Annotated in this window: 69 protein-coding genes (2 of these 69 running past the window's edge); 29 read left to right on the forward strand and 40 right to left on the reverse strand. The window is 41.2% G+C overall.

Features of this window, described 5'->3' with window-relative positions; genetic code table 11:
* Together AS29_RS16680 and AS29_RS16685 are read left to right on the forward strand one after the other, a co-directional pair.
* Positions 1–1,353, forward strand: the 3' portion of a protein-coding gene (locus AS29_RS16680) for a transglycosylase domain-containing protein (protein ID WP_231889971.1). 492 nt of this gene lie to the left of the window's left edge; the window shows 1,353 of its 1,845 coding nt (coding positions 493–1,845); the start codon falls outside the window, past its left edge; its stop codon occupies positions 1,351–1,353.
* Position 1,354: 1 nt separating this feature from the next.
* Complete coding sequence (locus tag AS29_RS16685) at positions 1,355–1,753, forward strand: thiol-disulfide oxidoreductase DCC family protein (protein ID WP_035411155.1); 399 nt, start codon at positions 1,355–1,357, stop codon at positions 1,751–1,753.
* 70 nt (positions 1,754–1,823) lie between these two features.
* On the opposite strand, the gene AS29_RS16690 is transcribed toward AS29_RS16685, so the two are convergent.
* Together AS29_RS16690 and AS29_RS16695 are read right to left on the reverse strand one after the other, a co-directional pair.
* Positions 1,824–2,381, reverse strand: coding sequence for a DUF5366 family protein (locus AS29_RS16690; protein ID WP_035410969.1), 558 nt, complete (start codon positions 2,379–2,381; stop codon positions 1,824–1,826).
* A 69-nt stretch (positions 2,382–2,450) separates the two neighbouring features.
* The gene (locus AS29_RS16695; protein ID WP_035410972.1) at positions 2,451–2,687 is read right to left on the reverse strand and encodes a hypothetical protein; all 237 of its coding nucleotides are present in this window, start codon (positions 2,685–2,687) and stop codon (positions 2,451–2,453) included.
* Between the two features lie 206 nt (positions 2,688–2,893).
* Between AS29_RS16695 and AS29_RS16700 the strand changes: the two genes are divergently transcribed.
* The 8 genes from AS29_RS16700 to AS29_RS16735 are packed head-to-tail and all read left to right on the forward strand — an operon-like array spanning position 2,894 to position 9,344.
* Positions 2,894–5,296: a Na+/H+ antiporter subunit A gene (locus tag AS29_RS16700; RefSeq protein WP_035410975.1), complete on the forward strand. Its 2,403-nt coding sequence runs from the start codon at positions 2,894–2,896 to the stop codon at positions 5,294–5,296.
* Positions 5,293–5,730, forward strand: a complete 438-nt coding sequence (locus tag AS29_RS16705; protein ID WP_082883893.1) for a Na(+)/H(+) antiporter subunit B — start codon at positions 5,293–5,295, stop codon at positions 5,728–5,730. The genes AS29_RS16700 and AS29_RS16705 overlap by 4 nt, the downstream gene beginning before the upstream one ends.
* Positions 5,730–6,071, forward strand: coding sequence for a Na(+)/H(+) antiporter subunit C (locus AS29_RS16710; protein ID WP_035410979.1), 342 nt, complete (start codon positions 5,730–5,732; stop codon positions 6,069–6,071). The genes AS29_RS16705 and AS29_RS16710 overlap by 1 nt, the downstream gene beginning before the upstream one ends.
* Positions 6,064–7,545 carry a Na+/H+ antiporter subunit D gene (locus AS29_RS16715; protein WP_035410982.1) on the forward strand — a complete coding sequence of 494 codons (1,482 nt, stop codon included), beginning with the start codon at positions 6,064–6,066 and terminating at the stop codon, positions 7,543–7,545. Before AS29_RS16710 ends, AS29_RS16715 begins: the two co-directional genes overlap by 8 nt.
* Positions 7,546–7,550: 5 nt before the next feature.
* Entirely contained in the window at positions 7,551–8,027 is a 477-nt protein-coding gene (locus tag AS29_RS16720) for a Na+/H+ antiporter subunit E (RefSeq protein ID WP_035410985.1), read from the forward strand.
* 1 nt (position 8,028) lies between these two features.
* Positions 8,029–8,313 (forward strand): Na(+)/H(+) antiporter subunit F1, encoded by a 285-nt coding sequence (locus AS29_RS16725; RefSeq protein ID WP_035410988.1) that lies wholly within the window; start codon positions 8,029–8,031, stop codon positions 8,311–8,313.
* Entirely contained in the window at positions 8,297–8,662 is a 366-nt protein-coding gene (gene mnhG / locus AS29_RS16730) for a monovalent cation/H(+) antiporter subunit G (RefSeq protein ID WP_035410991.1), read from the forward strand. Before AS29_RS16725 ends, mnhG begins: the two co-directional genes overlap by 17 nt.
* A complete protein-coding gene (locus AS29_RS16735; RefSeq protein WP_035410996.1) occupies positions 8,652–9,344 on the forward strand; it encodes a DNA alkylation repair protein in 693 nt (230 codons plus the stop codon). Before mnhG ends, AS29_RS16735 begins: the two co-directional genes overlap by 11 nt.
* Before the next feature lie 87 nt (positions 9,345–9,431).
* Here AS29_RS16735 and AS29_RS16740 read toward each other — a convergent pair whose 3' ends face one another.
* The 9 genes from AS29_RS16740 to AS29_RS16775 all read right to left on the reverse strand — a co-directional run bounded on the left by AS29_RS16740 (position 9,432) and on the right by AS29_RS16775 (position 16,343).
* Positions 9,432–9,818, reverse strand: coding sequence for a hypothetical protein (locus AS29_RS16740; RefSeq protein WP_156505966.1), 387 nt, complete (start codon positions 9,816–9,818; stop codon positions 9,432–9,434).
* Between the two features lie 122 nt (positions 9,819–9,940).
* Positions 9,941–10,324: a PaaI family thioesterase gene (locus AS29_RS16745; protein ID WP_035411002.1), complete on the reverse strand. Its 384-nt coding sequence runs from the start codon at positions 10,322–10,324 to the stop codon at positions 9,941–9,943.
* A 264-nt stretch (positions 10,325–10,588) separates the two neighbouring features.
* Positions 10,589–11,260: an SIMPL domain-containing protein gene (locus AS29_RS16750; protein WP_035411005.1), complete on the reverse strand. Its 672-nt coding sequence runs from the start codon at positions 11,258–11,260 to the stop codon at positions 10,589–10,591.
* A 62-nt stretch (positions 11,261–11,322) separates the two neighbouring features.
* The gene (locus tag AS29_RS16755; protein ID WP_035411008.1) at positions 11,323–11,964 is read right to left on the reverse strand and encodes a response regulator transcription factor; all 642 of its coding nucleotides are present in this window, start codon (positions 11,962–11,964) and stop codon (positions 11,323–11,325) included.
* A gap of 78 nt (positions 11,965–12,042) precedes the next feature.
* The gene (locus tag AS29_RS16760; RefSeq protein ID WP_035411010.1) at positions 12,043–14,376 is read right to left on the reverse strand and encodes a sensor histidine kinase; all 2,334 of its coding nucleotides are present in this window, start codon (positions 14,374–14,376) and stop codon (positions 12,043–12,045) included.
* A gap of 65 nt (positions 14,377–14,441) precedes the next feature.
* On the reverse strand, positions 14,442–14,603 hold the full coding sequence (gene comX / locus AS29_RS21125) for a competence pheromone ComX (protein ID WP_082883894.1): 162 nt from the start codon (positions 14,601–14,603) through the stop codon (positions 14,442–14,444).
* A gap of 22 nt (positions 14,604–14,625) precedes the next feature.
* Entirely contained in the window at positions 14,626–15,540 is a 915-nt protein-coding gene (locus AS29_RS16765) for a polyprenyl synthetase family protein (RefSeq protein WP_051860797.1), read from the reverse strand.
* A gap of 211 nt (positions 15,541–15,751) precedes the next feature.
* Positions 15,752–15,892 carry a degradation enzyme regulation protein DegQ gene (degQ, locus tag AS29_RS16770; RefSeq protein WP_035411014.1) on the reverse strand — a complete coding sequence of 47 codons (141 nt, stop codon included), beginning with the start codon at positions 15,890–15,892 and terminating at the stop codon, positions 15,752–15,754.
* 202 nt (positions 15,893–16,094) lie between these two features.
* Positions 16,095–16,343, reverse strand: coding sequence for a hypothetical protein (locus tag AS29_RS16775; RefSeq protein WP_035411017.1), 249 nt, complete (start codon positions 16,341–16,343; stop codon positions 16,095–16,097).
* A gap of 499 nt (positions 16,344–16,842) precedes the next feature.
* On the opposite strand from AS29_RS16775, the gene AS29_RS16785 reads away from it, so the two are divergent.
* Complete coding sequence (locus AS29_RS16785; RefSeq protein ID WP_035411020.1) at positions 16,843–17,526, forward strand: TerC family protein; 684 nt, start codon at positions 16,843–16,845, stop codon at positions 17,524–17,526.
* A gap of 37 nt (positions 17,527–17,563) precedes the next feature.
* Here the strand turns inward: AS29_RS16785 and AS29_RS16790 are convergent, their stop codons facing one another.
* The 3 genes from AS29_RS16790 to AS29_RS16800 all read right to left on the reverse strand — a co-directional run bounded on the left by AS29_RS16790 (position 17,564) and on the right by AS29_RS16800 (position 19,775).
* Positions 17,564–18,094, reverse strand: a complete 531-nt coding sequence (locus AS29_RS16790; protein ID WP_269449403.1) for an NAD(P)H-dependent oxidoreductase — start codon at positions 18,092–18,094, stop codon at positions 17,564–17,566.
* A gap of 76 nt (positions 18,095–18,170) precedes the next feature.
* A complete protein-coding gene (locus AS29_RS16795) occupies positions 18,171–18,602 on the reverse strand; it encodes a MarR family winged helix-turn-helix transcriptional regulator (RefSeq protein WP_035411023.1) in 432 nt (143 codons plus the stop codon).
* Between the two features lie 270 nt (positions 18,603–18,872).
* Positions 18,873–19,775, reverse strand: a complete 903-nt coding sequence (locus AS29_RS16800) for an aldo/keto reductase (protein WP_035411026.1) — start codon at positions 19,773–19,775, stop codon at positions 18,873–18,875.
* 658 nt (positions 19,776–20,433) lie between these two features.
* Between AS29_RS16800 and hpaB the strand changes: the two genes are divergently transcribed.
* Positions 20,434–21,879: a 4-hydroxyphenylacetate 3-monooxygenase, oxygenase component gene (gene hpaB / locus AS29_RS16805; protein ID WP_035411029.1), complete on the forward strand. Its 1,446-nt coding sequence runs from the start codon at positions 20,434–20,436 to the stop codon at positions 21,877–21,879.
* Between the two features lie 26 nt (positions 21,880–21,905).
* Here the strand turns inward: hpaB and AS29_RS16810 are convergent, their stop codons facing one another.
* From AS29_RS16810 to AS29_RS16815, 3 genes are all read right to left on the reverse strand, one after another.
* Positions 21,906–22,142, reverse strand: a complete 237-nt coding sequence (locus AS29_RS16810; RefSeq protein ID WP_035411032.1) for a YueH family protein — start codon at positions 22,140–22,142, stop codon at positions 21,906–21,908.
* A gap of 26 nt (positions 22,143–22,168) precedes the next feature.
* On the reverse strand, positions 22,169–22,333 hold the full coding sequence (locus tag AS29_RS21440; RefSeq protein ID WP_156505967.1) for a hypothetical protein: 165 nt from the start codon (positions 22,331–22,333) through the stop codon (positions 22,169–22,171).
* Between the two features lie 86 nt (positions 22,334–22,419).
* Entirely contained in the window at positions 22,420–22,635 is a 216-nt protein-coding gene (locus AS29_RS16815; protein ID WP_035411035.1) for a spore germination protein, read from the reverse strand.
* 111 nt (positions 22,636–22,746) lie between these two features.
* Between AS29_RS16815 and AS29_RS16820 the strand changes: the two genes are divergently transcribed.
* Genes AS29_RS16820 through AS29_RS16835 form a run of 4 tightly spaced genes read left to right on the forward strand, consistent with a single transcriptional unit; the run spans position 22,747 to position 24,254 of the window.
* Positions 22,747–22,989, forward strand: coding sequence for a spore germination protein (locus AS29_RS16820; RefSeq protein WP_082883896.1), 243 nt, complete (start codon positions 22,747–22,749; stop codon positions 22,987–22,989).
* A 15-nt stretch (positions 22,990–23,004) separates the two neighbouring features.
* Positions 23,005–23,247: a spore germination protein gene (locus AS29_RS16825; RefSeq protein ID WP_035411041.1), complete on the forward strand. Its 243-nt coding sequence runs from the start codon at positions 23,005–23,007 to the stop codon at positions 23,245–23,247.
* A gap of 18 nt (positions 23,248–23,265) precedes the next feature.
* A complete protein-coding gene (locus tag AS29_RS16830) occupies positions 23,266–23,742 on the forward strand; it encodes an Hsp20/alpha crystallin family protein (protein WP_035411044.1) in 477 nt (158 codons plus the stop codon).
* A gap of 44 nt (positions 23,743–23,786) precedes the next feature.
* Positions 23,787–24,254, forward strand: coding sequence for a hypothetical protein (locus AS29_RS16835; RefSeq protein WP_035411047.1), 468 nt, complete (start codon positions 23,787–23,789; stop codon positions 24,252–24,254).
* Positions 24,255–24,273: 19 nt separating this feature from the next.
* Here AS29_RS16835 and AS29_RS16840 read toward each other — a convergent pair whose 3' ends face one another.
* From AS29_RS16840 to AS29_RS16870, 7 genes are all read right to left on the reverse strand, one after another.
* Positions 24,274–25,398, reverse strand: a complete 1,125-nt coding sequence (locus AS29_RS16840; protein ID WP_035411049.1) for an AI-2E family transporter — start codon at positions 25,396–25,398, stop codon at positions 24,274–24,276.
* A 128-nt stretch (positions 25,399–25,526) separates the two neighbouring features.
* Positions 25,527–26,858: a hemolysin family protein gene (locus tag AS29_RS16845; RefSeq protein WP_035411053.1), complete on the reverse strand. Its 1,332-nt coding sequence runs from the start codon at positions 26,856–26,858 to the stop codon at positions 25,527–25,529.
* 318 nt (positions 26,859–27,176) lie between these two features.
* Positions 27,177–27,401 (reverse strand): YuzF family protein, encoded by a 225-nt coding sequence (locus tag AS29_RS16850; protein WP_035411056.1) that lies wholly within the window; start codon positions 27,399–27,401, stop codon positions 27,177–27,179.
* 85 nt (positions 27,402–27,486) lie between these two features.
* Entirely contained in the window at positions 27,487–28,017 is a 531-nt protein-coding gene (locus AS29_RS16855; RefSeq protein ID WP_035411060.1) for an HD domain-containing protein, read from the reverse strand.
* 163 nt (positions 28,018–28,180) lie between these two features.
* On the reverse strand, positions 28,181–29,491 hold the full coding sequence (locus AS29_RS16860; RefSeq protein ID WP_035411063.1) for a sensor histidine kinase: 1,311 nt from the start codon (positions 29,489–29,491) through the stop codon (positions 28,181–28,183).
* Positions 29,481–30,155 (reverse strand): response regulator transcription factor, encoded by a 675-nt coding sequence (locus tag AS29_RS16865; protein ID WP_035411066.1) that lies wholly within the window; start codon positions 30,153–30,155, stop codon positions 29,481–29,483. The genes AS29_RS16860 and AS29_RS16865 overlap by 11 nt, the downstream gene beginning before the upstream one ends.
* A 221-nt stretch (positions 30,156–30,376) precedes the next feature.
* Positions 30,377–30,868, reverse strand: a complete 492-nt coding sequence (locus AS29_RS16870) for a hypothetical protein (RefSeq protein ID WP_035411069.1) — start codon at positions 30,866–30,868, stop codon at positions 30,377–30,379.
* A gap of 190 nt (positions 30,869–31,058) precedes the next feature.
* Here AS29_RS16870 and AS29_RS16875 point away from each other — a divergent pair, with 190 nt between their 5' ends.
* The 3 genes from AS29_RS16875 to AS29_RS16885 all read left to right on the forward strand — a co-directional run bounded on the left by AS29_RS16875 (position 31,059) and on the right by AS29_RS16885 (position 34,082).
* Positions 31,059–32,291: a PucR family transcriptional regulator gene (locus tag AS29_RS16875; RefSeq protein WP_035411071.1), complete on the forward strand. Its 1,233-nt coding sequence runs from the start codon at positions 31,059–31,061 to the stop codon at positions 32,289–32,291.
* A 122-nt stretch (positions 32,292–32,413) separates the two neighbouring features.
* Complete coding sequence (gene ald, locus AS29_RS16880) at positions 32,414–33,544, forward strand: alanine dehydrogenase (protein ID WP_035411074.1); 1,131 nt, start codon at positions 32,414–32,416, stop codon at positions 33,542–33,544.
* A gap of 85 nt (positions 33,545–33,629) precedes the next feature.
* Positions 33,630–34,082: an OsmC family protein gene (locus tag AS29_RS16885; protein WP_035411076.1), complete on the forward strand. Its 453-nt coding sequence runs from the start codon at positions 33,630–33,632 to the stop codon at positions 34,080–34,082.
* A gap of 21 nt (positions 34,083–34,103) precedes the next feature.
* On the opposite strand, the gene AS29_RS16890 is transcribed toward AS29_RS16885, so the two are convergent.
* Both AS29_RS16890 and AS29_RS16895 read right to left on the reverse strand, forming a co-directional pair.
* Positions 34,104–35,879: an ATP-binding protein gene (locus AS29_RS16890; RefSeq protein WP_051860799.1), complete on the reverse strand. Its 1,776-nt coding sequence runs from the start codon at positions 35,877–35,879 to the stop codon at positions 34,104–34,106.
* Between the two features lie 155 nt (positions 35,880–36,034).
* Complete coding sequence (locus AS29_RS16895) at positions 36,035–36,631, reverse strand: sulfite oxidase-like oxidoreductase (protein ID WP_035411078.1); 597 nt, start codon at positions 36,629–36,631, stop codon at positions 36,035–36,037.
* A 109-nt stretch (positions 36,632–36,740) separates the two neighbouring features.
* On the opposite strand from AS29_RS16895, the gene AS29_RS16900 reads away from it, so the two are divergent.
* Together AS29_RS16900 and AS29_RS21445 are read left to right on the forward strand one after the other, a co-directional pair.
* Positions 36,741–37,334 (forward strand): biotin transporter BioY, encoded by a 594-nt coding sequence (locus AS29_RS16900; protein WP_035411081.1) that lies wholly within the window; start codon positions 36,741–36,743, stop codon positions 37,332–37,334.
* Between the two features lie 554 nt (positions 37,335–37,888).
* The gene (locus AS29_RS21445) at positions 37,889–38,050 is read left to right on the forward strand and encodes a hypothetical protein (protein ID WP_156505968.1); all 162 of its coding nucleotides are present in this window, start codon (positions 37,889–37,891) and stop codon (positions 38,048–38,050) included.
* A gap of 125 nt (positions 38,051–38,175) precedes the next feature.
* Here AS29_RS21445 and AS29_RS16905 read toward each other — a convergent pair whose 3' ends face one another.
* The 4 genes from AS29_RS16905 to AS29_RS16920 form a co-directional block, all read right to left on the reverse strand.
* Positions 38,176–39,504 (reverse strand): Na+/H+ antiporter family protein, encoded by a 1,329-nt coding sequence (locus AS29_RS16905; protein ID WP_035411084.1) that lies wholly within the window; start codon positions 39,502–39,504, stop codon positions 38,176–38,178.
* Positions 39,505–39,680: 176 nt separating this feature from the next.
* Positions 39,681–39,980: a hypothetical protein gene (locus tag AS29_RS16910; protein WP_035411087.1), complete on the reverse strand. Its 300-nt coding sequence runs from the start codon at positions 39,978–39,980 to the stop codon at positions 39,681–39,683.
* 94 nt (positions 39,981–40,074) lie between these two features.
* Positions 40,075–41,565 carry a leucyl aminopeptidase gene (locus tag AS29_RS16915; RefSeq protein WP_035411091.1) on the reverse strand — a complete coding sequence of 497 codons (1,491 nt, stop codon included), beginning with the start codon at positions 41,563–41,565 and terminating at the stop codon, positions 40,075–40,077.
* Positions 41,566–41,598: 33 nt separating this feature from the next.
* Entirely contained in the window at positions 41,599–41,973 is a 375-nt protein-coding gene (locus AS29_RS16920; protein WP_035411092.1) for a DUF309 domain-containing protein, read from the reverse strand.
* A gap of 98 nt (positions 41,974–42,071) precedes the next feature.
* Here AS29_RS16920 and AS29_RS16925 point away from each other — a divergent pair, with 98 nt between their 5' ends.
* Positions 42,072–42,554: a divergent PAP2 family protein gene (locus AS29_RS16925; protein ID WP_035411095.1), complete on the forward strand. Its 483-nt coding sequence runs from the start codon at positions 42,072–42,074 to the stop codon at positions 42,552–42,554.
* A gap of 17 nt (positions 42,555–42,571) precedes the next feature.
* Positions 42,572–43,405 (forward strand): cobalamin-binding protein, encoded by an 834-nt coding sequence (locus AS29_RS16930; RefSeq protein ID WP_051860800.1) that lies wholly within the window; start codon positions 42,572–42,574, stop codon positions 43,403–43,405.
* Positions 43,406–43,471: 66 nt separating this feature from the next.
* Here the strand turns inward: AS29_RS16930 and AS29_RS16935 are convergent, their stop codons facing one another.
* The 5 genes from AS29_RS16935 to AS29_RS16950 form a co-directional block, all read right to left on the reverse strand.
* A complete protein-coding gene (locus AS29_RS16935) occupies positions 43,472–44,170 on the reverse strand; it encodes a 3D domain-containing protein (RefSeq protein ID WP_035411098.1) in 699 nt (232 codons plus the stop codon).
* A gap of 181 nt (positions 44,171–44,351) precedes the next feature.
* The gene (locus AS29_RS16940; protein ID WP_035411100.1) at positions 44,352–44,669 is read right to left on the reverse strand and encodes a YuiB family protein; all 318 of its coding nucleotides are present in this window, start codon (positions 44,667–44,669) and stop codon (positions 44,352–44,354) included.
* An 86-nt stretch (positions 44,670–44,755) separates the two neighbouring features.
* Positions 44,756–44,878: a YuiA family protein gene (locus AS29_RS21660; RefSeq protein ID WP_197491624.1), complete on the reverse strand. Its 123-nt coding sequence runs from the start codon at positions 44,876–44,878 to the stop codon at positions 44,756–44,758.
* Positions 44,879–45,027: 149 nt separating this feature from the next.
* Positions 45,028–45,510: an NUDIX domain-containing protein gene (locus AS29_RS16945; protein WP_035411103.1), complete on the reverse strand. Its 483-nt coding sequence runs from the start codon at positions 45,508–45,510 to the stop codon at positions 45,028–45,030.
* A gap of 106 nt (positions 45,511–45,616) precedes the next feature.
* On the reverse strand, positions 45,617–46,828 hold the full coding sequence (locus AS29_RS16950; protein WP_035411106.1) for an NAD(P)/FAD-dependent oxidoreductase: 1,212 nt from the start codon (positions 46,826–46,828) through the stop codon (positions 45,617–45,619).
* 441 nt (positions 46,829–47,269) lie between these two features.
* Between AS29_RS16950 and yumC the strand changes: the two genes are divergently transcribed.
* Together yumC and AS29_RS16960 are read left to right on the forward strand one after the other, a co-directional pair.
* On the forward strand, positions 47,270–48,265 hold the full coding sequence (yumC, locus tag AS29_RS16955; RefSeq protein ID WP_035411109.1) for a ferredoxin--NADP reductase 2: 996 nt from the start codon (positions 47,270–47,272) through the stop codon (positions 48,263–48,265).
* A 621-nt stretch (positions 48,266–48,886) separates the two neighbouring features.
* Entirely contained in the window at positions 48,887–49,468 is a 582-nt protein-coding gene (locus AS29_RS16960; protein WP_035411112.1) for a transposase, read from the forward strand.
* A 16-nt stretch (positions 49,469–49,484) separates the two neighbouring features.
* On the opposite strand, the gene AS29_RS16965 is transcribed toward AS29_RS16960, so the two are convergent.
* Entirely contained in the window at positions 49,485–49,847 is a 363-nt protein-coding gene (locus tag AS29_RS16965; RefSeq protein ID WP_035411115.1) for a HesB/IscA family protein, read from the reverse strand.
* 72 nt (positions 49,848–49,919) lie between these two features.
* Entirely contained in the window at positions 49,920–50,777 is an 858-nt protein-coding gene (gene dapF, locus AS29_RS16970; RefSeq protein WP_035411118.1) for a diaminopimelate epimerase, read from the reverse strand.
* A gap of 219 nt (positions 50,778–50,996) precedes the next feature.
* Here dapF and AS29_RS16975 point away from each other — a divergent pair, with 219 nt between their 5' ends.
* A complete protein-coding gene (locus AS29_RS16975; RefSeq protein WP_035411121.1) occupies positions 50,997–51,686 on the forward strand; it encodes a DUF2225 domain-containing protein in 690 nt (229 codons plus the stop codon).
* Between the two features lie 41 nt (positions 51,687–51,727).
* Here AS29_RS16975 and AS29_RS16980 read toward each other — a convergent pair whose 3' ends face one another.
* On the reverse strand, positions 51,728–51,964 hold the full coding sequence (locus AS29_RS16980) for a YuzB family protein (RefSeq protein WP_035411124.1): 237 nt from the start codon (positions 51,962–51,964) through the stop codon (positions 51,728–51,730).
* 303 nt (positions 51,965–52,267) lie between these two features.
* Between AS29_RS16980 and AS29_RS16985 the strand changes: the two genes are divergently transcribed.
* Complete coding sequence (locus AS29_RS16985) at positions 52,268–53,335, forward strand: NAD(P)/FAD-dependent oxidoreductase (protein WP_035411127.1); 1,068 nt, start codon at positions 52,268–52,270, stop codon at positions 53,333–53,335.
* 76 nt (positions 53,336–53,411) lie between these two features.
* Complete coding sequence (locus AS29_RS16990) at positions 53,412–53,900, forward strand: GNAT family N-acetyltransferase (RefSeq protein WP_035411130.1); 489 nt, start codon at positions 53,412–53,414, stop codon at positions 53,898–53,900.
* 316 nt (positions 53,901–54,216) lie between these two features.
* Here AS29_RS16990 and AS29_RS21450 read toward each other — a convergent pair whose 3' ends face one another.
* Together AS29_RS21450 and AS29_RS16995 are read right to left on the reverse strand one after the other, a co-directional pair.
* Positions 54,217–54,375 carry a hypothetical protein gene (locus AS29_RS21450; RefSeq protein WP_156505969.1) on the reverse strand — a complete coding sequence of 53 codons (159 nt, stop codon included), beginning with the start codon at positions 54,373–54,375 and terminating at the stop codon, positions 54,217–54,219.
* A 194-nt stretch (positions 54,376–54,569) separates the two neighbouring features.
* The gene (locus tag AS29_RS16995) at positions 54,570–54,884 is read right to left on the reverse strand and encodes a YuzD family protein (RefSeq protein WP_035411133.1); all 315 of its coding nucleotides are present in this window, start codon (positions 54,882–54,884) and stop codon (positions 54,570–54,572) included.
* A 205-nt stretch (positions 54,885–55,089) separates the two neighbouring features.
* Between AS29_RS16995 and AS29_RS17000 the strand changes: the two genes are divergently transcribed.
* Positions 55,090–55,134 carry the beginning of a NifU family protein gene (locus AS29_RS17000; protein ID WP_035411136.1) on the forward strand. 189 nt of this gene lie beyond the right edge of the window, so only the first 45 of its 234 coding nucleotides appear in the window; its start codon is at positions 55,090–55,092; the stop codon falls past the right edge of the window.

The following is a 55,134-nucleotide window of genomic DNA, read 5'->3' on the forward strand; positions in this document are numbered from 1 at the left end:
TCAAAAGAAAAAATCCTGGAAAGCTATTTAAATACAATCTACTTTCAGAACAGTGTATATGGGGTCAGAGCGGCGGCAGATTATTACTTCAGTAAATCGCTGAAGGCTTTAACGACCGCTGAAATGGCCTACTTAGCTGCGATTCCGAATAACCCTTCCTTCTATAATCCTCTGAAGCATCCTGAAAGGACTAAAAAAAGGCAGGAAAGGCTTTTGCAGCTTTTGGCTGACATTGGAATGCTGAATCAGAATCAGCTGAAAGCCGAGAAAAGCCAGCCGATTGAATTAGCCATTAAAAAGAAGGAAGAACGCTATCCTGATTATACGGACTATGTAATGGAAGAACTAAAAAAAGCTGTGGCCAGCAAGGACAAACTTAAAAACCCTGAACAGATTAAAAGCGCTGCCGCTGAGTTAATCAGATCCGGCATCGTAATCGAAACGTATTTAGATCCTTTCCTCCAGGAAAGACTCTATACGGCAAATGAAAAATATTCGGATGAAAGCCATCAATCCTCGGCGGTCATCATCAATCATAAGAAGCATCAAATTGTGGCGATGAGCGGCGGAAACCGCTATAAGAAGCATGAATTTAATAGAGCCTTCCAGGCGAAGAGACAGCCTGGATCCGCTATTAAACCGCTTTTGGATTATGTTCCCTATATTGAAAAGACAAAGGCTTCCAAGTCCAGCCTCATTAATGCCAACCGTTTATGCATTGAAACGTTTTGTCCTGAAAACTATAGTAAAAAAGAGTATGGCATGGTTACTCTTGAAAAGGCCTTTAGCCAATCCTATAACACCCCTGCCGTAAGGATGCTGAAAGACGTCGGCATCGGGAAGGCAGCTGCGTATCTTAAGCCTTTTTCATTCAGCGGCAGTATTCCTCCTGATAATTATGCAGCTGCTCTGGGAGGAGTTAAAATAGGATTCTCGCCTCTTGAGCTTGCAAATGCCTATACAGCCTTTGGCAACGGCGGACAGTATCAACAGGCAAGAGCCATTAAAAGAATCCTTTCTATAGATGGAACCGTCCTCTTTGAATGGAAGGATATCCCTATGCAGGTGTGGAGCAATGAAACGAACACAGTCATGCGGGACTTGCTTGAATCCGTCGTAAAAAAGGGAACCGGTAAAAAAGCAGCCTTTGAAACAAATTATATAGGCGGAAAAACCGGAACATCGAATGACTACAATGATTTATGGTTCTCCGGGCTCACCGATTCCTACACCGCTGCCGTCTGGTTCGGGAAAGACAATAATGGTTCGATTGAATCTATATATAAAGACGGAAGTCTCCTTGCGTATTGGAAAATGATCATGGGCGGTGACCAAGTTGCAGAAGAAAGATAAAATGAACCACCCTATCATTCTTTTTGACGGAGTCTGCAATTTATGCGAGGGTATTGTAAAGTTTGTCATTAAGCGGGATAAAGATGCAGTATTCAGGTTTGCTTCGCTTCAGTCCGAAACCGGACTGGAGCTGCTGAAAAAAAATCAGCTTGATTGCGAAAATTTAGATTCTTTTGTCCTCGCATTTGATGACAACGTGTATGTAAAATCGGAAGCGGCCCTTAAAACAGCCGGCCTTCTCCCATTTCCCATGAACATGCTGCGCATTCTGCTCATCATTCCAAGACCCATAAGAGATGCGGGATATTCCTTCATTGCACGAAACAGGTACAAGTGGTTTGGCAAAAAGGACAGCTGCATGCTTCCTGACCCCTCCATTCGGAAACGTTTTTTAGAATAGTCCTTAGCCAAGTTTAACAAAGCTAAAATAATAAAAGGCTGTCGTATCCACTAAGGATTGACAGCCTTTTTTACATCGGCAAACTATTAATAAGACCATTATAAAGGCGGAGGAATAAATAAAACAAACCAAGGGTAAATACAAACCAGAACAGGATATTAAATAAAACCATTCCTATAAGAGACCACGATGTTACCATTGAGCTTGCCTGATAGATGATAAATACAAAATAACAAAGGGTCGATAAAAGAAAAATCCCTCCGATTAACCAGCTGAATTGAACGAGGAAGAGAGAAATAGCCCCTCCAGCAAGATAGAAGGCTGATCCCGCTCTTATTTTATTCAGTGTAACTCCTTCCGCATCTTGTGAGAAAAAAAGAAAGGAAAGTTCGGTAACTGTATTGGCAATCAGTTTCAGCGCAGAGAAAATCATAAAATAAAGAAGAGCAAATAACGCAAATAACGCAATTTTCATTTCACTCTCCGAAAAGAAATCAAGCATACTGTTATATATGCCGATTTTTTTTAGCACGTCTGATACGTACATGACAGTGGAAATGGATAAGGAAGTACTAAAGAGCAATAGTGAGATTAAAGGAAAATAGCTGGTGAAATAAGTATTTCTCATAAAGTCGTCCCTTCCATAAGCATTCTTTTCCATTATGCTTAGGCGGGAAATATTTGTAAAGACTCTTTTTTACGAACGAGGTATGACTTTTACATATTCTCTGGGGCTAAACGACTCCACTCGTTTCGGTTCTGGAACATGCCAAATATTACGCGGTCCATTCATTTCAAGTTCGCTGACTCGCCTATTCGGATATAAAACAAACTGTTTGCCATGATGTTCATTTGCCTGAAGCTGTGCAAACCAGATGAGCGTACTCAAAACGGTTAAAATTAATAAACCGGCTATTGCTTTTACCTTCAGCATGAAGATCACTCCTTGCTGTTCATCATCTCTCTAAATCTTAGCGTTATACAAAAAATTTATTATTTGTTATGATTATTATGAGTTCATATGAACCTGAAAATAAATGATAAATTTTTCTCTCAGGTTCATACTAGAAAAAAGAGGAAACATCCTTCCATTTCCAAATCCGTTCGCTATTTTTATATTACTTAGATTGGGGGTAAACCATGTCATTGCTGCATTTAGCCATTCTTCTTCCTTTTATAATGGCTCTATTCGTTCCATTCCTTTATAAATGGTTCAAAAGCGTACATACCGGGTGGTTCGTCCTTCTTCTTCCGGTATTTCTTTTTATTTATTTCTTCCGATACATAAATCCGGTCAGCAGCGGCTCGAATACATACTCTACCGTGAATTGGATCCCATCACTGGGCATTCAATTTACTGCCTATGTGGACGGACTCGGCCTGTTATTTGCCCTATTAATAACAGGGATTGGTGCACTCGTTATCCTATATTCCATCTATTATCTGCCGAGAGCAAAGGAACAGCTCCATACGTTCTATGTCTATTTGCTTCTGTTTATGGGGGCCATGCTTGGGATCGTATTATCAGATAATATGATTGTTTTGTATACATTCTGGGAATTAACGAGCCTCTCCTCCTTCTTGCTTATCGGGTATTGGCATACTCGTGAAAAATCAAGGTACGGCGCGTTAAAATCCATGATGATTACAGTATTTGGCGGGCTTTGTATGCTTGGCGGCATCATCCTGCTTTATCTGGTGACTAATACATTCAGCATCCGGGAAATGGTCACACAGGCGCCTATAATTATGGAGCATCCTTATTTTCTCCCGGCCATGCTGCTGTTTCTCCTTGGAGCTTTTACAAAATCGGCCCAGTTTCCGTTTTACATATGGCTTCCCGATGCTATGGAGGCGCCAACACCTGTTAGTGCCTACCTTCATTCAGCAACTATGGTCAAAGCCGGCATTTATTTGACTGCCAGGTTCACCCCTGTTTTTGGACTTGCTCCAGAGTGGTTTTGGCTTGTAACAGGTATCGGAATCATTACCCTTGCCTGGGGTTCATTCCATGCCATTAAACAGACTGATTTGAAAGCCATTCTTGCCTTTTCAACGGTAAGCCAGCTCGGTTTGATCATGTCCCTATTGGGTGCCGGCTCGGCTTCGCTTCATTTTGAGTCGTTGGATAATAAAATGTTTTCAGCTGCAGTGGTGGCGGCGATCTTTCATTTGATCAACCATGCTACGTTTAAAGGAAGTTTGTTTATGGCAGCCGGAATTGTGGATCATGAAACGGGAACAAGAGATATAAGAAAATTAGGCGGCTTAATGAGCTTTATGCCGATTACCTTTACCATAACAGTGATCGGTGCCTTTTCTATGGCGGGTCTGCCGCCTTTCAATGGCTTCCTGAGCAAAGAAATGTTTTTCACGAGCATGCTGAAACTCTTAGAATTTAATTTATTCAATGTGGAAACATGGGGTATTCTATTCCCGGTTTTAGCCTGGATTGCAAGTGTTTTCACATTCATCTACAGTATGATTATTGTGTTCAAGACGTTTACTGGAAAATATCAGCCGGAAAAATTAGATAAGGTACCACATGAAGCACCTCTTGGAATGCTTATATCGCCGATTATTCTCGCGTCACTTGTCGTTTTATTCGGGATCTTTCCAAATGTGCTGTCTTTCAGCATTATTGAACCGGCAACAGCCTCCATCCTTCCATACTTACTGGAGGACGGGGAACAGTTTCATGTTCATATCTCACACTGGCATGGATGGGGCCCTGAGCTGTACATGACTCTTGGCGTTATTGGCCTTGGTATCCTGCTGTATTTGGGTTTGGCAAAGTGGAAGTTGGTATACAAACTGTTTCCGGAAAAACTTACGCTCAATAAGGCTTACGATGTATCCTTAAGAGGATTGGATAAAGGATCCTTGAAAGTACAGGAGCTCTATATGACGGGTTTCCTTCGCGACTATCTTGGCTACATTTTTACATTTGTTGTACTGATGACAGGATGGGCACTTTTTTCTAAATCCGCCTTTACGTTTGAAACAGCCGGAAATGCTCCCATCGGCATATACGAAATTGTTCTCGCTGCTGTCATGATATTGGGTGCCGTAACAATTTTATTTGCAAAATCCAGACTGACATCCATCATTGCCCTTGGATCAGTCGGATACGGGGTGGCACTGTTCTTCGTATTTTTCAGGGCACCTGACCTTGCATTAACACAGCTCGTTATCGAAACAATTTCAGTCTCATTATTCCTGCTATGCTTTTATTATTTGCCGGAACTGCAAAAACGGGAGAAACTCCCGTTTAAACTTGCGAATTTCCTGGTTTCCCTTGGAGTTGGAACAGTTGTCACACTAATTGCCCTGTCTGCAAACAGTCAAAGAGTTTCAGAAACCATCTCTTCCTACTTTATAGAAAACAGCTACAAAGAGGCAGGCGGCAAAAATATGGTCAACGTCATTCTGGTAGACTTCAGGGGCTTTGATACTTTATTTGAAATAACTGTCCTGGGAATAGCTGCTCTTGGTATTTTTGCGATGGTCAAGCTGCGGTTGTCGAAGGGGGAAGAGTCATGAAGCGAACCAACTTGAAAACGAACGATTTAATTTTGCAAACCGTTGTGAATATTGTTTTTTTTATCATCTTTATCTATTCCATATACATTTTTTTCGCTGGCCACTATACACCAGGAGGAGGTTTTGTCGGAGGACTTATGACGTCATCTGCAATTGTCCTTCTGCTTTTAGCGTATGATGTCAAAACGGTTGCTACCGTCATTCCGGTTAATTTTCTAAAAGTCGCGGCAACTGGCCTGCTTGTTGCGCTTGGTACAGGACTAGCCTCCTTCTTGTATGGGGTCCCGTTTTTGACACATGCGCACGGACCGGTTCACCTTCCTGTTTTGGGAGAGGTCGAGGTCGCCTCTGCAACGGCTTTTGACCTTGGAGTATATTTGGTTGTTGTGGGCGTTACCATGACCATCATTCAAACGATTGGAGAGACTGAATAATGGAAGTGATGATGTCGATTGTATGCGGAATATTATTTATGGCCGCCACTTATTTAATGCTCTCAAAGAGTTTGCTTAGAATCATTATCGGGACAGGACTGCTAAGTCATGGTGCTCATCTGCTGATTTTAACGATGGGCGGACTTAAAGGCGGGGCTGCGCCGCTTCTTGGGGAAAAGGCAAAATCGTACGTTGATCCGCTGCCGCAGGCACTGATCCTGACCGCCATAGTAATCAGTTTCGGAGTGACGGCCTTTATGCTCGTTCTTGCGTACCGGTCTTATCAGGAGCTTGGAACGGATAACATGGATCACATGAGAGGAACTGATTCACATGAGTAACAACCTGGTCATGATGCCGCTGATTTTCCCTTTAATAGGCGGCATATTATTAATTTTCTTTAATAAAAAGCCAATTGTACAAAGAATTCTGAGCGTCATTTTTTCTATAGCCGCTCTCACTGCATCCTCCATTCTTGTTTGGACTGTTCACAAAAACGGAATTCAGATTGTGGAAATTGGAGGATGGGCCCCGCCTTACGGAATAACCTTTGTTGCGGACATGTATGCCAGTCTGCTTGTCCTGACCACTAGTATTATAGGATTGACAGGGGTTTTGTATTCTTTCCGTACAGTGGGAAAAGCGCGGGAGTACTTTTTCTACTATCCTGCCGTCCAATTTTTGCTGACGGGTGTTACCGGTGCTTTTTTAACAGGAGATATATTCAATTTGTTCGTATTCTTCGAAGTCCTGTTAATGGCTTCCTATGTTCTAATGGTATTGGGCGGAACAAAAAGGCAGCTGAGGGAATCCATTAAATACATTGCGGTAAATATCTTTTCCTCCGCTCTATTCGTCATTACAGTCGCATTTCTTTATGCCGTTACAGGCACACTTAATATGGCGGACTTGAGTGTCAAAATAAGCGAAAACGGACAATCGGGGCTGCTGACCGTAATTGCCATTCTATTTCTCATTGTGTTTGGAATGAAGGGGGCCATTTTCCCTCTGTACTTCTGGATGCCAGGTTCCTATCAGGCACCGCCAGCAGCGGTATCAGCCCTATTCGGCGCCCTGCTGACGAAGGTTGGAGTGTACGCCATTACGAGAGTGTACACGCTGATTTTTATTCATGATAAAGCCTTCACTCATGGAATTCTGGCGTGGCTTGCTGCCTTAACTATTCTGTTTGGCGTTATTGGAGCCATAGCTTATTGGGATGTTAAAAAGATTGTGATCTACAATATTATTACGGCAGTAGGTGTTATTCTGTTCGGGGTAGCTGTGGCTAACCCGGCAGGAATCGAGGGCTCGATTTACTATTTGCTCCACGATATGATCATCAAGGGGGCTCTTTTCTTCCTGGCAGGAATTATGATCAGTATTACCGGAACCTCTAATTTAAAGAAAATGGGGGGACTGATTCAGCATTATCCGCTCGCCGGATGGATGTTCTTCCTGTCAGCCATTGCCCTTGCAGGCATACCTCCGCTAAGCGGATTTATCGGTAAGCTTAAGGTTATTCAAGGCGGATTTGAGGCGGGTGAATATGCGATATCGCTAGTCGTTCTTTTATCCAGTCTGCTCGTCCTCTATTCGGTTATGAAAATATTTATTAACGGCTTTTGGGGCGAGGAAAAACCTATAAATGGGAATCCTTCCGTAAAAGGAATGGTGTATCCTGCAGTTATCCTGGTGGCGCTGTCTGCAGCATTCGGACTGGGAACAGAATTCATCGCCCCTTTTATTACACAGGCGTCTGAGACTTTATTGGACCCGTCAATATATATAGAAGCCGTTTTAAAGGAGCAGTGATGTAAATGGCTTTTCAGTTATTGCTTAATTTCTTTATTGCATTTTTATGGATGTTTCTTCAAAATACATACACACTTGTAACCTTTACCGTTGGATTACTCTTCGGATTGCTGATTATCTTTGGGATGAGGCGTTTTTTCTCAACCCGGTTTTATCTTATGAATGTGATCGCTGTTTTTACCCTGCTTACCATTTTTATGAAAGAGCTGATCATGGCCAATCTTTCAGTCTTAAAAATCATCATCACACCGAAGCTGAAACTTACTCCCGGGATCTTCTCATATGAAACCGAGCTTACAAAAGCATGGGAAATTACTGTTCTTTCTAATTTGATTACTTTAACACCCGGAACACTGGTAGTAGAAATTTCAGACGACAACAAAACTCTTTATATTCATGCTATGGATATAAGCAGTGAAGAAGAAGCCAGGAAAGATATACGCGATTCATTTGAGAAAGCAATCAAGGAGGTGAGCCGGTAATATGTTCGAAACAGTCATGAAACTGTCTTTACTCATTCTGGCCCTCTCCACCCTTTTCTATTTTTACCGCCTTGTAAAAGGTCCGACCGTTCCCGACCGGGTCGTCGCCCTTGATGCAATCGGCATTAACCTGATTGGACTGACAGGGGTTACTTCCGTCCTCCTGAAGACCAATGCCTTTTTGGATGTAATCCTATTACTTGGAATTCTTGCATTTATCGGTACAGTGGCTTTCTCCAAATTTCTTGAGAAAGGAGAAATAATCGAAAATGACCGCAATCAGTGAATGGATCATTGCCGCCCTTATCCTTCTTGGTGCCTTGCTTTGTTTAATTGCCTCCATTGGCGTCCTGAGGCTCCCTGACGTTTACACCCGGAACCACGCAGCGTCCAAAGGGGCAACCTTAGGTGTCATGTTTCTGCTGCTCGGAGTTTTTCTATACTTTCTCTTGATACAAGGGCATTTCAACTCAAGAGTATTGCTTGGTATTGTGTTTGTATTTATTACATCACCCGTTGCAGGACATTTGATCATGAGGGCCGCCTTCAACACGAAAATTCCTTTATGGGAGAATAGTGTGCAAAACGATCTTCAGAAGAAAAGGGCAGCGGAGATTAAACAGCATGAAACCTGATTACGCTGAGGGCCTTATTGAACGAATGAAGCGCCATGCGGTTGCAGGAGACAAAGAAGCTATGGAAGCCTATATGAAAAATCAATTTACCTTTCTCGGTATCAAGGCTCCTGAACGAAAAAGACTCCTTACACAATATGGAGCGGAAAACGGTTGGCCTGATACGAACAGCGAATTAAAAGTTATTGTTCATAGGCTGTTTTTATCTCCGTATAGGGAATGTGTATATGCAGGAATCGATTTGCTTATCAAAAAGAAGAAACTTCTGAAGAACAGCGATTTGGATTTTGTAATGGAATTAATCGTTACGAAGCCATGGTGGGATACAGTCGATCTTCTTGCATCGCATATTGCCGGATACCTGATTGAACAGAATCCTTGTTTAGCATATCAACCGGATGGCTGGATTAAACATGAATCGATGTGGGTGAATCGCACTGCCCTTCTATATCAGCTCAAGTATAAGGAAAAAACGAATAAAACAAAGCTTGCAGAATATATTTGCAGCATGTCTGATTCTAATGAGTTTTTCATTCAAAAAGCAATCGGCTGGGCTCTGAGGGAATATTCTAAGACCGATCCTGACTGGGTAATCGCTTTTACCTCTGCCGAAGAACTAAAACCCTTAAGCAGACGGGAAGCATTGAAATATGTAAATAAAATAGAAAAAGGAGCAGAGTAAATTCCGCTTCTTTTTTGTTTGTATTGAATTTGGATATATAAAAGAACCTGTACATTGCCTCATTAGAAACTTTTGTTAAACATATCTTTATCTAAACTCTATACGGCAGCCTCCTCTCGTTTTCTCGCCTTTAAGATTAATGGTATGCAGGCTGCTGCCTGCTTCCGATGAAAACGTCCCCTGGCTGCTCTCTTTAAAGGTTTCTTTCCAGATCATCCGTTTACGTTCGCTCCATTCAATGGTCAGCTCTCCTTCCTCCACCACTACATCGTATACAATCATCATCTTTTTCCCCTTTTTAAATACAAAATGGTAATAGTCAACACCTGTATACTTCTTATAGGAAACTTCTAATTTTTCCCCAAAATGTTTATACATGTAGCCAACTTTATAGACTCTATTGAATTTAAGATATTTCCTTAGCATAAAGCCGATAACTAGTATGACGATTAATGATACCCAGTTAGAGTCCAATTTTTTCATCCCTTCTCATGATTATCAAATTCCCATAACGTTTCCTTATCCCCTATCCGCTAATATTAAACAATACGGTCTGTGCAAATAAAAAGGAGCAGAATCAATTCTGCTCCTTTCGTTTATTTCTTTTTAATGACGGCCATCGTACATCTTGAGATGCAGATTAGCTGTCCATCTTCGTCTGTTATTTTAATATCCCACACCATCGTCGATTTGCCTTTGTGAAATGGAACCGCATGTGCAGTGACAAAACCGTCTTTTTTAGAACGGATGTGATTGGCATTAATCTCAAGCCCTACACAAATCTCCGTATCCTGATCAATGAAATGGAATGCTCCTATGCTTGCTGCTGTTTCAGCTAAAGCAACAGATGCACCTCCATGTAAAATACCGAATGGCTGTCTTGTCCTCTCATCAACAGGCATAACCGCTATAACACCTTGATCGGAAACCTCCTTCACTTCAATCCCTAAGGTCTCAATCATTGTATTCGTAATATCCATCCTTACCCCTCCCCCATGTTCTCATCCCATCTATTATCATAAAGCTTTTTGTGCTGAAATGTCTGTTTATTTTTTCAAAAGGCTGGCCACAAAACAAAAATAAACTGCAAATAAGAACAATGCGGGAATAACCGCCAAAATATTCATTCCATCCCCCTAATATGATTCGTTCATGATACATGACTATCATCATAAGGGATAAATATCATGGAAATATTGAGAATTTGTTTATTTTTTGTAAAGTTCTGTTATTCAAAGGTCTTTCTACCCGTAGCGATAGTGAACCCGCACCTCCGCAGTAACCGTTAATGACCCTGGAAAAACGGGAGTAGGGGCTGAAGAAGCCATGAATGCCGCGCCTTCTCTTTCAAAGGGAACGAACCCCTTTGACACTTCTACTACTTTTACCGGTGTAGATTGAAGCGATACCTGGTAGCTTTGGGCTAGTACTGACGCCTTTTCAAAGCCCTGCTTAACGGCTTCCCTTAAAGCGGCTTCCACATATGGTTTTGTATTTTCAAGCTTAAACTGAACCCGGTCAACCCGGTTTACTCCATTATTGACAGCGGTATCAACAATCGCCCCGATCTGATCAAGCCTCTCTGTTTTAACAGATAGCAAATTTACGACCTCGTACCCTTCAAGCGTTTGTTTCCCATCTTGAAAGGAATACTTCGGGGAGATATTATACGAAATCGTCTGGATATCTCCTTTATCGATTCCCTGCCTGTATAGAGCATTAACGGCTTTTTCCAACCGGGCCTTATTCTCATCCTGTGCTGTTTTTACATCCTTGGATTCTGTTACGATTCCAAGCTGAATAATGGCTGTATCCGGACTTGCCTCCGCACTGCCTTGTCCGGTCACTTCCATTAGATACTCTTTTCTGTCTCTCGCCTGGCCGCCTGAAACAGGCATATATCCCCCGTATTGCATGCACTCACATCCTATTAGAGAATTTCTTCTAACTATATGTGAGAAGCAAACGGTAATTGCCCTTAATCAATAATTGATTCAGACTTTGCAATCAAAACAGCCTCGGTTCTTGAGCCTACATTAAGTTTATTAAAAATAGAAGTCAGGCTATATTCAATGGAGCGCTTGCTTAAATGGAGGTTATCAGCAATTTCCTGATTAGTATGCCCCTTCTCAACCTCCTGCAAAATCGCCTTCTCCCGATCATTCAGGCAGTCCGTCTCAAGAACCTGCTCGGAATTCTTGATTTTCTGCTGAGATAGCAAGCTTTGCAGGTAGCTATAAGGAAGAATAATTTCACCCTTAATCGCGTGACGAATATATGCTAAAATCTTCTCTTTGGACTCAGCTTTATTAATTGCCCCATGGATCCCCATGCGAATCGCTTCTTCAAAATAATCTTCCACTTCATACCCTGTATAAAGTATGATCTTGCAATCTGATTTCTGCTCAACAATCCCTCTGGATAGTTCCATTCCATTAACATCGCCTAAATTCAAATCCATTAATATCACATCAAAGCTTGAGAAATCCATCTGCTCAACTGCCTCGAGCGTAAAGGGAGGATTCATAAAATCGACCGTTACCTCAGGATCTTTTTCCAAGATGGCTTTCGTACCCTCCCGGACTGCCGGGTGATCATCTACTACTAAAATATGTATCATAGCCCTCCTACCTCTCCATGAAGCTAGTCCTATTGTATAAAAAAGACTTGGCATTCGCCAAGTCCTTAATTGAAAAAGTTATATTTCAATTACTGCTTTAAATCCTTGCCCTTTGGAAGTCTCAATCGTCAGCGTCCCTTTTAACGCCTTTACACGTTCGGTGATACCGGAAAGACCCATGTTTTCAGAACTATAACTAATCTCACTTTGATTAAATCCAATTCCATCATCTTCATAATGAAGAACGATTTTATCTTTAATGCAAACAAGCATAATCAGGACATTACTTGCATGTGAATGTTTATTAGCATTATTCAAAAGTTCCTGAATAATTCTGTAAAGATTTAATTGTACATCCAAGTCGGTATTAGGCTGGAACTTCCCGGCGTTCATCCGGATCTCAAAATCTGCAATTTCTTTATATTGCGTGACAAGTTTATTCAATGCTTTTACTAGGCCTAAATCATACAGCAGCTGCGGACGAAGCTCCTGACACGTTTCTCTTGTTGTTTTAATAATCTTGGTCATATTCTCATTCATATCCTCAAGCTGATCCTTTAAATCGGCTGGAGCAGCTTCGAGCTCAACAAGTGCAACCTCGCACTGCCTCTTTAAAGATATCAAATCCTGCAGAACCGAATCATGCAAATCCTTTGCCAGGTTAGACCGCTGTTTTTCTTCGATGGAGAAGAAAAGCTTTGTCAGCCAGGAAGGATTTGTTCCCTCCCTTTGAACCGTCTCTAAATGATTCATTAGCTCTTCAATTTTAAGGTAGTTCTCTAAAGAAACATTTGTATAAAATGATAGAGCTTTAAGCCAGGAAATTTCATCTCTTGTAAGCCTTGGCGTGTTTATGGAGGAAAGACAAAGCAGAATATAATTATGTCCCTTTGAAGAACCAACATTTATAAAGAACCCTTTATTTAGTTCTTTAATTTTACCTACTTCATCAAGTGTCTCTTTAATTTCAGATTGATATTTTAATATATCCAGGTGTAAGTCTGTCTCTCTAAGATTCGAGTCATCATTTTCTCTAAGATGATCGATTGAAACGATCTGACCAGAACCATCAACCTCAATGAAGTGAGCTTTAGTTACTATTAGAACATCAATAATTGTTTTCTCAAGCTCATTTACAACTTGTTTTAAATTATTGGCTCTTCCAATTTCATTAATAAACTTAAATATACTATCTTGATAATTATATTTTTCCGAAAATCGTCTAAGTTTAAAGCGAAAGTCAACGATTTCCTTTAAATAAAATACCAGTAACATTAAAAGATATACGAATATAAACAATTTAATTGTATAAAAAGTTGTACTATTATCTTTAACTAAAATCATCACTACTATAAAAACAATTGAAGGTAATATAGCCAGCAGCGCATAATACCTAATTCTTCCAAGAATAAATTCAATATCATATATTTTAGTAGCTACAAACTGGTAAACCAATGAAAATGGTATAAGTAATAAGAAAGAAGCAAGGATTGCTGGAGAAAAAATATATTTTTTAAAGATTACAAAAGGTACTATATAGAGAAAAATAAAAGGAGCAAACGCCATAATATTAGTTATAATTAATACTTTCACCAAATATTTTTGCTCTGAATATTTAACCTTAATGAAACCTTTAAATTTCAAGAAGAATGATAATAGAATTAAAACAAAAAAGGATATTAAATTAACACTTTTAAAAACGGTCGGCGGAAGAACTATAAAACTTTTAAAGCATTCTAGAAGCAAGTTTAGCATCCATATAGAATAACTAAATAGAATATATTTAAAACTATATAGTTTTTTTCCAAGTTCAATAAAATACTGATATATAAAATGAATATATAGCACTGGGACAAGTAAGAAGAATGTAACGTTAACATATCTTAATAATATGTCTCCCCGGCCTGACCCCATAGCACTAACATAAGATATTGCTACTGCAAGGATAAACAAATTCAACACAAAAGCAGAGGGTAAGTTTAACCTTTTATTAGTATGATATATATAATAAATACATATTAAACCCATAATATAAAAAGAAACTGGCATAAGAAACATAAAAACACTTTGCTGATTCAGTAAAGAATTTTTAACTACCAAATTTAATTTTTCTTTGGAGTCATTCTTAATAATTTGAATCGTATTAATTTGTTCGAGAGTTCCTAATTTTATCGTTTCATGAGTAGAAGCGGGTTTTCCATTTGCCGTAACAACTATATCCCCTACTTCTAATCCAACTTTGTCTGCCCACGCATTTGGATCTAATTCTTTAATAATTACATCACCATTAGAATTAAAACCTGCGTTAGCTCCAATGTATGGATAGTTTATAGTTAAATAACTAGAATATATAGTCATGACTAGGCTGAGAATAACCATGACTATATATACTTTTTTCTCTAAATGGTGCATTACAACACATCCAATAAATTTATATCCAGAGAAATCTTATTTCCTAAGGTTTAACCTTAATTAAATTAGCACCAAACAATATTCAGTGTCTTACCGGAATTAATTATTCCTTCTACTAATCCAAACATTTCTTCGAATTTGTCAAGACCTACAACACTTGCCTCTCCATTGACAACTTTTTCAAGAACCTCTGGATTCTCTAATAAATAGTTTACGATTTCTTGCATCTTTTTTCATCTCCTAAATGAATTATTTTATCAAATGAGATTTAATTATCTCAATCTGATCAGCTGGGAAAGGCAGCCTATTCAAGTTTGCTAAAGCTTTTTGGACGGCTATCTGTTTCATTACATTAAGATAATGAATAACTCCTGTTTTATGCAGTACCTCTTTATAAGCTTTCAGACTGCCAAATTGCTGTTCTATGGAGTTACCATTTTCAATAAACTGCAGTAGTTCCTTGGATGCATCATTAAATTCCCTTTTTATATATAAAAGTGCTAATGTATTTTTCTTAGCTGCTAAATCACTTTTATGTGTGTGAAATAAGTCTCTATAATCATTATCTATTTGAGCAGCAACACCAAATTGAGTCGCATACTCCTCAACTATCGGTTCAAAATGTTGTGTTGAGTACATAACACCTGTCATTGAAGCCATAGCAATCAATGATCCCGATTTCCTCTTGGTCATTTCCAGACAAGCTTCTTCTGTTGCTGCGTAAAAGGTCAAGTCTTCGTGCTGACCAATCATTGCGTTTATAGAGTAATTGTTAACGAGTGAAACAAGAGAACCGCTGCGGTCTGCTTCGGTTAACATTTGAAGACTGATTGTGTAAATTAGCGTTGAAAGGTTCAGAGCCTCTCCTGAAGGAATCTGCATCCACGGCTCTGTAAAATTATCCTGATCTTCCAAATCATCAAAAATATCAAATGAAAGCGCATAAAGTTCAACTGCGGCCGCAAGTTTATGCAAATCCTCAATGAACTGTTCAGTCCGCTTTTGCTCTACCGCAAATAACATCCCATGGATATAGGTCAACTTTCCAAAAAAAGCATGATCCTTGGTACCGATAAACGACAAAATTCGATCCCGGGCTGCGGTATTTTTCACTTTGGAGGTTACCGATTGCGCAGATGCCTTTATTACTGCGTCTAAGTTCAAGTGTAATTGGTCACTAATTGCAATCACCCCTTTAAAAGTAATATTACTATATATGCATTTTTTTTAATAGATAATTATAAAATATTTACATTAATATAAAGAGTTTCACATAATTTCAATAAAAAAAACAGCCTCCACTAAGGGGGCTGCTTTCTGTTTCATCTTATTATATGATCTGTATGCAAAGAAAAAAGCTCTTTATGTAAGAGCCTTAAGAAACCTTTACATATGCGTATTTGTCATACTTATCAATGCTTTTGTTAATGGATTGCAAGGATTGTTTGGTTTCACGAATTTCCTTTTCCAGCTGGTGAAGAATCTGTGTCAGTTCTTCAATCTTGTGTTGTGTCATCGCTTCCACACTCCTTCTTTTAGATCAGGCCGGCGTATGGGAAGCCACTAGCCCTTTGTTAACTTAATTGTATAGGAGTGTAGACCGTTTGTAACCGAAAATAAGGCGAAATTCTCAGTGCGTGATACCGCAAACCTTTCAATAGTCCATTGTGTTTATATTTAAGTAATTTTCAGTTAAGTTTATTATCCTATAAATCCAGTTATTTTGAGTCTGAATACTCATTATCTTCACTTTTTCTGGATAAATGGTCCTCAATTACCTTCTCCGCAAGTATTTCGGCTCTCGAACGAACTGCGGCTAATTCAGCAGGACCTTTGTATCTTACAATCAAATCTACAATATTGTTGTTTGAGCAAAGAAATTCTGCTTCGACCGCATGTCCTTCGTAATGGAATACAAAGATAAACACCAGCTTATTCTCCAATTCAAAGATTTTCGGCTCGAGCAAAACCTACCCCTCCCAAAATTTGTCTTATTAGAGGAATTCGCTTTCGTTTTCCGAAACCCTTCCTTTTTTATACAAAAAGGACAAATCTCATGTATTCCGGACATATAGTTTAAAGATATTGGATAGGAGGTGATTGTACTTGCCCGACCCGCCATTCAGTTCAAGTTACATTGAAATATTTCGCTTAAGCGCAAGAGAAGCTGCTTCACTTTTTGGCGATATGCAAAAAGTGCTTATAACGATATCTTCTTCCCCCCAATATGCATATCGGATAAGAAGGAGCGCAGAATCATCGAATAAAAAGGAAGTAATGAGGCTGATCCGCCAGTCCGGGTTAGTTTCACCATTTGATGTTACTTATACACCGGACGGAATTAACATTTTACTTTTAAAAACTCATGGCCATCTTGTCGCTTCCCTTAGATGGTAAGCCGCAATTAGCAAAATACGGACAGCATATTAAATCCGGATAGGCTAAAAATAAGGGTGAGGTGGTTACATGGAGATTTTCACTGCTGACTTTTTAGGTTCACTGCTATCCATTGTAGTCATTGACCTTGTACTCGCAGGAGATAATGCAATTTTGATTGGTCTGGCTGCAAGGAATTTGCCTGCTGGACAACGTAAAAAAGTAATATTATGGGGAACTTTAGGAGCAATAATCATAAGGGCAATAGCCACTTTTGCATTTGTATATCTGCTGAAAATACCAGGATTGCTTTTAGCAGGAGGGCTTATTCTATTATGGATTGCTTACCGTCTTCTTACTGATAACAAAGAGCATGATGTGAAAAGCGGAACAAGTATGATGTCCGCAATCCGCACCATCATTATTGCGGATGCTGTAATGGGACTCGATAATGTGCTTGCAGTTGCCGGAGCAGCACACGGCAGTATTTTGCTTGTCACACTCGGGCTTCTTATTTCCATTCCAATTGTTGTATGGGGAAGCACAATCATCCTGAAATTCATCGACCGATATCCTGTTATCATTGTGATCGGAGCAGCGATCCTAGCATGGACCGCAGCTAAAATGATTGTAAAGGAACCCTTTCTTAAACCTTATTTTAAGGAAGAATGGATTACTTATACATTTGAATTAGCAGCTGTCATTCTTGTTACAGGTATTGGATACCTTCGAAAAAAACATCAAAGCAGAAGAAAAGTCATTGAACAAAATTAAAACAAGGGCGCCATCAGGCAGCCCTTGTTTAGTTGAATTATAAGGATTTTACTGCATAGGATACATACTCTTCAGCAGCATCCTTTAATTGATCTTCTGTCAGCATTCTAACACCCTGTACCATAAATGGGGCCATATATTTCATCCCAGTGAGGTTAGCCATTGCATGGAGAGGCTTAAGAAGCTCTTCCATTTCAAAGTAATTGTATCCTTCGCGGTTATAAGCTTCTTTTGGGCCGCCAGTCGACAGCGCGGCTAAAAATTCCTTGCCATGCAATTTATCTCCGCCGCTTCCATATGCCCAGCCATAAGTCAAAACAGTATCCTGCCATTCTTTTAACAGAGCCGGAGTGCTGTACCAATAAAAAGGAAATTGGAATACAATGCGGTCATGGCTAAGCAGCAGCGCCTGTTCTTTTTCCACGTTAATTTTTCCGTCCGGATAAGCTTCGTATAAATAATGGACGGTTGCAGTTTCTTCTTTTTCCACCCGTTCAGCTAATGCTTTATTAACAACGGATTGCTCCATAGAAGGATGTGCAGCAATAATGAGAGTTGTTTTTTTCAATGGTTTTCCTCCAATAATCTAGATTCTAAAGAAAGTATACAGTTGTTTGTACATACAATCAACTGTTAAAAAATTTTTATTTTTGATTCAAAGTCTCATTTGCAAAGTGGATATCTTTTGTTATTTCTCTGGCTGTTTCTGGTCCAAGGATTTCCGCATACCGTTTATAAAGGTTTTTCCAGCATTGCCTAATTGTTTCCTGAATTTGTTCACCTTGATCTGTTAAATAAATTCTGACAAGCTTTCCTTCATTCTTCCTGACAACAAATTTTTTCAGCTCTAATTTATCAATAAACCGGGTGCTGGTTGATGGAGTTATATGAAGATTCTCGCTTAATTCCTTTTGAGTCAGTCCCGGCTTCTCATAGACGGTCATTAATAAAAAGGCGTAAGAGGGAGAAAGTCCTGTCGGGGCAAATTCCTCTTCTGCAAAACGATTCATTAATCTTGAAAGACGATTTGCTGAAAAATAAAGACATTTAACAAATAATTCTTGCGTGTCTGACATGAAAACACCCCGCGATAATAGTTGTATATACAATTTACTATGTTTCATCCGGCTCGTCAATTTTTCTGGACAAAAGCGCAAGTGCCTTGAAAGATGAAGTCCTGGCTTCCTGCCGCAGCGCAATACTTACCCGCATCCTGCAGGCTGATAAACTCATGACCTAAAAAATAGGGCTAGGATCTGGAGCAGGCCAAAGAATTACTCAGATAAAGCTTATCCACACATTTCCTGAGCACCAAAAAAACCGGTTAAATTAACCGGTTTTACTGTTTAAGGTACTTCGTGGCCCATGGATGCATGGAGAATGTCAAACCATTGCTGCCTGTCCAATTTTAAATCAAGTGCGTTTACTGCTGATTGAATGCGGTTTACCTTGCCTGATCCTACAATCGGCATGATTTTAGCAGGATGGGCGAGAAGCCAGGCGTAAAGAACTTCATCAATACCGCGGGCACCGATTTGTTCTCCAACTTGCTCAAGAACTGGATGCAGACGCTTCGCTTTCTCATCTTCTCCTTTAAAAATTTCCCCTCCTGCAAGAGGTGACCATGCCATTGGAGGAATTCTCATTTCCTGGCACAAGTCCATTGTTCCATCCTCAAAATTTTCAAGCTGATAAGCAGACAGCTCAATCTGATTTGTTACGAGTGGAAAATCAAGATAAGACTGAAGCATATGGAACTGGGAATGCTTGAAGTTCGATACTCCGAATTGGCGAACCTTTCCTTCTTCCTTCAGCTTCTTGAAGGCCTCGGCCACTTCTGCTGGATCCATAAATGGATCTGGGCGGTGAATTAATAGGACATCTATGTAATCTGTTTGAAGGTTTTTAAGAGACTGCTCTGCAGAAGCAACAATATAATCTTTGCTTGTATTATAGTGCTTCAACCGATTTTCAGGACGATTTTCTGAAACGAGCGCAATGCCTGCCTTGGTCACAATTTCCATTTTGTCTCTGAGTGACGGTTTCAGTGCCAAACCTTCTCCAAATAAAACATCACACGTATACGAACCATATATGTCAGCATGGTCAAAAGTGGTAATTCCAAGGTCCAGACATTGCTCGATTAGATTAAGCCGTTCTTCCTTACTCATATTCCAGTCTGCCATACGCCACAGGCCGTGAATAATGCGCGTAAATGATAAATCTTCTGCGATTTGTATGCGTTCCATTTATATCAAACTCCTCTCATGTGATATTGTACTTTAATTATGAACGCTTTCACAGCACTTTGCCTACAGCAGATCTTCAGAAGCTTCTATTCTTCCCGCCTGTTTAAGGAAAATGCTTAAACGAAAAACGGGGACAAGCCATTCAGACTGTATCGCAAAAAAGGGTGGATTAAGCCTGCATAAAATGCAATATAAGCTTCATCCACCCGTATAGAGCAATCCATAATGGCACGCTTAGAATTGTGGCCCAGAGCATTCCTTTAAAAAAGCTTCCATCCTGCATCTAAACGCCTCCTTTTTACGCCATTCAGTTTTGCCGTTTCCCTCCCCCTCTAAACACATTTAAAATTTATTTTCATTCCTTTAGACTCGACCGGTCTGCCCGCGGTACTTTGCAGAATCGAGAATAAATCCTTTGGGACACGGGGTTAGCCAGTTTACTTGGTATGAGAATGCCATAGCTCTGGAATCCCCACTTCAAATTCCTATAAGAAAATGAAGGGGCGGGTAGTTCAATTTGTATTCCTATTTTAATGTTTCATGATAGATTTTTGAGAAAAACACCTAATTTAAAGGGCTCACGTTCCATTATATAAAGCATATAGTGAAAAAGGATTCGTTATTCTGTTCGAACAAACATCTGTCGGGAGTGAAAACATTGCCGGTCATTTCAGGAAAACAATTCATCGATCGGTTAAACCAGCTGCACCCTGCTATTTGGTATAAAGGCAAGAAAATTGAAGGACCAATTTCAGAGCATCCAGCATATAAGGGGGCCATCCAGACCAAAGCCTCGCTTTATGATCTACAGCGTGACAGTGAGAAGGCTGACAGAATGACCTTTTTATGCCCTGATACGAACGATCGGGCAGGGATGTCTTTTTTACGGCCGCAAACGCGAGAAGATCTAGAGAAAAGGCGCATAATGATGACGGAATGGGCACGCAAAACCCATGGCATGATGGGCAGGACACCTGATTATATGAACACCGCATTGATGGCTCTAGCAGCATCTTCTCCCATTCTTAAGGATCAAGATGAGGAATTCGCCAAAAATCTTATGCGGCATTATCAACGAGCAAAAAAAGAAGATTTGTCCTTCACTCATAGCTTTATTAATCCTCAATCAAACCGTTCATCTACTTATTATGATTCTGAACATCATCCTGTCGCTGCAAAGGTAGTGAAAAAAACCTCCGATGGCCTTGTTATTAAAGGGGCACGCCTTCTCGCAACTGAAGGAGGAATGACTGACGAAGTTCTGGTCTTCCCGTCAGGAGGCGGAGTTCAGACAAAGGAATTTGCCTTTTCGTTCTCCATCCCGAGCAATACAAAAGGATTGTCGTTTTTATGCAGAGAGTCCTTTGCACAAGGAGAATCATCCTTTAATTATCCCTTATCCTCCCGTTTTGAGGAAATGGACACCGTCATCATTTTTGATAATGTCCTTGTCCCTTGGGACCGGGTATTTTTTTATCACCGTCCCGACCTCGCTGTCCGAATGTTTAATGAAAGCTGCTTTGCTTCCCAGGCTCTTCATCAGGTGGTGAACCGGCAGCTTGTTAAACTGGAGTTTCTGCTTGGCCTTGCCCAGCTTCTAGTTTCCACACTTAATGTGAGCGAATATCAGCATATTCAGGAAAAAATCTCTGAATTAATCATTGGAACAGAGGTAATTAGCGCCCTTCACTACAAATCAGAGAAAACGGCTTCAATTGACCGCTGGGGGACGATGTGCCCGAATCTTCAGCCCCTTTACTCTGCTATCATTTTTCATTCCAAGCTCTATCCGCGGTACATTGAGATCCTCCAGCTTATTGGCGCCGGCGGCTTCATGACGATTGCTTCCGAGGAAGATTTCGAATCAGAAATAGGTGAAAAAGCAGAGCATTATTTACAAGGTGCCGCCATCGACGGAAAAATAAAAACGGCCCTGTTCCGCCTTGCCTGGGATGTAACAATGAGCTCTTTTGGAGGAAGACAGACTCAATATGAGCGTTTCTTTTTCGGCGACCCAGTAAGGCTCTCTTCCAACCTGTATAAATTCTACCCACGCCAGCACATGATCGACGAAGTGTTAGACTTTCTTAACTATACCAATTAAAATAGGCGCCCAAAGAGCGCCTATTTTTACATTTCAGTAATCCAGTGCCTGATTTTCCCGGCAAGAAGTTTCGCTTCCTCCTCATCCGTCACTTTGATCAGGGATTTTAAGAGCTTCTCATCAACTTCTTGAAAAGCTTCCTCATATTTCACTATTATAGACCAGTATTTCTCAGGTATGGCTATGAGACTAAATTCTTCCTTCTTGTTTTCATAGATAAAGACCTTATCTGTATTAGGCAGATGCGCTCTTCTAATTTTCATTTCTGAATCCTTCCCAGTAAGGCTGATCACTTTATTATTTCTATATTGATCGGCTTCAACGTTTCAGCTGCCTGAAGAACCTTGAGCGTATCCTGATTCTTTTCAGGAGATTTTCTTTCTGAATGAAGCACTTCATTCACCTTGCTTTGAGACACACCGGCAAGCTTTGCGATGCATGCTGTTTCATTCATATTAAATCACCTCTACTTAAATCGTACATAAAGTTCACAAAGGAATCAATGTTTTTGATGAATCTTAACATACTTGAAAAATGCAATTATGCATTTAGCGCATCCGTCTGATCGATAACATCCGCATCATAATCATTCGTTACGTTTCTGTGGTTTACAAGCTGGTTCCCATCTCCATTGGAAAGAGCTCCTGCACCAACAGCTGACTTCAGCACACTTTTAGGAGAAATGGTAAACGTATCTCCCACCTTAAAAACACCTGAAACACTCTCTACTTCCATCGGGCCTACAAATGCCGGCATATCCTCACCTCTTTTTTATTCAGCCTATGCTTTTTGGCATTAAACGGTTCAAACGAACAATTGGGCTTAAGCGGGCATACACTGTAAAAGCGAATGGAGGAAGGTGACATTGTGCCGACTACGATTAATCTGTTCAACCTAAAAATTCACAGCATCTCATGCAACGGTTCCGTAAATATAGGCGAAACTGTGCATAACAGTCATACTGCCAGTTCTAAATCGACAGGATCGAATTCTTCCTTCGGCGATTTTTCACCTGCTGACTCCCTTATGGAAAATATATATATCGATCCGGATCAAAATGATCAATCCAACATTGCCAATCTTGATGAATTTATCGCCAGTCAGTCATAAGGAGGAATGGCATTTATGCCTTATCAGATCAACATATTTAACATAAAAGTAAATGGCGTAGCCCAAAACGGAAATATCGACTTCGGAAACGTTACCCAAAACAGCCATACAGCCAATGCAAAGTCCGTGGGTGCAAGTTTTACAGTCGGAGACTTATCTCCTAACTGCTCCATAATGGGAAATGCCAATGCCGATCCTGACGTTAGTGACCAGGATCAAATTGCGAACCCGTCACTTCCAGTCACTACTCAAATTTGATTAGCAGGAGGGTGACCCTTGGATAAAGAAAAAATTCAGAAATGGATGGAACTTACCGAAAAATGCCAGAAAAATGATTTTTGGAAATCTATTTTTGATGGAGAAGAAGCCGGGAACCCTGGATCATCTACATCTTCATCCCGGGGAGATGCAGGGTTTCCCAAATATGATCTTTACTCGCACAATGGCATTCTTGCCGTCTTAATAGAGATCCCCGGTTTCAGAAAAGAAGATTTTACGGTTACTCTTGATTCCACTAAAACGAAAATTCTCTTCAAAGGAGATCTTCGTCCGCCTTATTCCTTTCAATATAGAGTTTCTTCCGAACGAAGCTACGGAGAAACTGAACGGGTCATTTCACTTCCCTATCCTGTAGATAAAGAGTCAATCCAAAGCCAATATGCCAATGGGATTTTAGAACTCACCTTTAAAAAGGCTGACGAAGAAGATGCCGTCTCAATAAACTTTGCAGAAAGTCATAATGACGGGCAGTAATTCCATATAATACATTACCTTGCAAACATGTGTGGGATCAGTCCATGTTATTCAGAAAAAAGAAGAAAGAAGCGGAAACACAAGCCATCCAGCAAAAGCTTGCTAAGCTTGAGAAATCCATTCAAAACTTGTCAGCGGCTCTTTCTCAGCTCGACAGCCGTCCAGAGCCTAAGTCATCAAGTGCTGATTCGATCATGATCCGAAAAACACAGGCAGAGCTTGGACACACCTTATCTATGCTGCAGAATGAACTTTCTTTTATTAAAAATCATTTGCTTGCAGCAGGAAATTCTGAAAACCCGTCGGAAAAAACCGGTCAAATCCCCGTTGTTTATATTCAAAATCTTCATGTTGAGCACGTGGACATGAAAGAGGTGGATTTAAGCAACAACCTGGGCCAATTAGGAATAAAAGAATTGCCCGGACAGCTTAATATTGGAACGGTATACGGAAAAAGCAAACCAGCAGAAAAAAAGAATCCGAAAGTATATATTCAGCCAAAAAAAGACTGACTCATTGAGCCAGTCTTTTTTACAATTTCGGATTTTTCAAATCGTTTGCCCTTTTTTCAGCCTGATATCTCATTCTAAGACGAATCAATCTCGTTAAATTTAAAACCGTTGCTTTCAAAACCGCATATGTGGGAACCGCAAGAATCATGCCGATGATTCCGCCGAAGCTTCCTGCTCCAATCAGCAGGAGGATAATGGTCAGCGGATGTGTATTGATTCTTTTTCCAATAATCAGCGGAGATAAAAGATTCCCGTCAATTTGCTGAACGACTAATACGACCAGTCCGGCAAGCAAACCTTTAGTCGGAGAATCCAGAAGGCCGATAACCACTGCTGGCGTAGCCCCGAGAAATGGTCCAAGATACGGTATGATATTAGAAATAGAAACGACGATTCCAAGGATCAAAGCGTAATCCAAGCCAATTATTGAGAACCCGATAAAACATCCTGTTCCTACAAAAATTGAAACAAGCAGCTGTCCCTGGATGTAGGCTGCAAGGGTGTCGTACAAGTCATGGAAGATTTTGATTCCTTCATGACGGTATGTATTCGGCAAGACTCTAACCGCCTGCACTGGAAATTTATGCCCGTCTTTCAGCATAAAGAACAAAATAAAAGGCACCGTTACAATCGCTAAAGTAATATTCGTTACGACCCCAAGAACAGCCGTGATGCTGGCAGTCAGATTTTGAGGCAGCTGAGAGGCAAAATTAGTGAGAGACTGTTCAATCTTTTCAATCGAAACATAATCCTGAGTCATGATCCATTTAAACCAAGTAGATTGAGAAAGATTTTGAATAAACTGCGTCAGTTCCGTTACATAGTCCGGAAAACTATTAAAAAGATCCGTTACCTGCTGTGACAGCAGCGGTCCTGCAATTGCACCAAGCATGACAATCAGGCCTATAAAAATCAAGTAGATAATTAATATAGCCAAGGTTCTCGGCACACGGTTCTTTTCTAAAAATCGGACGATTGGGCTAAAAATAAAGAACAAGACACCCGCAATAAGCATTGGAAAGAAGAGGGTAGTTGTGAATGATACCAGCGGTGAAAATATAAACGAGACTTTGGTACATACGAAGATGATCAAAAGGATCAGCAATATTTCAAGCGTCCAAAAATGCACTTTAGACTTCAGCAACGGGCACCTGCCTCCTAAACCAGTTTATTCTTTTATCTTCAAGCTACTATCCATACATCTCTATGTCAATGCTAATCAATTAAAATCGAAAAATAAAGCGCGCGGATTGGAAGTCCAGCGCGCTTTACTTATTGTATATTTGCAGCCTTTTCTTTTTCAGACTGCAGTTTCAGTACTTCCACTGAGCGGATCAAGTGCCCTTCCATTTCACGGACGGTAAACTCATAGCCCTCATGAAAGACCGTCTGCCCCTCTTTAATGTCAATATTTTTTGTGAGCATCCATCCTCCTACTGTATCAATATCCTCTTCTTCAATTTGCAGATGAAGAAGATTGTTTACTTGATGCAGAAGGACCTTTCCATCAAAAATATAGTGATGTTCAGACTTTCTCTGGACCTCGGGAACTTCATCCTGGTCAAACTCATCCCTAATTTCCCCTACAATTTCTTCAATAATGTCTTCAACTGTTACGAGTCCTGCTGTCCCGCCATACTCATCCACCAAAATAGCCAGATGGACGCGCTCTTTTTGCATTTTAATCAGCAGATCCTGAATCGGAGTGGTTTCAATCACTTCAATAACCGGCCTGATATATTTTTCCATTTCCATATTTTCGCGACCATCATGAATGTTCGTAAATAAATCAGTGAAAATTTCTTTACTGTTGACCATACCTAAAATGTGGTCTTTGTCACCATTCACAACCGGGTAGCGGGTATATTTCTCTTCACTCATCAGCTCAAGGTTCTCCTGAAATGTATCCTCAGAGTCCAATGCAGCAATCTCCGTTCTCGGCACCATAATCTCTTTTGCAACACGATCATCAAACTCAAAAATTCTGTTGACATATTTATATTCAGATTGATTAATTTCTCCGCTTTCATAGCTTTCCGACAAAATGATCCTCAGCTCTTCCTCCGAATGAGCAAGCTCGTTCTCAGATGCAGGCTTAATCCCAAAAAGACCTGTAATAAACCGAGCTGAAGAGTTAAGTGCCCAAATAAAAGGAAAAGCAATTTTGTAAAACATAATCAGCGGTCTGGCGAACGCAAGGGCTACGGCTTCGGTCTTTTGAATCGCGACCGTTTTAGGCGCAAGCTCTCCGACAACCACATGAAAAAAAGTAATGATAGCAAAAGCAATCGCCACTGTTACCACATGTGAAAGCGACTCTCCTATTGGCAGCATTTTAAATAAAGGCTGAAGCAAATGGGCTACGGTCGGTTCTCCAAGCCACCCCAAGCCAAGTGCGGTCACTGTAATACCCAGCTGGCACGCTGATAAATATTCATCAAGACTTGATGTGACCCGTTTGGCAGCAATCGCGTTTTTATTTCCTTCTGCAATAAGCTGATCAAGCCGCGAACTCCTGATTTTTACAATGGCAAATTCCGATGTTACGAAAAATGCGGTTAACGCAATAAGTATGGCGACAAGCACAAGGTTCACTATATCCAAAATTCCCTTATCCGTAACTGGATAAGGAGTCACCTCCCAATGGTTCAAGTTATCTGTTTATTGTTTATGGCCTTATATGATCAAGCTTCATTCATTCCATCTATATCTATACCCTAAATTCATTTGCCGCTCACCTGTATTTAAATTCCATTGCTATTCCGGGTAAAAACGGAATTTCAGCCGAAAGTCGCGGCTTTCCAGCCAAACTCTTTTTTCCAGCCAATCTTGCTCTCTTTCCAGCCGATTTCTTCTGTTTATCAGCCGGAAAAGCAAAAAATAAAAAGCCGGGTTCGCAGCTGAACCGGCTTCTTGGGACATCTAATCGTTATCTGGCATAATGGATACAATTTGCTGAATACGAATAAAGAACACAGAGTCTCCGTTTGCCTTTAATACAATATGATCAGGCTTCACATCAGTAAGGTTCCCCCGTACTGTATCCCTGGTCGTTTGAATAACAAGATCCTTCCCAATAACCGTCTGAAGCGTTTGATATACATATGGATCAATGATCGTAATCATTTGAGGAGCTTGGTTCTGCATGGCATTCATCTCCTTAAAGCAATCTTCATACTTTTAACGTATGAAGGATGCAGCGGAGATATCACCACTTCTAGGATTCTTCGAGCTATACCGTTCTTTTTAAGGGACGTTTCCTCTGTTCTATAAGCTGATCCAGTTCTTGTATCTTTTTTCTTGCTGTCTGTTCGGAAATTCTCCTGTAGTGATGTTTGCCATCCGGTTCCTCATCCATTTCATCTGCCAGCTTCACCACTTTTTGAAGAGGATTCTGTGATAAGCTTCCGTCAGGCAGGTAGGAATCCGTATGGAGCAGAATAGCGAGCGCAATTTCTTTCGCCGCTTGACGGTCCTCTCCAAGACGAACCAGCAGCTTGTGAGCACGCTCTGCTCCTTTAATGGCATGAATGTCATTCTTTTTATATTGTTCAAAGTCCCATTCCCCGTCTGTATACCACTCATAATGTCCAATGTCATGAAGCAGGGCTGCTTTCACTGCCAAATCCGGATCAACTCCTTCCTTTACAGAAAGTCTATACGCATGAAAAGCAACGGAAACAGCATGGGCAATTCCTGAACGCTGCAAATATTTCTGTGCAATCGGATGGTCAAAAATCTGTATGAGCGTAACGTTCCTCATCTGTGAACCCTCCTTATCCTAAATAATTTTTCTTATCAAATTATCACAGTTGAAGGACAATATCAAATGAAACGTTATATTGTATGACATCTCTTGAATAGTTGTCCATTGAAATGGCTGTTTTGCCGAAAAAATACCGTCCTTCATCAAGAAGAACGGCATTTTATCGCGGAAAAAAAACCTGAAAGGCGACGCCTTCGTTTTCGTTCTCCACTGTAATAGAAGCATGGTGAAGATCGGCAATCCGTTTAATGATGGCAAGCCCAAGTCCGAAATTGCCCTTTTCTCCTTTTACAAATGGCTGAAACAAATTGGAAAGAAGCTTTTCGCTTACCGGCTCACCATCATTGAAGCAGCGGAGCAGAATCGAATCTCCACGCTGTTTCACAGACAGATCCACTGTACTTTTAGCATATTTCAGTGCGTTTTCGAGAAGGTTTTCCAGAAGTACCCTCACCTGTTCCTCACTGCCATAAATTTCAGATGGCTCCAAATCTGAACGGATCTTTACCATAGGATTGGCGGCACTGAATCTCACAATAACATCCTCTGCCGTTTCATTGATATAAACAGGTTTTTTCTCAAGCTTTAGCTGAGAAAGATAATCGAGCTTTGTTAAATAAAGCAGATCTTTGATTTTCTTCTCAAGCAGCAGCGCTTCTTTTTCAATGATATCAGCTGATCCCTCAAGCGATCCTGTAGGATGGATTCCATCTTTCATTGCTTCTGAGTAGCTTCTAATCACCATAATCGGAGTTTTCAAATCATGGGAAACATTTTGAAGCATCGTTTGCTGAAATTCGTCCTGTTTTTTGAGCTGCTTCCTCATATCATCAATCGAGACGGCAAGCTTCCCGATTTCATCCTTCCGGTCTAATAGAAGGGATTCGCCAAGCTTTCGCTGGGAAATCTTGTTTACATGAGCCGTGATCAAATCGAGCGGTTTAACTAGCCATTTTGAAAAGATAAAAGCAAGGACTATGCCTCCTACAATGATTAAGGCAAAAATAAAGAAGATTCGTGTTAATAACGTTTGTATAAGTTCATTTCGATACTTGTCCCATAGGAAGGACACGAGGTATCCTTTGTTTCCTTCTCTGTCATAGCCTTTTCTAATGACATAGAGCATTTCACTTTTACCGAAGGATAAATTATAGCGTTTCATATTTTCTTTTTGCTGCTGGCCTTGAGCTAAAAACAACCGCAAATATTGCTCACCCTCATAACGGCCATTTTCATAGATAAAGATATGCTTGACTGACCGGATTTGCTGATCTGCCGAAGAATTCTCCGGATCCGTATAATTCAGATTAGGATAGGATGGCTGCTGCGCCTCTTCAATTGTGCGAAAAAGTTCATTTGTAAAAAACGTCTTTAGTGTTGAAGGAATAACAAGAAAAAAGACAATCGCCATTACCACGATTAAACCTGTGAAAAGCGTGGCGATTTGAACAAATAACGGTTTATTTCTCAAGATACTTTACCGTCCGGTATCCATATCCGTAAATGGTCTCAACATGCAGCTTCGGACATTTTTTTCTAACTCTTCGGACTAAGTCATCCACTACCCGGTCCGAGCCAAAATAATTGTCCCCCCAAACATAGGTTAGGATCTGCTCACGGCTCAGAGCGCTTCCAACGTGCTTGACAAGATAGACAAATAAATCAAATTCCTTTGACGTCAGCTGAATCACTTCATTGTTTTCAGAAATGGTCCGCTCTCTTTCTTTAATGATATAAGGACCATAAATCAGGCTTGGCTCCTCATGCTTTTCATATGTGCGCTTCATAATTTTTTTCGCACGGATGATCAGTTCCTTCGGCAAAAATGGTTTGGCAAGATAGTCATCTCCGCCAAGCTCCAGACCAATTATCCGGTCGAGGTCTTCGTCCCGGGCACTAATAAATATGACAGGAGTATCTTCGTTCATTTTTTTAATTTCTTTTATAACGTCATATCCATCTATGTCCGGCAGCATAATATCGAGAATCCATAAATGGGGCTGTTCATGAATGCTTCTAATCGCATCCATTCCATTATGAAAGCTCTTAACCTCCCAATTTTCCTGTTTCAAATATGTGGTTAATACGGTATTTAAATGATTTTCATCTTCTACTAAATAGACGGTATAAGACATTTCATCCCCTCCATAAGCTTGGCATTCAGTGAATAACGGCAATCAGCAGCTCTGATCCACCATAAAAGGGGAGCAAGCTTGCTCCCTCTTATTCCTTTTCATTATTGTACCTTTTCACTTAAACGACTTTCCAGTTTTTCATGCAGTCCAGTTCCATTTTGATCATAATGCAAAATTGACGCAGAAATATGATAGAACTGTGGAGAATTTTTGAATGAACCCTATTTCAGCCGTTTTTCCAGTTCCTTATTTCGGTTTTGCACCCGTTTAAGAATACTGTTCAAAGATTCTTTAATACTTGCTTCATCTTTCACTTTTAAAGCATGCTTAAGATCCTGCAGAGCCCTCTTCCTGTCAGGATGGTGATGCCCGTTGTGCTTGCTATCCCGCCACTCTCTTGCATTTTTCCGGATGACTTCCTCCGGCAATTTTTGTTCCTTCCACCGCTTTCTTAAACCGGCAAGCTCATTCCTGTCTTTTTCATAATTCTGATGCAGCTTCTCCTTAAGCTCTTTTCTTCTTTGCAGTGCAGTTTCCCATTCACGCGTCTTTTCAGGGGTATAGGTTTTCACCAGACGTAAAAGCTCCTGTTTCCTATCCATTTTGAAATGCTTAGAGTGATTTGGAACTGGCTGTTTTTCAGAAGCAGCAAAAGCCAAATTTGGTGCAGACACCATAATGACCAAACCAGCAAGCAGCAACAATAATTTCATCTTCGATCATCCTTCCTTAATGAGAATTCAGGTTTAGGATAACCAGAATTTCCTGGGAAATTATGTTGAATTGTGTAATATGAGGTTCCTGCATCATTATTTTGGATTTATCCTCCTCCCCTCTTTTTGTTGATTTTTACAAAGGAGATGCGCATACTTTTCTATAGAAGAATGATCAGGAGTGACTAATATGACCGACCGCTATAATCAGCCTTTCATCTACCAGTTTGACCGACTTGAGGATATTGCCGACAAAATCAGTGAAGTCCTGTCTCTTCCTATTACAATAGAGGATGTAAATCATCGGCTTCTTGCCTACAGTACTCATGACGATTGTACAGATCCGGCAAGAATTTCTACTATTATAGGCCGCCGGGTGCCTGAGAAAGTAATTAACAGCTTATGGAAGGACGGGACGATCCCTAAGCTGATGAACACAAAAGAACCGATCCGTGTAAATCAAATCGAGGAGGTAGGTCTCGGCAGCCGTGTCGCCATCTCTATTTGGAAAAATGAAGAGGTCCTTGGATTCGTCTGGGCACTTGAAATTGAGAAAAAGTTATCGCCTTCAGAGCTTCAATTATTAAAAGAAGCGACTGAGGCCATTAAAAATAAACTTCTAAATCTCCATGCCAATAAAACCAAAAGACAGGAACGAAGCCAGGAAATGTTCTGGAGGCTGCTAACCGGAAATGTTCAGTCCATCCACGAAATTCAGCAGGGCTTCGGACAGCTGAATGTGAAGTATCCACAAATGTTTTCTGTCATCCTTTTTACGTTCGGCCCGGAAATTTCCCAAAGTGCTGAGAAGCAAATTGATTATCTGCTTAAAACAACACAGCAGGTTCACGTATTGTTATCTACAACTGACTATAACCAGCTGATCATTTTGGCAGAGCCCCGCGGTGAGCAGGCTTTAACAGAGATTAAGGATTTCTGCGCCTCAACTGTAAAGCAGCTGGATGAAAGATTTGGACTCCGGGGTGTTGAAGCTTGCATTGGAGGAGTCTACGGTGAAACGCTTAAAGTTGAACAAAGTTATCGCGAGGCACTTGCCGTTTCAAAAATAAAACAGCGTTTTCCTGAAGAAACCATGTCTTTAACAAGTTTTTCAGAGCTCGGGATCTACCAGTACCTTGATGTGCTTTACGAAAAGCGCAAGCTGGAGGGCTTTGAAAATTACTCTTTGCAGAAGCTTAAGGAATACGATGCTGATCACAAATCCAATTTAACTGAGACGCTTGAGGTTTACTTAGAGGCCGACAGCTCTGTGCATGCTGCCGCCAAACAGCTGAATGTTCATGTAAATACACTTAGCTACAGACTGAAGCGCATCACTCAAATAGCAGAGATTGACTTAACGAATCCAAATGAGAAAATGACCATTTATTTGGATATGAAGCTGGATCGAATGTCTTTGTGAAATTTCACAAAATCATGGAAGCCCTTTCTCTTTTTTAAACAAACAAAAAATAGGAAGAAGCTATTATACTAAACCTATAACTTATACCAAACCAATACCTGACCTTATAGGAGGACGGATTTATGATTATAGGTGTACCTAAAGAAATTAAAAACAACGAAAACCGCGTTGCGCTGACTCCAGGAGGAGCAGCACAGTTTACAGCAGCCGGGCATCGTGTTCTTGTAGAAAAAGAAGCTGGCTTAGGAAGCGGCTTTACAAATGAAGCTTATTTGGAAGCAGGCGCAGAGATAATTGAGATGGCCGCTGATGTATGGGCTCAATCCGATATGATTATGAAAGTAAAAGAGCCTTTGCAGCCAGAGTACGGATTTTTCCGCGAGGGTCTGATTCTTTTCACTTACCTTCACCTTGCAGCTGAACCGGAACTTGCTCTTGCTCTAAAACAATCCGGTGTAATCTCGATTGCCTATGAAACTGTTTCAGCAGGACGCACCCTTCCATTGCTAACACCGATGAGTGAAGTGGCAGGACGCATGTCCGCTCAAATCGGTGCCCAATTCCTCGAGAAGCCTAAAGGCGGAAAAGGGATTCTGCTTGCAGGAGTTCCCGGAGTGAGCCGCGGTAAAGTTACAATCATTGGCGGCGGAGTAGTCGGAACAAACGCTGCCAAAATGGCAATCGGTCTTGGAGCGGATGTAACCATTATCGATTTAAGTGCTGACCGTCTGCGTGAATTGGACGATATTTTCGGCACTCAGATCAAAACACTTATGTCAAATCCAATCAACATCGCACAAGCAGTCGCTGAATCCGACTTGCTTATCTGCGCGGTTCTAATTCCTGGCGCAAAAGCACCGACTCTTGTAACCGAGGAAATGGTAAAAAGCATGCAGCCTGGTTCTGTCATCGTTGACGTTGCGATTGACCAGGGTGGAATTGTTGAAACTGTTGACCACATCACTACTCATGACCAGCCAACTTATGAAAAGCACGGCGTCGTTCATTATGCTGTTGCCAACATGCCTGGTGCCGTGCCGAGAACATCTACAATGGCCCTAACTAACGTGACCGTACCTTACGCATTGCAAATTGCCAATAAAGGTGTGTATAAAGCGATCGCAGAAAATATCGCCCTTAAAGCTGGCCTTAACACTGCTAATGGGGAGATTACGTACGCAGCTGTTGCTCGTGATCTCGGCTTCACATATGTACCTGCGGAAGTTGCATTGGATAAAGAATTGACTGTATAACCTCTGTTGAAAAGGAAGATGCGCTGAGCATCTTCCTTTTTTATAGTCAAAAGATGCGCTACGCTAGCCGAGGGAGGCGATTTCAATGGCAGAACACAGCTTTTTGCTTCAGGCAACATGGCCCGGCGGAAGAAATAGTGTCGGGGAAATACAAACCGGACATTTAAAGACATCCATTTCCATCCCTCCGGAAATGGATGGACCGGGTGAGGGAACAAATCCGGATGAAATGCTTTTAGGAGCAGCAGCAACTTGTTATATCATTACACTCGCTGCGATGCTTGAAAGAAATTCAATCCCTGTAGAAAGTCTCACGATGGAGTCTGAGGGAATCGTCGAGGTGATAAAGGGATATATCACGTACAAAAAAATCATTCACCGCCCTGATTTGATTCTAGCATCTGATGCGGAAGAAAAAGAGATCCGACTGGCTCAAAGGCTGGCAGAAAAAGCAGAGCAGTCCTGCATGATTTCACGAGCGCTTAAAGGCAATGTATCCATCGAATTAGAAGCTCATATAGAAAAAAATTCAAAATAAAGCGGCCATAAGGCCGCTTTATTAAATAAATCTCTTTTTTGCTTCTTCAATCGGATCTAAAGGAAGCAGAATGGTAACGGTTGTCCCTTTTCCCAATTCACTTTGAAATTGAATCTTCCCTCTATGCTCATCTTTTACAATTTTGTAGCATACCGTCAGACCTAAGCCTGTCCCTCGCTCTTTCGTAGTGAAGAATGGTTCCCCCAGTTTTTCAATCCGGTCAGGTTCAATGCCTTCTCCCTCATCCTTCAAAATAAATTGTGCATAGCCATCAGCTGTCAGTGAGCAATAGATGGTCATCATCCCGCCAAATTCCATTGCTTCAATTGAATTTTTAATTAAGTTCATAAAGACCTGCTTTAGATGATTTTTATTGCACATGATATACAGTTCCGGATCAGCGGTAATGCTGAATTGCACGTGAGCAGCTTTGGCTGTCTCCTCCATAAGCAAGACAACATCATCCAATATCTCTGCAGCTTTTTCTTTTTTAAAAGTTTTGCCTTGAGGCTTCGCAATAAGCAAAAGCTCATCAATAACTTCATTAATCCGATCGATCTCCTCCGCCATGACACGAAGATGATTTTGATGCTTCAGGTTTTCATCCTCACCTAAAAATTGAACAAAACCTTTAAGCGAGGTAAGCGGGTTCCTTATTTCGTGAGCAACCCCCGCTGCCAGCTCTCCTACAACACTCATTTTCTCTGTTTTTAAAATGTATTCTTCGTCCCGTTTCCTTTGGCTGATGTCATTTCCAATACATAAAATCAGCTGTTTCCCTTCAAGGGTTACGGGAATTTTCAGAACTTCTACCCACTTGACCTGGCCTCTTAAATCGACAATTTTATCTAGTTTTTCATATTTCGGTTTGATCCCAAGCAGAACCTTCTTCTCTTCCATCTCAATTTTAACTGCCTGAACACTTCGGGGATTCAGCTCCAGGTCTGTTTTATTCAGAAGATCATCCACATCCATATCATAAAGTGAAGCCATGGCTTCATTAGCAATAATGTACTGGTGATCTTCATTTTTCACATAAATATAGTTGGGATTGAGATTCATAATTTTATGAAGGAGATTTTTTTGCTCCTTCAAACCGCGGGTAAGATTTTGAATAAGACCAATAAAAATGATTAGAGTAAGCAATATAGATGAAAAACCTGACACAAAAAGCGGAAGGATTTTATACCCGCTTAAAAGTCCGATCGTGATAACACTGAAAACAGTTATGCTTAAATACAAGCTAAATAAGCGATGTTCCTTTACAGCCAGGAATATGGAGAAAAATATTAAAGTGAAGGCAACAAATAAGGTTAAGCTCGTGTTCAGTACAAACAGCCACTGCCAATCTCCAAAAATAGGATAATAGTGATTAGGGTACTGTTTGCCAGGGTAATACATCTCAAGCCCTCGCACTCCTAAGGCTGTGTTGCTGAGCACATAAACAGCGGTGCTTAACATAAAGGAGAAAATCAAGACGAGCCGAAGCGGCCAAAGGAAAACCTTTTTGGAGAACAGACTCACTTTGCTGTAGCGGGTGAGAAGAATGTACATGAAATAACAGACCACTGGAAAATTAAAAATAATGCCAAAGCGGAAAAATGTGAAATATCTTTTGGCCTCTTCAATCTCAAATAACTCCACCCCATATAGAATGGATAAATCTAATTGCCAAAAAGCAAGCAATAGGAGAAAACTGATGGCAACTTGAAAAAAAGGAGTGCGATTGTGAAATAAAATCACAACACCTAATACGAAAGGAATGATCGCAATAATAGCCAATAACGTAAAGTACATGTAGTCTACACTCCATTAAATCCTCGGTAATTAGATTGCTGTAAATATGCCAGCATAGTATTTATTATAACAATGTAGGAGCGGTTTCGCGCCCCCTATAACGAAAGTTTTTTATTTTTCAAGTATTAATTTTTTCCAAAAACAAAAATAAAGCATTAGTCCCAGGAAAATCTCTCCTCTTTCCAAGGGTTTCCGTTCATATGGTAGCCGTTTTTTTCCCAGAATCCAGGATGATTTTGCTTTGTAAATTGAATTCCCCTAAGCCATTTAGCGCTTTTCCAAAAATAAAGATGCGGAAAAACTGCTCTGATCGGGTATCCATGCTCTGGCGTTAATGGTTTACCATCATGAGAATGAGCCAGCAGACTTGTCTCCTTCAGAAAGTCTTCTAACGGAAGATTTGCCGTCCATCCTTCCTCAGCATGGAGAACAACAAATCCTGTTTCGCCGCTGACTCCCGCTGCATGAGCTATATCCCTTGCTCTAACACCTGTCCATTGATTATCAAGTCTGGACCATCCCGTTACACAATGAATATCATTGGAGATTGTTGCTTGAGGAAATTCCATCAAATCCTCAAAACTTAGAAGCAAAGGCTTCTCTACAAGTCCGTAAACCTGAAGATTCCAGCTCTTCAATTCGCGATATTCCGGAACCGAACCGGCGTGCAGAACCGGAAAGGTTTTCGTTACATGCTGGTTAGGAGGTACACGTTCTGAATTAGCATGGGCTTTGGATTTGCCGAAGTACATTTTGTTCACCGCCTTTTTATGTTAACCTTTAAATAATAGAAGTTGACATTAATAACACCTTCTATTAGTCTATATATAAAAGCCTATAGGTGTAAAGGAGAATTATGGGATGGGTAGAAAATTTCAGACAATTGATTTAGTATACGCCAGCATGTTTGCCGCTTTAATGGCAGTCGGGGCAAATTTAACTTCATGGGTGCCGTTTTTGCAGGTTGCGGGAGTACCGCTGTCAATGGCTCCTTTTTTCTGTGTGCTTTCAGGGCTTTTGCTCGGTAGCCGTTTGGGAGCGGTATCTATGACGGTCTATGCACTTATAGGCGCTGCAGGTGCACCTGTCTTTGCTGGATTTTCTTCGGGATTTGGCATTCTTTTTGGAAAAACCGGCGGATTTATTCTTTCCTACATATTAGCCGCTTATGCAGCAGGAAAAATCGTAGAATGGAACAAAAATCCGAAGCTTCCGGTATTTATGGCCGCTGCATTTGCAGGAATCATCGTAATTTACTTGTTCGGAACAACCTACATGTATGCAATCATCAATTACGTAGCAGGGGCCAAGCTTTCCTACTTGGCAGCATGGCAGATCATGGTATGGTTCGCCGTTAAAGATGTTGTGTTCACCATCTTCGCAGCCCTTATCACTCCGCGTATCTATCATCAGGTAAAAAAGGGAAACCGTCAAACAAAACAGCGGGCAGCATAAAGGGATATATAGGAAGGCAGTCAGGAGCTGCCTTCCTTTTTTATGCGGCAGAAGCGGATATCGGACTCTTGTACTCTTTTATCGACCACTCACATGCGCATATCGGACACTTTCTCTCATTTATCGGACACTGATTACCGGATATCGCTCATTCACGCGGATATCGGACTCTTGTACTCTTTTATCGGCCACTCACACGCCATATCGGACTCTTGTTCTCTTTTATCGGCCACTCACATGCGCATATCGGACACTTGCTCTCATTTATCGGACACGGCTTTCACTCACTGCTCTTTTCTAAGCGTCCGCTCCTCGGGTTGCTGTTCATCTATTTCAAAACAGCATCGTATGCCAAAATACCCTTTTCAATCAAGCGAAATTGGAGAAATCATACAACTTACAGATCATTACTGCATAAAATATCAGGGAAAAATAAACAAAATGGGTTGAATTGCCCTGGGATTTGAGGTATTCTATTAACTATTGCCGCCGGAGGTATAAATAGAGCTCCATTTTGGCATAATGCAAGTATCGTAATAAAAGAGGTGAAGATCATGTCTGGATTAGCGATTAAACGCTATTTTTTGAGTGAGCTGGACCGCGAACAATATGAAACAGAAGTATTACATTATACCCCATCTGCAGCCGATTATTTGTTCGACTGGGACGACGCTGAACTCCTTAACGCATGGAAAAATATACAATTGCAAGCATAATATCTGACTGCCGGAGGATTCCGGCAGTCTTTTTATTTCTGCAAACGAAAAAGGGCCCCTAGAGAAGGCCCTTTTTCCAATCATGGCTATATATAAAGTCTTTAAAAACAGACGATATACCGAAGTCAGAGAACCATTGCCGCTATCCATCCAAACAGGATGAGCGGAATGTTATAGAGGAGAAATGTCGGAACAGTAGTATCCCAGACATGGTCATGCTCTCCATCTGCATTTAAGCCCGATGTGGGACCAAGTGTACTGTCCGATACAGGTGAACCTGCGTCTCCAAGTGCACCTGCCGTTCCAATAATAGCGATCGTAGCTAAAGGACTAAAGCCGAGGTTTATACACAATGGGACAAATAAAGCTGTAATAATGGGAACCGTTGAAAAGGAAGACCCTATTCCCATCGTGACGAGCAATCCAACTATAAGCATGAGCAGCGCAGCTAATGACTGGTTATCTCCGATTAGTGCTGAAGCACCTCTCACCATCTTCTCAATATGGCCGGTTTCTTCCATTACACTGGCAAAGCCCGATGCAGCAAGCATAACGAATCCGATGAATGCCATCATCTGCATCCCTTTTGTCAGGATTCCATCTGCTTCCTTCCATTTCATCGCGCCTGTAATATAGAGAACCGCAATTCCCGCAAGGGCTCCGAAAATCATTCCTCCCTCAATCTCCAGGTGTGACAGGTATAACTGAACAGCAAGGGATATAATAATGGCCGCTGCCGCAAAGCTGAGAGATTTTTTAGAAAAGGCTACTGCCTCTGCCCCTGTAATTTCACGATCTTCATAAATCCTTTTCTTTCTATAGAAAAAGAAAGCAAGTATTAAGCCGGTTACCATTCCTAAAGAAGGAATGAGCATGGCATCTGGAATATCCGAAAGTTTAATAGCAAGTCCCGCTTGCTTCATATTATCTCTTAAAATCCCATGAAAAATTGCTCCGAAACCTGCTTGAATATACATATACGGTGTAATTAAACCAAATGTAATAACAGCAGCCACAAGTCTTCGGTCAATTTGAAGCTGATTAAAGATCTTTAATAGAGGCGGAATTAAAACGGGAATAAATGCGATATGAACAGGTACGATATTTTGAGAAGAAATCGAAACCAGCAGGATGATGAATAAGATCAAAACCTTGGAAAGAGTTTTTCTATTCGATTCTCCTTCTCTGCCTACTAGTTTAATCGCAAAGTGCACCATTGCATCCGGCAGCCCGGTTTTAGTAAGCGCAACGGCAAATGCACCAAGTGATGCATAGCTGAGAGCGACTGCAGCATTTCCTCCCAATCCGGAAGTAAAAGCTTCTCCAATTGTTTTTATATCCAAGCCGCTTGCGAACCCCCCTGCCAATGCACCGATAATCAGAGAAAATACAACATTTACTCTGACAAGGCTTAGCACTAGAAGAACGGCAACAGCTAAAATGACAGCATTCATAACAGAACCTCCAAAAATCCTTTAGTTTGCTAATATGGTAGAGCAATAAAATGACATGTTCCTAAATTATCACAGAATGAGAACCTATGTCAACGGTTTGTTTTATCACATTAGTATGTTAAAGGAATTTTCCAATAGAAAAGACCGGATCCTTGATCGATCCGGCCTGTTTCTAATTAATAATAAGGGTATCCATAATATGGATACGGGTAATACGGATATCCATAGCCATACCCATAATAAGGGCTCAGTAAGGCAGAAGCAGCTAATCCTCCCGCCAAGCCCAAGGGAAAGCCGTAGCCAAATGGCCCGAAGCCATATCCAAATCCGAATGGTCTTCCAAAGCCAAAGCCGAACGGACGGCCGAAGCCTCCAAAGCCAAATCCCGGCCTTCCAAAGCCAAACCCTGGTCTTCCAAAGCCGCCAAAGCCAAATGGCCGCCTCATATCTTCATATAAATTAATTTGTTCACTCATCACATAACCTCCAAAACTCTTTCTGTATAATCCTGCCTACTGTAAACTATGCAGTCGGATTGTCCAGAGAGTTAGGCGGAAGCCCTGTTTCTTGTTAGACCTCAAAATTTTCTATGAATGTAGCGAGTGTTCTTGCCATGACTCCTGTCGCACCAGATGGTCCAAGACGGCTTTCTTTGTTCGTAACCGAAGTACCTGCAATATCCAAGTGGACCCACGGAGTATCTTCAGCAAACTCTTTCAAGAAAGCCGCAGCCATAATCGCATGTCCCTCTCTTCCAGGAGAATTACTCAGATCTGCCATTTTGCTGCTTTTTACACGTTTTGTATCTTTTTCTGTAATCGGCAGCTGCCAGATTGGCTCCCCGCATTCCTTAGATGCCGCTGTCACTTGTTCATAAAGGGCGTCATTATTCGTCGTTGCACCCGTCATATCATTTCCTAATGCAACAATTACTCCCCCGGTCAGAGTCGCAACATCAACTAAATGGGTCGCTCCATGATGTTTGGCATATGTGATGGCATCTGCAAGGACAAGCCTTCCTTCGGCATCGGTATTTAACACTTCAATTGTTTTTCCGCTCATGGAAATGATGACATCGTCCGGCTTGAAGGCAGTTGCTGAAATGACATTGTCTGTAGAAGGAATAACCGCCACTACGTTTTGCTCAGGCTTTAGCTCGCCGATAATTTCCATCGCTCCAAGCACGGCAGCAGCGCCTCCCATATCCGTTTTCATTCCGACAATTCCTGATTTCGTTTTAATGGAATATCCGCCTGTATCAAAGGTGATTCCTTTGCCTACAAGGCCAATTGTTTCCGTACTGTTCTCATTTCCATTGTATTTCAGCGTAATCATTTTAGGAGGCTCAGCGGAACCTTGGTTTACAGCAAGCATCGCGCCCATACCAAGCTTCTGCATCTCTTCTTTTTCAAGAATTTCGCACTCGAAGCCATATCGATCGGCAAGCATTTTCGCATGTTCTGCAAGCTCATTTGCCTTTAGAATGTTCGACGGCATATTCACAAGCGTCCTCGCTGAATTTGTGCCTCTCCCATGTGCAGCTCCAACAATTAAAGCAGCTTTTATCTCGGAAGCATCTTCTTTCGTCAAAACCGTTAGCTCTTCAATCTTTTTTTCTGGTTCATTTGATTTATGCTTATAATCTTTAATTTTATAGGAAGCGAGCTCGAGTGCCTCAGCCAATGCGTGTGCTGCTTCCAATCCGTTCAGGTGTTCAGAAGTAAAAGAGTCCAAATCAATGACTGCCTCTGTTTTCCGGTCAGCAAGAAGACGTTTCACGATATTGCCGAATGCTTCTCTTGCTGCTTCGAAACCCCATTCCTTTTCCCTTCCCAGCCCGGAAATGTAAATTCTTTTTATTTGCGTTTTTCCTAATGGAAAAATTTTCGCAACGGCCATGGAGTCCGCACTAATATCCCCTTCTTTTAGCAATGCCGTCACATGCCCTTCAAGGCTCTCATCTATAGCTGCAAGTGTGCCCTGCAAAGACTGTGTCTTTTTAAATAATCCTGTAATCAGGGTTTCTTCATTTCCAGTAAGCGTATCCATTACTTTGAACATGTCACATTCCTCCATCACGTGTTTTTAATCGGTCTATTCAAGGTATAGAATGAGCAAGGGGAGTCTGGGCAGCTCCTTAGTCATTTCATAAGGTACCTTATCCGGGACCTGTGGTATAATAAGTAAACAATTTTCCATGAACTGACTTACTTTTTCCAAATCAATGCCCCAGTAAATCGGGCGGTAGGACTGTATGTACTGCCTGCCAGCGCGCATCATGGCTCTTGACCCTTTTAAGTTGCCGTAGCTGTAATGATAAAGGGCAACAGACATTTGAAGCAAACCCTTTAAAAATAGGTTGGACTTGTCTGTCAGCCACATTTCCTCCAGGAGGTCGTGGCACGTATAGAAATCGCCTTCATTAAAATGGATGAAAAACTGGTAGTATTCCTCCGGATAACCATCCATAAAGCGGTCCCCCTTCGCCTGTTATCTTTATTTTATCAGAAGGGGGGAATTTAAACACAATCAAGTGCTGATACATATGGAAGGCAGGAGAATCCATTATGGATATATTTTATAATTTCCCTTTAATAGCTGCTCTGACTGCAATATTTTTCGCTCAGGTTGTGAAAGTACCCATTCATTTTATTGCCATTAGAAAATGGGATTGGTCACTCGTAACCAGTACAGGCGGTATGCCCAGCTCCCATTCAGCAGCCGTAACTGCCCTGACAACAGCCGTGGCACTCGAAGAAGGTCTCGGTTCCACCCTATTTGCCGTGTCGGCAATATTTGCAGTTATCACCATGTTTGATGCAACGGGAGTTCGCCGCCATGCGGGTGAACAAGCCACTGTTCTTAATAAACTGGTCATTGATTTTAACCGTTTTATGAAAGAAGCGAAAGATTGGCAGCAAAATCAGGAACAGGAAAAACAAAAGAGGCTAAAGGAATTACTAGGCCATCAGCCAATTGAAGTTTTTTTCGGCGGGATTACTGGAATTCTGCTTACCCTGTTAATGCATTACCTCTTTTTCCAACTATAGGGCATGAGGTGAACCAGATGAAAATTGTTTCGATTTGCCCCAGCAATACCGAGCTTACCGTCTGCCTGGGATTGGCGGACCAATTAGTAGGACTCGACGATTTTTCGGATTGGCCGGAGGAAATTAAACACCTGCCAAGACTCGGTCCCGATTTGTCGATACGGATGGATGATCTCGAAAAATGCGAGCCCGACTTAGTGCTCGCTTCCCTCAGTGTCCCGGGCATGGAGAAAAATATTGAAGAACTCGAACGGAGAAATCTTCCGTATATGGTATTTGACCCGCAATCCTTTGAAGATTTAAACGACGATCTGATGAGATTAGGGGAAAGAACTGGCTGCCTTGATAAGGCACAGGAAAAAACGAAGGTGCTCCGCTCGATTGTAAAGCAATTTGAAATTAAGTCACTGGAGCTTTCCTCTAAACCCTCCGTCTATTTTGAGTGGTGGCCAAAGCCGATTTTCACTCCTGGAGGAACAAACTGGCTGACTGAGATGAGCTGTCTTGCGGGCGGAGAAAACATTTTCAGTCAAACCGAAATCCCCAGCATTCAAACGGACTGGGAGGATATTTTAACAAAGGACCCCGATTATTTCTTCCTGGTCTGGGTCGGAGTGAAAGAATCAAAAATGAAAATTGAGCATGTTCAAAAAAGGACTCGGTCATCCGAATTATCAGCTCTGCGCAACGGCAGAGTAATTATGCTGCAGGAAGCGCTTTTTTGCAGGCCATCTCCAAGACTGTATGAAGGACTGGCCAACCTTGCTGCTATCCTGCATCCAGACCATTTTAAGGACGAAATCTCCCTTATTCGGAATTCTTCAATCTATTCAGGAAGGAAAATTCTTTGAAATTAAATGCAAATTATAGCCAAATGGTAAAGGCAGCTGGAGAAGATCCCAGCTGCCTTTTTCGCCTTAATATCCAGTTTTCGGTTTAGTGTATTGCTGTCTGAATGCTTGCAGGGATTCACTTTCATTCAGCTTTGCCAGTTCCTTTTCCGTAAAGCTGCCGTCCCCTTTTTTAACAACATAAACCTCAAGTTCTTTTTTGCCCCAATTTTTATAAACATCAGCGACTGTATTAAAATACAAGTCCAGCCTGTCACCTTTAATGGCTGCACCTTTATCCGCCACAACGCCATATCCATAATCAGGGATAAAAAGCACCGTCCCAATCGGAAATACAGTTAAATCTGCAGCGATCGTAGAAAACAAATCCCGCTTCACCTTAACACCGGAATAAGTAATTCCATATTCAGGATGACCGGGATTTTTACCTGTCGACTCAAATCCCGCCGTATAGCCGGTAGCAAGAACCTTATGCTTCGGATACTTCTCCCAATCAAAAGCCGTCTCCAAGGAATCCTTCTTACTCACCGCTGAATTTGAAGAAGTTAGTGCCGCCAAATGGTGATCTGATGGCAAAAACTTCATAGCAAGTCCAAAGAAACGCAGAGATCCGTCTTTTTCATTTTGATATGTATACGTATTATATAAATCTTGGGTCAGTTCTCTCGCTTTAACGCCTGAGACACCCTCAAACGTTGCAGCCAATGCTCCTGCAAAAAGCATGGCCATAACAAAACGCCTCGACCATATTCCAAGCTTTCTCATTCTCTTACTCTCACTCCCCTCACTAGACTATTTGTTCCCGTCCGGAAACAAAAATATTCTTCATGAGGGAAATTGAAAAATTTGTAACAAAAGGATATGTTACTGAATTGATTTCCACACCCTAATGGCTGCATGATTGCGAGTCAGAACAAATAAAAAAACCTCCGAACAATCGGAAGCCTCAGAACATTTGATATCCTCTTTTTCTTAACGTCTGGATAACCAGTCCAGAACAAATTGCACCTGCAAGACCGCTTATTAAAATGGTGACATCTACTCCCTGAAGAGAAACTACTTTATGAAGCAGGGCGGGAAAAGACTCTCCCGGTGCTGTGAAATAAGAGGCTGCAGCTGTATCATCAATAATTAAAATGCATACAACCGGATAAATAATGGCCATGATCCAAGACATTCTAAGCAGCATGTTCAATAAAAAGCCGATTCCAAAGAACAATACAAAGAACAATACGATTGAAATGATAAATACCGGCAATATCATACCTAAAACACCTCCAATACACCAATTTCAGTGTACTGAAAGCGCATTAGATACGTCAATATGAATTTCCCTGAATTTTCTATATTTCAAGACTTTTTTCCAGTTCCATTGCAAAAATCGCAGGTTTCTGTACCGCCTAGCAGCAACTGAAAATATCCCTTACCTGAGCAATATGGACACTCTCTCTTTTCAGCCTTCAATGCAGCCATCTCTAATCTCCCCTTTACGATCTATTGTTAATTAAGATAGCAGGTATCTTGTCAACAATAAAGTCAGATAAGATGACAAAAGAGCTAATGAAAGCGAATACATCAAGTCCGCACTCCTGTTTTCTTTAATTTTCTTATTTTTTTGAAAATTATAAAAATAAGTTATACGCGGAGTACTGGAATTGCTCTCCAGGATCCAGCTGATCAAATAACTCCAGTTTAGGATGAATATCTTTTTCTGCCAGAGCTGTAATCAGCAAAGACGCATCCGGATCCGTTTTCAGCTGCTCGTAAGGAATAAATGCTGCCTCAAAGAGCTCATCTTCCTGGATGCGGATCACATTGCTTGCTGCCCGCAGTTTAAAGATAATCATGTTGTCACTGACCTGTCCTTTAATAACGCCGGATCTTACCCCAACAATTCCATCGATGACCGCCTTAACCCCTGTTTCCTCATAAATCTCTCTGATTACAGCCTGATCAATCGTTTCATTTCCATCCACAAATCCTGCCGGCAAGGACCACTTCCCCATCAAACCGCCGTATTTCTTTTTTACAACAAGCCACCTGTTCGATTCATCAGTAACGATACCTGCAGCAGCCAGCCAAACATTTCCCCGTTTACTTGTCATGATGCCACTCCTCTTTCTGTCATTCCATCATATGGTATATGCCATTTATTATGTACCCAAAAATAATAAAAGGCAAAAGCTATAAGCTTTTGCCTTTCCTTACTTATTAAAAGAACTTGAATTTTCCTTTTTTCATGACCATACCAGGTCCGCCCACCATGTATAGCGCACGGTTGTCGATCATCTTCTTCATGAACGATGCTTTCGTTCCAACAAGCTTCTTGCCGAAAACGGTTCCTACTGCATCATCTTCACCAAGGGAAGCAACTGTACCTTTAATGTCAGCTTTAAAGCCTTCCATTTCTCCCTGGCCTTTAATTAATACGGATAGGTTTTTCGCACAAGTTTCACCCTGCTGCATCGCAATTTGTGCAGTTGGAGGGTATGGACGATTGATTTCTTCATTGATAATCAATGAGCAATCTCCAATGATGAATACATCTTTGTGGCCAGGTGCAAGAAGATCAGGAGTAACTTTAACGCGTCCGCGCATGTTCTCGAATCCAGCTTCTTCTACAACACTGTTTCCGCGAACTCCTGCAGCCCATACAACTGTACCAGCTTTGATTTCTTCCATATGATCATCTTTAGCAACGACGATTCCATCTTCCGTACATTCTTTAATAGCTGTACCGATTTTGAATTCTACACCTTTGCGCTCAAGATGATTAACTGCATACTCAACAAGTTCCGGATCAAATCCTGGAAGAGCCGTCGGAGCAGCTTCCACACAGATGATGCGGACTTTCTTAGGATCAATATCATATTCGCGGCAAAGCTTTGGAACACGGTTGGAAAGTTCTCCAAGGAACTCGATACCTGTGAATCCTGCTCCCCCAACAACAATTGTTAAACGGTCATCCTGTTTTACTTCTTCAGTCTGATACGTTGCGAACTGAAGTTCAATATGCTCACGCAATTGGCGGGCAGCATTAATGTTTGTAATTCCGAAAGCATATTCCTTCAAACCTTGAATTCCGAAAGTTTCAGGCTGAGAACCCAGTGAAACAACCAGATAGTCGTAATCAAGCTCGCCTTTTTCAAGAACAATTTTCTTCTCTTCCGGTTTGATCGCAGTTACTGTATCCTGCACGAAGTTCACACGGCTGCTGATTACTTCTTTGATTTGGTAACGGCATTTATCGTGATGAAGCGTACCTGCTGAAGCTTCATGCAGCCATGTTGTTTCATAATGGTAATCGTTTTTGTTAACAAGCGTAATATCCGCATCATTAACACCTACTAATTTTGAAAGACGGTTAACCGTAATTAAACCACCATAACCTGCACCTAAAACCACTACTTTTGGTTTATTCAAGACAAATCACATCACCTTTACTAAATTTGTGGGAATAAGAGAACTGAAAATAATACCTTCGTATATTTTCCGCTTCTTTTCACCATTTTATTTTGTTTTTTGCCAAAAACTTTGTGAAATACTTCACTATATAGTACACAAAAAAATAATCCACCATTTAAAGAATGGTTCACAAAAAATTAACAATTATGCCTATTACCAATATTAATCCTTTGTGAAATGTTTTTCAAGTTCTAATTAACCCAAATCATCAGTTGCGAAAATTCCGAAAATAAGGTAGGATACTTACTTAAATTGCACTCTATTCGCCATTCGATTATGAAAGAAAAGGCTGCAATCTCTAGATTAGGAAAAACTTACCAGATTTTTTTGGAAGATGAGCTTCCCAAAAAAATATGGTATGATATAAGTAAGAATAGTTATCAATTAGGGGGTTGCATTGTGAAAGAAGATACAAAGGTTTACGACATTACCATCATTGGCGGAGGACCCGTCGGCTTGTTCACAGCATTTTATGGAGGAATGAGACAAACAAGCGTTAAAATCATCGAAAGTCTTCCTCAGCTTGGCGGACAGCTTTCTGCCCTTTATCCTGAAAAATACATATATGATGTAGCTGGTTTTCCAAAAGTCCGTGCGCAGGAACTTATCAACAATTTAAAAGAGCAAATGGCTATGTTCAACCCTGCCGTTGCCTTGGATCAGGCAGTGGAAGAAGTCGAAAAACAAGCGGACGGCGTCTTTAAGCTGACCACCAACTCTGAAATCCACTATACAAAAACCATCATCATCACCGCTGGAAACGGAGCATTCCAGCCGCGCCGCCTTGAACTTGAAAATGCTCCGCAATACGAAGGCAAAAACATGCACTACTTCATCGATGATCTTAAGTCCTTTGCCGGCAAACGCGTCATGATCTGCGGCGGCGGAGATTCAGCTCTTGACTGGGCCCTTATGCTTGAACCAATCGCGGAAAAAGTCACACTTGTCCACCGCCGCGACAAATTCCGTGCCCACGAGCACAGCGTAGAACAGCTGATGAACTCCAAGGTCGAAGTCATGACTCCATTTATTCCTGAGGAAATTATCGGTGAAGACCGCATTGAACAAGTCGTCCTTCAGGAAGTAAAAGGCGAGCGCAAAGAAGTCATTGAGATTGATGACCTCATTGTCAACTTCGGATTCGTTTCCTCGCTTGGTCCAATTAAAAACTGGGATCTGAACATCGAAAAGAATAATATTCTTGTGAACTCAAAAATGGAAACAAACATCGAAGGCATCTACGCAGCAGGAGATATTTGTACGTACGAAGGAAAAGTGAAGCTCATCGCCAGCGGTTTTGGTGAAGCACCAACTGCTGTCAACAACGCAAAAGCATACATTGATCCAAAAGCGCGCGTTCAGCCGCTTCATAGTACTAGTTTGTTTGAGAAATAATGTAATACCGCCCTCCTTTGAAGGGGCGGTTTTTTTTATGCGATTTTTGGGTGTGAAAATGGTGTGGGAGTTTTTGATGTTTGTCTGACTATTTTGTCTGACAAATCCCCTGACTTCCAGTTTGTCTGACGATTTTGTCTGACAAACCCCTGTATTTCCGGTTTGTCTGACTATTTTGTCTGACAAACCCCCTGATTTCAAGTTTGTCTGACTATTTTGTCTGACAAACTCCTGTATTTCCGGTTTGTCTGACTATTTTGTCTGACAAACACCCTGATTTCCAGTTTGTCTGACGATTTTGTCTGACAAACCCCTGTATTTCCGGTTTGTCTGACTATTTTGTCTGACAAACCCCTGTATTTCCAGTTTGTCTGACGATTTTGTCTGACAAACTCCTGTATTTCCGGTTTGTCTGACTATTTTGTCTGACAAATCCCCTGATTTCCAGTTTGTCTGACGATTTTGTCTGACAACCCCCCTGTATTTCCGGTTTGTCTTGCAATCCTATAATTCCTGACTCCCCCTCATCTCCTAATAATTTTACCGGCAGCAAAAATTGTTGAAGGAGTTGGAATGTTTTTGCAGAATAGAGTAATTAAATAAATAGAAAGGCGGAACTATATGCAAAGTCCTAGAAAGTGGAGCCAGAATCCTGGTGGAATGTATCATATAACGGCTAGAGCTATTAGAAGGTGGACGTTATTTGAAGATTATCGTGACAAAGACCGCTATCTCCTTATTCTCCAAGAAACCCAGCTCAAATACCCCTTTAAACTGCACGCCTTTTGCTTAATGAAAAATCATGTTCACCTGCTTATCGAAGTATTGGATCATCAGCCAAGTATTTTTATGAAAGAAATTAACTATCGATACGCCAGATACTTTAACTCGAGACATAACTTCAAAGGCCATCTATTCGAAGGCAGATTCTACGCTGATCCCATTACGACTATCTCCAAATTCCTCAACACAACCCGCTATATCCATTTAAACCCCTACAAAGCCATGGCCGTCCAGCAGGCGGAAAACTACAAATGGAGCAGTTATCCTTATTTGGTCAAGAGCCTTGAATGCGCGATCCTCTATAAAGACAAAACTCTAAGTCACTTTCCCCATCCTTCAGAAGAAAACTATAAGCATTTCGTTGAAGAATTAAAATGGAGTGAGAAAGAGGAAGGAAACGAAAAAAAGGTCCTGAATTAGGACCTTCATTCTTACCTCAGCACTCTTCCGGAGTACCCTTATTCGTTGCTGTCACAAACGATGATCCGCAGCCGCATGATGCGATGGCGTTCGGATTATCGATGGTGAAGCCCCCGCCCATCAAGGATTGTTTGAAATCGATGATGGTGCCTTTTAGTGCCGGTGCACTTTCTTTATCGATTAGGACGGGGATGCCGAAGAATTCGAGTTCGACGTCGCCTTCTTGTTTTTCGTGGTCAAATCCCATTCCGTAGGAGAGTCCGCTGCAGCCGCCGCCTTTAATTCCAACGCGGAGGAAGGCATTTTCTTCTTCGTGTTCTTTCATCATGTCTTTTATTTGAAAGGATGCTGCTTCTGTAATTGTAATTATTTCAGCCATGTGATCACTCCTTTTTATAAATGGCTATAGGTTAAGTATACATGGTGAGGTGGTCAGACTCAAATTCTTGAGCTAGCGGATATGGTACGTTCCTTCAGCGATGACTTCTGCGGGGCCGGTCATTAGGACGTTTCCTTGTTCGGTCCAGTTAATAATCAAATCTCCGCCTGCCAGGTGGACGGTGATGTCTTCACCTCTTGGGGATTTTCCATTCAGTACAGATGCGACGGCAGCGGCGCATGCTCCAGTTCCGCATGCCTGGGTGATGCCGGATCCTCTTTCCCATACCCGGAAGTTCAGTTCATTTTGGTTCACGACTTCGATAAATTCGACGTTGATTCCGTTATGGAATCTCGGATCTTTTTCAACGGATGGGCCGAGTGTTGTCAGTGGTGCTGTTTGGATATCATCTATATAAAAAATAATATGTGGATTTCCCATTGATAGTGCGGTAATTTCATAAGCTTCTCCCTGGAAGATCATGTTTTCGGCTATCGCGGTTTCTTCAGGGGCTCCATCCATTGGTATGTCTTTTTTCTGAAGTCTTGGATTTCCCATATCCACGGTTACTGCTTGGACCTGATCGCCGCTGAGATGAATTTTAGCTTCTACTAAGCCTGAGAGTGTTTCAATTTTAAAGACAGTTTCAGCTGCAAGCTTGTGTTCATAGGCGTATTTTGCGACGCATCTTAATCCGTTTCCGCAGTTTAGGGCCTCTGAGCCATCATTATTAAATATGCGCATTTTGACTGGAGCCTGTTCGGATGGGCAGATGAGGATCATTCCATCTGATCCTATTCCTGTGTATGGATTGGCGACTTCTCTTGCAAGCCGGGGAAGGTCTGATTCATTCAGGTTTTCTTCAAACATGTTGACATAGATATAATTGTTGCCGAGGCCATGCATTTTTGTAAATTGAAAGGTCTCCATTTTCCGTCCTCCAAAAAAATGATTTCTATAAGTATAAAGTTTGCGGAGGCGGTCTACAATAGGAATATCCCCCGTTTGAATAGAACGATAAGAACTCCTTGCGACTTTAGTAAGGAGTTTTTATTTTTTCTGTTTAGCTGGATTATACATGTTTCAGGTTTTCGCTGTCTTTTTATGGTATAATAGAACTACTTTATTGAATTCGAAAGGAGAATAAGAATGGGAAATGCTCATTTGTATGACAAAAATACTACTTGTGTTCTATGCGATTTTTCCTTCAAAACTAAAAAACTCCGTTCTTCATTCATCCGTATTGAGTTCAACGATTCGGATTTTTACTCTAAATACAAATCAGAAAGCTGCAACCCGCTTCTATACTATGTATCGGTGTGCCCGAATTGCGGATTTTCATTTTCTGATGAGTTTTCTCCTCAATTATCCGTTCCAGCCAAAAAGCATCTAACTGAGCATGTATGGAATCACTGGGCAAAGCATGATTATTGCCAGGAAAGGTCGATGCAGGGTGCCCTTTCAGCTTATAAGCTTGCGATTTACTGCGCTGATCTTAAGCATGAAAAACATTCGGTGAAAGCCGGTTTGCTTCACCGTCTCGCCTGGATGTACCGTTCGGAGGGCACTGAGGATCAGGAAATGCGTTTTTTGGAGCTTGCTCTTAAGGAGTACATTCAATCTTATATGATGGAAGATTATGCAGGCACGAAAATGACGGAAATGAGAGTGCTCTATTTAATCGGCGAGCTGAGCAGAAGAATCGGGAAGGAAACTCAAGCGGTAAGGTACTTTTCCCGTATAATCGAAAACCAGAGCCAGACGCTTGAAAAAGGTTTGGTTGAAATGGCTAAGGACAGGTGGCAGGAAATGAGAGAGGCCAGAGCTCTTGTCCAATAGTTTATAGAAAAGGATGGCCTCGGGAGGCCATCCTTTTTATATTAGAACATCGGATTCTCTTCCAGATGCTGATAGATATTTTCAAGGAGCTGGTCGGCGGTTTCGCCAGTTACGGCTTCACCGTTTACAAGGGCATACATGGATTCGAAGCATTTGCCGCAATATCCAAGACAGCCGTATTCCACGATATCTAAGTTTGGATCCTTTTCAAGCGTTTCAAGTGCCCGCTGTGATCCGTTTGCCAAATTGCTTATGCAAAATTCAATTATCGGCTTCATGCTATCACCTCTCTAATTCTTTCTTATCCTACCCTGTTTCGATAAAAATCGTCAATGTTTATTGGATAGAGGCTTCCAAAAGCTCTGTCCACTTTGATACAATTAACTTAACACATTTACGTAATAAGGTTGTACTATTCAGCACTTTTACATAGTAAGTGGATATTTTGCCGGGGTATATTGTGATTTTGCAGCAAATTCGATATACTATTTAGTGGCATTTTGAAAAGGTTTTCTTTAATTTTATCAGTTTAGAATACTATTTTTTTATTAATTCCCATGGGGAGAAGGGGAAATCCGCATATGAAAAATCTAGTAATTCTTGGCGGCGGGTATGGGGGAATGAGAATTCTTCAAAGACTGCTTCCAAATAACCTTCCAAATGATGTTCAAATCACCCTGGTTGATAAAAATCCCTATCACTGCCTGAAAACGGAATACTACGCGCTGGCAGCCGGAACTATTTCTGATCACCACATCCGGGTGGATTTTCCAGAGCATGAAAACCTGACTCATAAATACGGGGAAGTTGCTTCCATTGACCGAAAAGAAAAAGAAATTGTGTTCACGAATGGAGAAACGCTAGGCTATGATGATCTTGTAGTGGGTCTTGGCTGTGAGGATAAATACCATGCTGTACCAGGAGCACAGGAATATTCATACAGCATTCAAACGATTGATCAGTCACGCAAGACGTATCGGAAGGTTAATGACCTGCCTGCAGGTGCAATCGTTTCCATAGTAGGCGCAGGTTTGAGCGGTGTTGAATTGGCAAGTGAACTTCGCGAGAGCCGTAAAGATTTAAAGATTAAATTGTTTGATCGGGGAGCAACAATCCTCTCTATGTTCCCGGAAAGACTCAGCCGCTATGTACAGGGCTGGTTTGAGGATCATGGAGTTGAAATTATTAATGGCGCAAATATTACGAAGGTCGAGCCGAATGTTGTTTACAATCATAATGAACCTGTTCAAAGTGATGTCATTGTGTGGACAGCCGGAATTCAGCCTAGTAAAATTGTTCGCGAGATGGATGTTGAAAAGGATACACAAGGCCGTGTCGTGCTGACTCCTCAGCATTACATTCCGAATGATAAGAGCGTATTTGTGGTGGGAGATTGCGCTTCCCTTCCTTATGCACCAAGCGCCCAGCTTGCCGAAGCACAGGCTGAACAGATTGTTATTGTTTTACTGAAACGCTGGAAAAACGAACCGGAACCTGAATCATTCCCGCAATTTAAACTTAAAGGGATTCTAGGATCGCTCGGTAAAAAGCATGGCTTTGGACTACTTAACGAAAAGCCGCTTATGGGCCGGGTTCCGCGCTTGCTAAAATCAGGGATTTTGTGGATGTACAAGTTTCATAGAGGTTGATTGGTCATGGCGGAGGATACATTCCGCCTTTTTTTTGCTTTGTAAAAAAAGAACTGGGGTTAATGGAGGGGTAAAGTTGAGCATTCCGGTTATAAAAGAATACGCAGATGAGTTTCAGAATGAAATAACAGAGTTAATCCTAACGATTCAACAGGATGAATACCAAGTTGCCATTACAAAGGATGAGCAGCCTGATTTACTTAATATCAAAGAATTTTACCAGACAGGTAATGGGAACTTTTGGGTAGCTGTTTATGAGGGTGAAGCAGTCGGTACGATAAGCCTGCTTGATATAGGCAGCCAGCAATTGGCATTAAGAAAGATGTTTGTGAAGAAAGAATACAGAGGTCCAGTATTTCAGACAGCAAGTCTATTGCTGAATACTGCTTTAGATTGGGCCAAAGAAAAGTCAATATCAGCAATATTTCTTGGAACAACTCCACAATTTATAGCTGCTCATAGATTTTACGAGAAAAATGGATTTATCAGTATAGAGCTTGAGCAATTGCCCGCAAGTTTTCCTGTGTTACAGGTGGACAAGAAGTTCTATACCTATTTTGTATAGGTACAAAGGAATTCCGTGTTTGTTTATTTTTAGGCTATGTTAAAGCTTTATGTTAATTTTTAAACACTTGTTGATTGAAGCGGAAGGCGTGAGACTCCGTGCTGAGAGCAGCGGGACAGGTGAGACCCCGCAGCGGCGAAGCCGGGAGGAGGCTCACCGCCCGCCCAAGGATAAGCGAACGCCTGCTAGCTGCAATCAACAGCCTAGTATAGCAGAGCTTTTCAAATTCAGGATCCCTCTTAAAAATCGCAAAAAAAAAGCACTCTCATCAGAGTACTTCCCCAAACTAACGATTCATTTCACAAGGAAGTACCGGTTACGCAGTAATCCATGAATACTTCATCATTGCCTTGCTAACTGCTTTTGATTTTGATGGGTCGGCTGAACTGGTATGGAAAACTCCATTCTGATCTGTAACGTACACTTTGTATTGCAGCTTTCCTTTTCCGTCTTTCTCAAGTTGAATATCAATCATGCACTTGGTTTGATTGATTTCATATTCATATGTGTGATTTCAGATGACTGTATGGTTTTTCAGTGCGTTCATTTTATTATTCATGATATAGCCTCCTTTTTGAAAACTATACCATAAAATAGGTCATTTTACTTAATTAATTTTGAAAATTAAGGTGCTGAAATGGTCGAATACTCCCGAATCCTTACCAAACTTTATGCTCCCTTTACGAGACCGAGTTTTTCAAGCTCTTCACAAATTGTTTTAAGCCGGGGATTGCCCTCTCCAACCACATTGCCGTTAATGACGACGAGGGGATAAAAGTATTCATCGTTTTGAATTTTTTCGGCTATTTCTTTTTTTTTACCTTCAAGATCGGGGTTATGGATGTCTATATAGGAGACTTCAATGAATTGATTTGGGTATTTTCTTGAGAGTGCCGCACTAAGCCACTCTTGTGTCTCTTTTGATGAAGGCATGTTTACACAGCTTGGACATAATACTTCTGCACCATATACTTCGATGTTCATGGTTTTCCCCCTCCGCGGTCAATGCTTTTCTTCATTGTATTCGATTTGCGCGCTTTTTGCATATGTTTTTAACAGGCATCATTTGTCCGTAGGTTTCTCGAAAAAAATGTGATACAATAGGAGAAAATATGGAGATTTCCGAGTCTCGGCATTCGATTTTTTTAACATGCCGGAATATAATAGTGGCAGGAAGGAGACGATAGCTATGGAAGAAAATCAAAGAGAACAAGTACAGGAAGTACTCGATAAA

It is taken from the genome of Bacillus sp. SJS (assembly GCF_000732485.2).
Taxonomy (GTDB): Bacteria; Bacillota; Bacilli; order Bacillales; family Bacillaceae; genus Metabacillus_B; species Metabacillus_B sediminis.

What these genes read in the sequence shown, in the direction of transcription:
- degQ (WP_035411014.1), bottom strand. Translation starts at nt 15,892, where the DNA reads ATGACACAACACAAGATTGAAGAACTGACACAGATTCTTCACCAGCTG.
- AS29_RS16810 (WP_035411032.1), bottom strand. Translation starts at nt 22,142, where the DNA reads ATGAAAATTAGAAGAGCGCATCTGCCTAATACAGATAAGGTCTTTATC.
- AS29_RS16865 (WP_035411066.1), bottom strand. Translation starts at nt 30,155, where the DNA reads ATGTCTTATACCGTCTATTTAGTAGAAGATGAAAATCATTTAAATACC.
- AS29_RS16945 (WP_035411103.1), bottom strand. Translation starts at nt 45,510, where the DNA reads ATGACAAGTAAACGGGGAAATGTTTGGCTGGCTGCTGCAGGTATCGTT.
- AS29_RS16760 (WP_035411010.1), bottom strand. Translation starts at nt 14,376, where the DNA reads ATGCACCATTTAGAGAAAAAAGTATATATAGTCATGGTTATTCTCAGC.
- AS29_RS16795 (WP_035411023.1), bottom strand. Translation starts at nt 18,602, where the DNA reads ATGTCAGACACGCAAGAATTATTTGTTAAATGTCTTTATTTTTCAGCA.
- AS29_RS16985 (WP_035411127.1), top strand. Translation starts at nt 52,268, where the DNA reads ATGAAAAATCTAGTAATTCTTGGCGGCGGGTATGGGGGAATGAGAATT.
- AS29_RS16900 (WP_035411081.1), top strand. Translation starts at nt 36,741, where the DNA reads ATGGGTAGAAAATTTCAGACAATTGATTTAGTATACGCCAGCATGTTT.
- AS29_RS16725 (WP_035410988.1), top strand. Translation starts at nt 8,029, where the DNA reads ATGTTCGAAACAGTCATGAAACTGTCTTTACTCATTCTGGCCCTCTCC.
- AS29_RS16875 (WP_035411071.1), top strand. Translation starts at nt 31,059, where the DNA reads ATGACCGACCGCTATAATCAGCCTTTCATCTACCAGTTTGACCGACTT.
- dapF (WP_035411118.1), bottom strand. Translation starts at nt 50,777, where the DNA reads ATGGAGACCTTTCAATTTACAAAAATGCATGGCCTCGGCAACAATTAT.
- AS29_RS16695 (WP_035410972.1), bottom strand. Translation starts at nt 2,687, where the DNA reads ATGCTGAAGGTAAAAGCAATAGCCGGTTTATTAATTTTAACCGTTTTG.
- AS29_RS16870 (WP_035411069.1), bottom strand. Translation starts at nt 30,868, where the DNA reads ATGAAATTATTGTTGCTGCTTGCTGGTTTGGTCATTATGGTGTCTGCA.
- AS29_RS16755 (WP_035411008.1), bottom strand. Translation starts at nt 11,964, where the DNA reads ATGATACATATTTTAGTAGTAGATGATCACCCGGCAGTCCGGGAGGGT.
- AS29_RS16705 (WP_082883893.1), top strand. Translation starts at nt 5,293, where the DNA reads ATGAAGCGAACCAACTTGAAAACGAACGATTTAATTTTGCAAACCGTT.
- AS29_RS16815 (WP_035411035.1), bottom strand. Translation starts at nt 22,635, where the DNA reads ATGCCGGCATTTGTAGGCCCGATGGAAGTAGAGAGTGTTTCAGGTGTT.
- AS29_RS16855 (WP_035411060.1), bottom strand. Translation starts at nt 28,017, where the DNA reads ATGAGGAACGTTACGCTCATACAGATTTTTGACCATCCGATTGCACAG.
- AS29_RS16690 (WP_035410969.1), bottom strand. Translation starts at nt 2,381, where the DNA reads ATGAGAAATACTTATTTCACCAGCTATTTTCCTTTAATCTCACTATTG.
- AS29_RS16735 (WP_035410996.1), top strand. Translation starts at nt 8,652, where the DNA reads ATGAAACCTGATTACGCTGAGGGCCTTATTGAACGAATGAAGCGCCAT.
- AS29_RS16965 (WP_035411115.1), bottom strand. Translation starts at nt 49,847, where the DNA reads ATGGCTGAAATAATTACAATTACAGAAGCAGCATCCTTTCAAATAAAA.
- AS29_RS16715 (WP_035410982.1), top strand. Translation starts at nt 6,064, where the DNA reads ATGAGTAACAACCTGGTCATGATGCCGCTGATTTTCCCTTTAATAGGC.
- comX (WP_082883894.1), bottom strand. Translation starts at nt 14,603, where the DNA reads ATGCAAGAAATCGTAAACTATTTATTAGAGAATCCAGAGGTTCTTGAA.
- AS29_RS16905 (WP_035411084.1), bottom strand. Translation starts at nt 39,504, where the DNA reads ATGAATGCTGTCATTTTAGCTGTTGCCGTTCTTCTAGTGCTAAGCCTT.
- ald (WP_035411074.1), top strand. Translation starts at nt 32,414, where the DNA reads ATGATTATAGGTGTACCTAAAGAAATTAAAAACAACGAAAACCGCGTT.
- AS29_RS21450 (WP_156505969.1), bottom strand. Translation starts at nt 54,375, where the DNA reads ATGATTGATATTCAACTTGAGAAAGACGGAAAAGGAAAGCTGCAATAC.
- AS29_RS16915 (WP_035411091.1), bottom strand. Translation starts at nt 41,565, where the DNA reads ATGTTCAAAGTAATGGATACGCTTACTGGAAATGAAGAAACCCTGATT.
- AS29_RS16925 (WP_035411095.1), top strand. Translation starts at nt 42,072, where the DNA reads ATGGATATATTTTATAATTTCCCTTTAATAGCTGCTCTGACTGCAATA.
- AS29_RS16975 (WP_035411121.1), top strand. Translation starts at nt 50,997, where the DNA reads ATGGGAAATGCTCATTTGTATGACAAAAATACTACTTGTGTTCTATGC.
- AS29_RS16885 (WP_035411076.1), top strand. Translation starts at nt 33,630, where the DNA reads ATGGCAGAACACAGCTTTTTGCTTCAGGCAACATGGCCCGGCGGAAGA.
- AS29_RS21440 (WP_156505967.1), bottom strand. Translation starts at nt 22,333, where the DNA reads ATGAATGAAACAGCATGCATCGCAAAGCTTGCCGGTGTGTCTCAAAGC.
- AS29_RS16700 (WP_035410975.1), top strand. Translation starts at nt 2,894, where the DNA reads ATGTCATTGCTGCATTTAGCCATTCTTCTTCCTTTTATAATGGCTCTA.
- AS29_RS16745 (WP_035411002.1), bottom strand. Translation starts at nt 10,324, where the DNA reads ATGGATATTACGAATACAATGATTGAGACCTTAGGGATTGAAGTGAAG.
- AS29_RS21445 (WP_156505968.1), top strand. Translation starts at nt 37,889, where the DNA reads ATGTCTGGATTAGCGATTAAACGCTATTTTTTGAGTGAGCTGGACCGC.
- AS29_RS16825 (WP_035411041.1), top strand. Translation starts at nt 23,005, where the DNA reads ATGCCTTATCAGATCAACATATTTAACATAAAAGTAAATGGCGTAGCC.
- AS29_RS16995 (WP_035411133.1), bottom strand. Translation starts at nt 54,884, where the DNA reads ATGAACATCGAAGTATATGGTGCAGAAGTATTATGTCCAAGCTGTGTA.
- AS29_RS16895 (WP_035411078.1), bottom strand. Translation starts at nt 36,631, where the DNA reads ATGTACTTCGGCAAATCCAAAGCCCATGCTAATTCAGAACGTGTACCT.
- AS29_RS16710 (WP_035410979.1), top strand. Translation starts at nt 5,730, where the DNA reads ATGGAAGTGATGATGTCGATTGTATGCGGAATATTATTTATGGCCGCC.
- AS29_RS16800 (WP_035411026.1), bottom strand. Translation starts at nt 19,775, where the DNA reads ATGGAACGCATACAAATCGCAGAAGATTTATCATTTACGCGCATTATT.
- AS29_RS16935 (WP_035411098.1), bottom strand. Translation starts at nt 44,170, where the DNA reads ATGAGAAAGCTTGGAATATGGTCGAGGCGTTTTGTTATGGCCATGCTT.
- AS29_RS16920 (WP_035411092.1), bottom strand. Translation starts at nt 41,973, where the DNA reads ATGGATGGTTATCCGGAGGAATACTACCAGTTTTTCATCCATTTTAAT.
- AS29_RS16940 (WP_035411100.1), bottom strand. Translation starts at nt 44,669, where the DNA reads ATGATATTGCCGGTATTTATCATTTCAATCGTATTGTTCTTTGTATTG.
- AS29_RS16910 (WP_035411087.1), bottom strand. Translation starts at nt 39,980, where the DNA reads ATGAGTGAACAAATTAATTTATATGAAGATATGAGGCGGCCATTTGGC.
- AS29_RS16750 (WP_035411005.1), bottom strand. Translation starts at nt 11,260, where the DNA reads ATGCAATACGGGGGATATATGCCTGTTTCAGGCGGCCAGGCGAGAGAC.
- AS29_RS16930 (WP_051860800.1), top strand. Translation starts at nt 42,572, where the DNA reads ATGAAAATTGTTTCGATTTGCCCCAGCAATACCGAGCTTACCGTCTGC.
- AS29_RS16960 (WP_035411112.1), top strand. Translation starts at nt 48,887, where the DNA reads ATGCAAAGTCCTAGAAAGTGGAGCCAGAATCCTGGTGGAATGTATCAT.
- AS29_RS16720 (WP_035410985.1), top strand. Translation starts at nt 7,551, where the DNA reads ATGGCTTTTCAGTTATTGCTTAATTTCTTTATTGCATTTTTATGGATG.
- AS29_RS16980 (WP_035411124.1), bottom strand. Translation starts at nt 51,964, where the DNA reads ATGAAGCCGATAATTGAATTTTGCATAAGCAATTTGGCAAACGGATCA.
- AS29_RS21660 (WP_197491624.1), bottom strand. Translation starts at nt 44,878, where the DNA reads ATGGCTGCATTGAAGGCTGAAAAGAGAGAGTGTCCATATTGCTCAGGT.
- mnhG (WP_035410991.1), top strand. Translation starts at nt 8,297, where the DNA reads ATGACCGCAATCAGTGAATGGATCATTGCCGCCCTTATCCTTCTTGGT.
- AS29_RS16850 (WP_035411056.1), bottom strand. Translation starts at nt 27,401, where the DNA reads ATGCAGAACCAAGCTCCTCAAATGATTACGATCATTGATCCATATGTA.
- AS29_RS16685 (WP_035411155.1), top strand. Translation starts at nt 1,355, where the DNA reads ATGAACCACCCTATCATTCTTTTTGACGGAGTCTGCAATTTATGCGAG.
- AS29_RS16785 (WP_035411020.1), top strand. Translation starts at nt 16,843, where the DNA reads ATGGAGATTTTCACTGCTGACTTTTTAGGTTCACTGCTATCCATTGTA.
- AS29_RS16890 (WP_051860799.1), bottom strand. Translation starts at nt 35,879, where the DNA reads ATGTACTTTACGTTATTGGCTATTATTGCGATCATTCCTTTCGTATTA.
- AS29_RS16835 (WP_035411047.1), top strand. Translation starts at nt 23,787, where the DNA reads ATGTTATTCAGAAAAAAGAAGAAAGAAGCGGAAACACAAGCCATCCAG.